Origin of the sequence: Pseudoclavibacter helvolus (assembly GCF_014191305.1) — a bacterium.
Classification (GTDB): Bacteria; Actinomycetota; Actinomycetes; order Actinomycetales; family Microbacteriaceae; genus Pseudoclavibacter; species Pseudoclavibacter helvolus.
In genome coordinates this window covers 1-57,671 of sequence record NZ_JACHWJ010000006.1, presented here as the reverse complement: position 1 = coordinate 57,671, position 57,671 = coordinate 1, and the positions used below count along the sequence as shown (strand labels likewise).

At 68.5% G+C, this 57,671-nt stretch carries 50 protein-coding genes (1 of these 50 running past the window's edge); 34 read left to right on the top strand and 16 right to left on the bottom strand.

Annotation, left to right across the window (positions count from 1 at the left end; translation table 11 throughout):
- Positions 1 to 80 carry the 5' portion of an amidophosphoribosyltransferase gene (gene purF / locus FHX72_RS17050; RefSeq protein WP_183626661.1) on the bottom strand. 1,378 nt of this gene lie to the left of the window's left edge, so only the first 80 of its 1,458 coding nucleotides appear in the window; it begins with the start codon at positions 78 to 80; its stop codon lies beyond the left edge, outside the window.
- 226 nt (positions 81 to 306) lie between these two features.
- Between purF and purM the strand changes: the two genes are divergently transcribed.
- A complete protein-coding gene (gene purM / locus FHX72_RS17045; RefSeq protein WP_068481467.1) occupies positions 307 to 1,413 on the top strand; it encodes a phosphoribosylformylglycinamidine cyclo-ligase in 1,107 nt (368 codons plus the stop codon).
- A gap of 226 nt (positions 1,414 to 1,639) precedes the next feature.
- On the opposite strand, the gene FHX72_RS19850 is transcribed toward purM, so the two are convergent.
- On the bottom strand, positions 1,640 to 2,581 hold the full coding sequence (locus FHX72_RS19850; RefSeq protein WP_068481511.1) for an asparaginase domain-containing protein: 942 nt from the start codon (positions 2,579 to 2,581) through the stop codon (positions 1,640 to 1,642).
- 243 nt (positions 2,582 to 2,824) lie between these two features.
- Between FHX72_RS19850 and FHX72_RS17035 the strand changes: the two genes are divergently transcribed.
- The 5 genes from FHX72_RS17035 to FHX72_RS17015 all read left to right on the top strand — a co-directional run bounded on the left by FHX72_RS17035 (position 2,825) and on the right by FHX72_RS17015 (position 8,210).
- Complete coding sequence (locus FHX72_RS17035) at positions 2,825 to 3,763, top strand: ABC transporter substrate-binding protein (RefSeq protein ID WP_183626659.1); 939 nt, start codon at positions 2,825 to 2,827, stop codon at positions 3,761 to 3,763.
- A gap of 161 nt (positions 3,764 to 3,924) precedes the next feature.
- Positions 3,925 to 5,604: an aromatic amino acid ammonia-lyase gene (locus FHX72_RS17030; RefSeq protein ID WP_068481461.1), complete on the top strand. Its 1,680-nt coding sequence runs from the start codon at positions 3,925 to 3,927 to the stop codon at positions 5,602 to 5,604.
- Between the two features lie 49 nt (positions 5,605 to 5,653).
- Positions 5,654 to 6,718 (top strand): ABC transporter ATP-binding protein, encoded by a 1,065-nt coding sequence (locus FHX72_RS17025; RefSeq protein WP_183626657.1) that lies wholly within the window; start codon positions 5,654 to 5,656, stop codon positions 6,716 to 6,718.
- Complete coding sequence (locus tag FHX72_RS17020; protein ID WP_183626655.1) at positions 6,715 to 7,440, top strand: ABC transporter permease; 726 nt, start codon at positions 6,715 to 6,717, stop codon at positions 7,438 to 7,440. The genes FHX72_RS17025 and FHX72_RS17020 overlap by 4 nt, the downstream gene beginning before the upstream one ends.
- Complete coding sequence (locus FHX72_RS17015) at positions 7,440 to 8,210, top strand: ABC transporter permease (RefSeq protein WP_183626653.1); 771 nt, start codon at positions 7,440 to 7,442, stop codon at positions 8,208 to 8,210. Before FHX72_RS17020 ends, FHX72_RS17015 begins: the two co-directional genes overlap by 1 nt.
- A 19-nt stretch (positions 8,211 to 8,229) precedes the next feature.
- Here the strand turns inward: FHX72_RS17015 and ald are convergent, their stop codons facing one another.
- Complete coding sequence (gene ald, locus FHX72_RS17010) at positions 8,230 to 9,351, bottom strand: alanine dehydrogenase (protein WP_183626690.1); 1,122 nt, start codon at positions 9,349 to 9,351, stop codon at positions 8,230 to 8,232.
- A gap of 139 nt (positions 9,352 to 9,490) precedes the next feature.
- Between ald and FHX72_RS17005 the strand changes: the two genes are divergently transcribed.
- The 10 genes from FHX72_RS17005 (at position 9,491) to FHX72_RS16960 (ending at position 20,885) form a co-directional block, all read left to right on the top strand.
- A complete protein-coding gene (locus FHX72_RS17005; RefSeq protein WP_068481452.1) occupies positions 9,491 to 9,973 on the top strand; it encodes an Lrp/AsnC family transcriptional regulator in 483 nt (160 codons plus the stop codon).
- 88 nt (positions 9,974 to 10,061) lie between these two features.
- Positions 10,062 to 11,450 (top strand): dihydroorotase, encoded by a 1,389-nt coding sequence (locus FHX72_RS17000; protein ID WP_183626651.1) that lies wholly within the window; start codon positions 10,062 to 10,064, stop codon positions 11,448 to 11,450.
- A gap of 2 nt (positions 11,451 to 11,452) precedes the next feature.
- On the top strand, positions 11,453 to 12,286 hold the full coding sequence (locus FHX72_RS16995) for an IclR family transcriptional regulator (RefSeq protein ID WP_068481443.1): 834 nt from the start codon (positions 11,453 to 11,455) through the stop codon (positions 12,284 to 12,286).
- The gene (locus FHX72_RS16990) at positions 12,279 to 14,159 is read left to right on the top strand and encodes a urocanate hydratase (RefSeq protein WP_221187030.1); all 1,881 of its coding nucleotides are present in this window, start codon (positions 12,279 to 12,281) and stop codon (positions 14,157 to 14,159) included. Before FHX72_RS16995 ends, FHX72_RS16990 begins: the two co-directional genes overlap by 8 nt.
- Positions 14,152 to 15,270 (top strand): S-methyl thiohydantoin desulfurase domain-containing protein, encoded by a 1,119-nt coding sequence (locus FHX72_RS16985; protein ID WP_183626649.1) that lies wholly within the window; start codon positions 14,152 to 14,154, stop codon positions 15,268 to 15,270. Before FHX72_RS16990 ends, FHX72_RS16985 begins: the two co-directional genes overlap by 8 nt.
- Positions 15,260 to 16,567 carry a M20 family metallo-hydrolase gene (locus tag FHX72_RS16980; RefSeq protein WP_183626647.1) on the top strand — a complete coding sequence of 436 codons (1,308 nt, stop codon included), beginning with the start codon at positions 15,260 to 15,262 and terminating at the stop codon, positions 16,565 to 16,567. The genes FHX72_RS16985 and FHX72_RS16980 overlap by 11 nt, the downstream gene beginning before the upstream one ends.
- A 503-nt stretch (positions 16,568 to 17,070) precedes the next feature.
- The gene (locus FHX72_RS16975; RefSeq protein ID WP_183626645.1) at positions 17,071 to 17,751 is read left to right on the top strand and encodes an alpha/beta fold hydrolase; all 681 of its coding nucleotides are present in this window, start codon (positions 17,071 to 17,073) and stop codon (positions 17,749 to 17,751) included.
- 25 nt (positions 17,752 to 17,776) lie between these two features.
- Complete coding sequence (locus FHX72_RS16970) at positions 17,777 to 18,268, top strand: FBP domain-containing protein (RefSeq protein WP_068476438.1); 492 nt, start codon at positions 17,777 to 17,779, stop codon at positions 18,266 to 18,268.
- 117 nt (positions 18,269 to 18,385) lie between these two features.
- Positions 18,386 to 20,650 (top strand): carbon starvation CstA family protein, encoded by a 2,265-nt coding sequence (locus FHX72_RS16965; RefSeq protein ID WP_183626643.1) that lies wholly within the window; start codon positions 18,386 to 18,388, stop codon positions 20,648 to 20,650.
- Position 20,651: 1 nt separating this feature from the next.
- Positions 20,652 to 20,885: a YbdD/YjiX family protein gene (locus FHX72_RS16960; RefSeq protein WP_235812568.1), complete on the top strand. Its 234-nt coding sequence runs from the start codon at positions 20,652 to 20,654 to the stop codon at positions 20,883 to 20,885.
- A gap of 96 nt (positions 20,886 to 20,981) precedes the next feature.
- Here FHX72_RS16960 and FHX72_RS16955 read toward each other — a convergent pair whose 3' ends face one another.
- Entirely contained in the window at positions 20,982 to 21,359 is a 378-nt protein-coding gene (locus FHX72_RS16955; protein ID WP_183626641.1) for an SdpI family protein, read from the bottom strand.
- Between the two features lie 73 nt (positions 21,360 to 21,432).
- Complete coding sequence (locus tag FHX72_RS16950) at positions 21,433 to 21,678, bottom strand: DUF3073 domain-containing protein (protein ID WP_068476443.1); 246 nt, start codon at positions 21,676 to 21,678, stop codon at positions 21,433 to 21,435.
- A gap of 223 nt (positions 21,679 to 21,901) precedes the next feature.
- Here FHX72_RS16950 and FHX72_RS16945 point away from each other — a divergent pair, with 223 nt between their 5' ends.
- Positions 21,902 to 23,050: a flavin-containing monooxygenase gene (locus FHX72_RS16945; RefSeq protein WP_068495115.1), complete on the top strand. Its 1,149-nt coding sequence runs from the start codon at positions 21,902 to 21,904 to the stop codon at positions 23,048 to 23,050.
- A 197-nt stretch (positions 23,051 to 23,247) separates the two neighbouring features.
- Here FHX72_RS16945 and FHX72_RS16940 read toward each other — a convergent pair whose 3' ends face one another.
- From FHX72_RS16940 to FHX72_RS16915, 6 genes are all read right to left on the bottom strand, one after another.
- A complete protein-coding gene (locus FHX72_RS16940) occupies positions 23,248 to 24,720 on the bottom strand; it encodes an ABC transporter permease family protein (protein ID WP_183626639.1) in 1,473 nt (490 codons plus the stop codon).
- Entirely contained in the window at positions 24,717 to 25,556 is an 840-nt protein-coding gene (locus tag FHX72_RS16935; protein ID WP_244964361.1) for an ABC transporter ATP-binding protein, read from the bottom strand. Before FHX72_RS16935 ends, FHX72_RS16940 begins: the two co-directional genes overlap by 4 nt.
- 149 nt (positions 25,557 to 25,705) lie before the next feature.
- Positions 25,706 to 26,170, bottom strand: coding sequence for a CrcB family protein (locus FHX72_RS16930; RefSeq protein ID WP_183626637.1), 465 nt, complete (start codon positions 26,168 to 26,170; stop codon positions 25,706 to 25,708).
- The gene (locus FHX72_RS16925) at positions 26,170 to 26,700 is read right to left on the bottom strand and encodes a fluoride efflux transporter FluC (RefSeq protein ID WP_068476450.1); all 531 of its coding nucleotides are present in this window, start codon (positions 26,698 to 26,700) and stop codon (positions 26,170 to 26,172) included. Before FHX72_RS16925 ends, FHX72_RS16930 begins: the two co-directional genes overlap by 1 nt.
- 467 nt (positions 26,701 to 27,167) lie before the next feature.
- The gene (locus FHX72_RS19990; RefSeq protein WP_183626635.1) at positions 27,168 to 28,205 is read right to left on the bottom strand and encodes a PadR family transcriptional regulator; all 1,038 of its coding nucleotides are present in this window, start codon (positions 28,203 to 28,205) and stop codon (positions 27,168 to 27,170) included.
- Positions 28,202 to 29,209, bottom strand: coding sequence for a DUF4097 family beta strand repeat-containing protein (locus FHX72_RS16915; protein WP_183626633.1), 1,008 nt, complete (start codon positions 29,207 to 29,209; stop codon positions 28,202 to 28,204). The genes FHX72_RS19990 and FHX72_RS16915 overlap by 4 nt, the downstream gene beginning before the upstream one ends.
- 136 nt (positions 29,210 to 29,345) lie before the next feature.
- Between FHX72_RS16915 and FHX72_RS19845 the strand changes: the two genes are divergently transcribed.
- The 3 genes from FHX72_RS19845 to FHX72_RS16900 all read left to right on the top strand — a co-directional run bounded on the left by FHX72_RS19845 (position 29,346) and on the right by FHX72_RS16900 (position 35,601).
- Positions 29,346 to 30,494 carry an ElyC/SanA/YdcF family protein gene (locus FHX72_RS19845; RefSeq protein WP_183626631.1) on the top strand — a complete coding sequence of 383 codons (1,149 nt, stop codon included), beginning with the start codon at positions 29,346 to 29,348 and terminating at the stop codon, positions 30,492 to 30,494.
- A gap of 95 nt (positions 30,495 to 30,589) precedes the next feature.
- A complete protein-coding gene (locus FHX72_RS16905; protein WP_183626629.1) occupies positions 30,590 to 32,038 on the top strand; it encodes an RNA polymerase sigma factor in 1,449 nt (482 codons plus the stop codon).
- A gap of 122 nt (positions 32,039 to 32,160) precedes the next feature.
- Positions 32,161 to 35,601, top strand: coding sequence for an efflux RND transporter permease subunit (locus tag FHX72_RS16900; protein WP_221187029.1), 3,441 nt, complete (start codon positions 32,161 to 32,163; stop codon positions 35,599 to 35,601).
- Between the two features lie 35 nt (positions 35,602 to 35,636).
- On the opposite strand, the gene FHX72_RS16895 is transcribed toward FHX72_RS16900, so the two are convergent.
- A complete protein-coding gene (locus FHX72_RS16895; RefSeq protein ID WP_183626625.1) occupies positions 35,637 to 36,899 on the bottom strand; it encodes a glycosyltransferase in 1,263 nt (420 codons plus the stop codon).
- 290 nt (positions 36,900 to 37,189) lie between these two features.
- On the opposite strand from FHX72_RS16895, the gene FHX72_RS16890 reads away from it, so the two are divergent.
- The 6 genes from FHX72_RS16890 to FHX72_RS16865 all read left to right on the top strand — a co-directional run bounded on the left by FHX72_RS16890 (position 37,190) and on the right by FHX72_RS16865 (position 44,718).
- Positions 37,190 to 38,500, top strand: a complete 1,311-nt coding sequence (locus tag FHX72_RS16890; RefSeq protein WP_221187028.1) for a nucleotide sugar dehydrogenase — start codon at positions 37,190 to 37,192, stop codon at positions 38,498 to 38,500.
- A 58-nt stretch (positions 38,501 to 38,558) separates the two neighbouring features.
- Positions 38,559 to 39,536, top strand: coding sequence for an NAD-dependent epimerase/dehydratase family protein (locus tag FHX72_RS16885; protein WP_183626623.1), 978 nt, complete (start codon positions 38,559 to 38,561; stop codon positions 39,534 to 39,536).
- Positions 39,533 to 41,311 carry a polysaccharide deacetylase family protein gene (locus FHX72_RS16880; RefSeq protein WP_183626621.1) on the top strand — a complete coding sequence of 593 codons (1,779 nt, stop codon included), beginning with the start codon at positions 39,533 to 39,535 and terminating at the stop codon, positions 41,309 to 41,311. The genes FHX72_RS16885 and FHX72_RS16880 overlap by 4 nt, the downstream gene beginning before the upstream one ends.
- A gap of 53 nt (positions 41,312 to 41,364) precedes the next feature.
- On the top strand, positions 41,365 to 42,069 hold the full coding sequence (locus FHX72_RS16875) for a hypothetical protein (RefSeq protein ID WP_235812571.1): 705 nt from the start codon (positions 41,365 to 41,367) through the stop codon (positions 42,067 to 42,069).
- A gap of 189 nt (positions 42,070 to 42,258) precedes the next feature.
- Complete coding sequence (locus FHX72_RS16870) at positions 42,259 to 44,262, top strand: DEAD/DEAH box helicase (RefSeq protein ID WP_183626619.1); 2,004 nt, start codon at positions 42,259 to 42,261, stop codon at positions 44,260 to 44,262.
- A 120-nt stretch (positions 44,263 to 44,382) separates the two neighbouring features.
- The gene (locus tag FHX72_RS16865; protein ID WP_183626617.1) at positions 44,383 to 44,718 is read left to right on the top strand and encodes a hypothetical protein; all 336 of its coding nucleotides are present in this window, start codon (positions 44,383 to 44,385) and stop codon (positions 44,716 to 44,718) included.
- Positions 44,719 to 44,964: 246 nt separating this feature from the next.
- Here the strand turns inward: FHX72_RS16865 and FHX72_RS16860 are convergent, their stop codons facing one another.
- From FHX72_RS16860 to FHX72_RS16850, 3 genes are read right to left on the bottom strand one after another with little or no spacing between them, the layout of a single operon-like run.
- On the bottom strand, positions 44,965 to 45,834 hold the full coding sequence (locus FHX72_RS16860) for an energy-coupling factor transporter transmembrane component T (protein ID WP_068495091.1): 870 nt from the start codon (positions 45,832 to 45,834) through the stop codon (positions 44,965 to 44,967).
- Positions 45,831 to 47,717, bottom strand: a complete 1,887-nt coding sequence (locus FHX72_RS16855; RefSeq protein ID WP_338110163.1) for an ABC transporter ATP-binding protein — start codon at positions 47,715 to 47,717, stop codon at positions 45,831 to 45,833. Before FHX72_RS16855 ends, FHX72_RS16860 begins: the two co-directional genes overlap by 4 nt.
- Entirely contained in the window at positions 47,714 to 48,250 is a 537-nt protein-coding gene (locus tag FHX72_RS16850) for an ECF transporter S component (RefSeq protein ID WP_167350005.1), read from the bottom strand. The genes FHX72_RS16855 and FHX72_RS16850 overlap by 4 nt, the downstream gene beginning before the upstream one ends.
- 204 nt (positions 48,251 to 48,454) lie before the next feature.
- Between FHX72_RS16850 and FHX72_RS16845 the strand changes: the two genes are divergently transcribed.
- From FHX72_RS16845 to FHX72_RS16810, 8 genes are all read left to right on the top strand, one after another.
- Positions 48,455 to 48,853, top strand: coding sequence for a BlaI/MecI/CopY family transcriptional regulator (locus FHX72_RS16845; RefSeq protein ID WP_068484033.1), 399 nt, complete (start codon positions 48,455 to 48,457; stop codon positions 48,851 to 48,853).
- 74 nt (positions 48,854 to 48,927) lie between these two features.
- On the top strand, positions 48,928 to 49,824 hold the full coding sequence (locus FHX72_RS16840; RefSeq protein WP_183626613.1) for a M48 family metalloprotease: 897 nt from the start codon (positions 48,928 to 48,930) through the stop codon (positions 49,822 to 49,824).
- A 129-nt stretch (positions 49,825 to 49,953) separates the two neighbouring features.
- Complete coding sequence (locus FHX72_RS16835; RefSeq protein WP_183626611.1) at positions 49,954 to 50,436, top strand: hypothetical protein; 483 nt, start codon at positions 49,954 to 49,956, stop codon at positions 50,434 to 50,436.
- Between the two features lie 100 nt (positions 50,437 to 50,536).
- Positions 50,537 to 51,979: a sensor histidine kinase gene (locus tag FHX72_RS16830; protein ID WP_183626609.1), complete on the top strand. Its 1,443-nt coding sequence runs from the start codon at positions 50,537 to 50,539 to the stop codon at positions 51,977 to 51,979.
- Between the two features lie 103 nt (positions 51,980 to 52,082).
- Positions 52,083 to 52,802: a response regulator gene (locus FHX72_RS16825; protein WP_068476709.1), complete on the top strand. Its 720-nt coding sequence runs from the start codon at positions 52,083 to 52,085 to the stop codon at positions 52,800 to 52,802.
- Positions 52,803 to 52,941: 139 nt separating this feature from the next.
- Positions 52,942 to 53,826 (top strand): ABC transporter ATP-binding protein, encoded by an 885-nt coding sequence (locus FHX72_RS16820; protein ID WP_183626607.1) that lies wholly within the window; start codon positions 52,942 to 52,944, stop codon positions 53,824 to 53,826.
- Positions 53,823 to 55,025 carry an ABC transporter permease gene (locus FHX72_RS16815; RefSeq protein ID WP_183626605.1) on the top strand — a complete coding sequence of 401 codons (1,203 nt, stop codon included), beginning with the start codon at positions 53,823 to 53,825 and terminating at the stop codon, positions 55,023 to 55,025. The genes FHX72_RS16820 and FHX72_RS16815 overlap by 4 nt, the downstream gene beginning before the upstream one ends.
- A 195-nt stretch (positions 55,026 to 55,220) precedes the next feature.
- The gene (locus tag FHX72_RS16810; protein ID WP_377604760.1) at positions 55,221 to 57,314 is read left to right on the top strand and encodes an acyl-CoA dehydrogenase family protein; all 2,094 of its coding nucleotides are present in this window, start codon (positions 55,221 to 55,223) and stop codon (positions 57,312 to 57,314) included.
- 21 nt (positions 57,315 to 57,335) lie between these two features.
- Here FHX72_RS16810 and FHX72_RS16805 read toward each other — a convergent pair whose 3' ends face one another.
- The gene (locus FHX72_RS16805) at positions 57,336 to 57,623 is read right to left on the bottom strand and encodes a hypothetical protein (protein WP_183626603.1); all 288 of its coding nucleotides are present in this window, start codon (positions 57,621 to 57,623) and stop codon (positions 57,336 to 57,338) included.
- Positions 57,624 to 57,671: the final 48 nt, after the last annotated feature.

Here is a 57,671-nt window from a genome sequence, read left to right as displayed (position 1 = left end):
CGATGCTGCAAGAGCAGAAGGGAATCGTAGATCTGTTGGTTGACGGGACTGGTCGAGACGTGACCAACAATGCCGCACACGCTGGGGGAGCTCCAAGCACAGGTAAGCGGGCCCGCTAGGGCCACAAAGTTTGATGAGGCCCGCGAGGGCCACGAGTAGGAGGGGGCGCCGGGGCGCCTGAGACGATTTTCCGATTTTGTCACAGCTGACGGGTCCGCGCGCACCCGCGTGGAAAGGGTTCGCTTCCGGGGTAACGCTCGCGGCGGGCTAGGCTGTTGGGCGCATCCCCCGAGGAAAGGGCATTCTGTGTCAGGCAACGACCTCTACGCCGCCGCTGGCGTCGACACCCGTGCGGGTGACACCGCCGTCGAGCTCATGAAGCGCGCCGTCCAGGCGACCCACGGACCAGAAGTGCTCGGCGGTGTCGGCGGCTTTGCCGGCCTCTTCGACGCGTCGCGTCTGACCTCGTTCACGAAGCCCATCCTCGCCACGTCGACCGACGGCGTCGGCACGAAGGTCGCCATCGCGCAGGCCATCGACAAGCACGACACGATCGGCCAGGACCTCGTCGCCATGGTCGTCGACGACATTATCGTGGTGGGCGCTGAGCCCCTCTTCATGACGGACTACATCGCGTGCGGCCGGGTTGTGCCAGAGCGCATCGCCTCGATCGTCGAGGGCATCGCCAAGGCGTGCGCCGAGACCGGCACCGCGCTGACCGGCGGCGAGACAGCAGAGCACCCTGGCCTCCTCGGCCCGGACGACTACGACGTGGCTGGTGCCGCGGTTGGTGTCGTCGAAGCCGACCGGATGCTCGGACCCGAGCGTGTGCAGCACGGTGACGTCGTCGTCTCGATCGCCTCGAGCGGCCTCCACTCGAACGGCTACTCGCTGGTTCGCCGCATCGTCGCCGACCAGGGCCTCTCCTTCACGGACACCTCGGCGGAGCTGGGCGGGGTCGTGGGCGAAGTGCTCCTCGAGCCGACGCGCCTCTACACTGGCCCGCTGGTCAAGCTGCTCGCCGAGCCCGCCCTCGACGGCGCCGTGCACGCCTTCAGCCACGTCACGGGCGGCGGCATCGCTGCCAACCTCGCGCGGGTTCTCCCGCAGGGCGCGTGGATAGAGCTCGACCGCGGCGCATGGTCGCCCAACGACATCTTCCGCGTGCTCGCGGGCTTCGCGGGCACCGACCTCGAGTCGACGGAAGGCACCTGGAACCTCGGCATCGGGATGTTCGCGGTCGTCGACGCGCAGCGCGCATCCGCTGTCGTCGAGTGGCTCGAGGCCGCCGGTCTGCCCTCGTGGGTCGCCGGCACCATCTCGACCGAGGCTCGCGACTTCGCCGGCTTCGAGCAGGGCGCCAAGGGCGTCGACGGCGGCGCCGTGCGCCTCGTCGGCAGCTACGCCGGCTAAGGCAGGGCGCAGCGCGGAACGCTGCCCGCCGCTTCTTGGCGACGGGCGCCGGAGCGACGGCTCTCGGACTTCGTTCTCCGCGCGGCCTGACCAATGTCAGTGCAATACAGGCGCTTCGAGCGCGTTTCGGTGCTCCCGGGCCTGATTTTGCACTGAAGTTGGACAGGGGCGGCGCCGACCCGGCCTGGCACCTTGTGCGCAGCGTCGCCCGTGACAGCGCCGTCGACTATTCGGCGGCGAAGGCTGCCGCGATCTCCTCGCTTGTCGCTTCGTTCGCGATGAGGGCCGCGAGCAGGATGCGCGCCTGTCCGGCACGCAGGACGGCCGCGTGGATGGCGCCGACAACCGCGAGGTCGTGGCCGCCTCCGCCCCCGCCGTAGCTGGCCTTCAGTACTCCGAAGGGCACGCGGCTCGAGACGACGAGCGGGATGTCGGAGGCCTGGCATTCCCACGCCGCGGAGACGATGCTCTGGCTCGCGTTGCCGGAGCCGAGGCCGACGAGCACGATGCCCTGCACCCCAGCCTCGAGGCTCGCGTGCAGGTGCGTCGCGTCAGCGCCTGGCACGACGGCGACGGTGTCGACGCGCATCCCGGCGACGGGTGCGGGCAGGTGGAGGCGGCGTGCGGGCTTGTCTGTGACGCTGCGGAACGCGTCCGCGCGGTCGGCGGAGGCCTTCGTGAGGCCCCAGGCCTTGAGGAGCCGCCCACCGAACGCGACAAGCACGCCTCGCCCACCGTTCGCGGGGTCGAGCGCGGCGGCAAGGGCCGCGGCCACGTTTGCCGGCCCGTCGGGCGCCTCCGACTCGGCGGTGAACTGCGACCCCGTGAAGATAACCGGCTTCGAGCTCTCGAGCTGCAGATCGGTGAGCAGCGACGACTCCTCCATGGAGTCGGTGCCGTGCAGCACGATCACGGCGCTGACCTCGTCGTCCTCGACCTGGCGGCGCACCTCGTCGCTGATCGACTGCATGTCGGCGAGCGTGAGGCTCGACGAGTCGACCGCCATGAGGTTGACGGGACGCAGGCGAGCGCCGGGAGCCTCCGTGCCCTCGAGCAGCGCATCCGCGCCGAGGCTCGGGGTTGTCGCCCCGGAGGCCGTGGTCGTGCTGGCGATCGTGCCGCCCGTCGCGATGACGGAGATGAGGGGAAGGGTCGCTGTGGTCGTCACGGACACATGTCTACCCGTTTTCGCCGGTGTGCGTGCTGAGGGTTGACTTCGGGGTTTTCGGAGAGGTGTGCGGAGGATGCGCCACGCGCGGCCAGGGAACACCGCGCCCGCGCGGAACGTTGGGCACGTAACACAGAGTTAATTCGCGCCGTCCGGGAAGCGCGTGCCGAATTCATGGGGCACATTCCTAAGATGGCCGAACTCACTGATGTTCTGGCTACCGCCGAAGATAGGGGAACCCCAATGCAGAAGAAGCGTCTGATCACCGGAGGCATCGCTGCGCTTGCAGCGATCGGCCTCCTCTCGGCCTGCTCCAACCCGACCGACACCGCCGCGGGCGGAACCGACGATGGAGCCGCATCCGGTGACACGATCGTCGTCTCCTCGGCGAACTTCCCGGAGTCGGAGATCATCGGCAACCTGTACGCGGAAGCGCTCAAGGATGCCGGGTTCACGGTCGAGACCCAGTTCAACATCGGCTCTCGCGAGGCCTATATCCCCGCGCTGTCCGATGGATCGATCGACCTGATCCCCGACTACACGGGCAACCTCCTCATCTTCCTCGACCCCGAGGCGGAGACGACGGACGCGGAGACCATCAACACGAACCTCACCGCGGCGCTCGAGACGGAGGGCCTCACGGGCCTCACCCCCGCCGAGGCCGAGGACAAGGACGCGGTTGTCGTCACGAAGGAGACCGCTGAGAAGTGGAACCTGACGACCATCGCCGACCTCGCCGCCCACAACGCCGAGATCACCTACGGCGCCCCGGCCGAGTTCCAGGAACGCCCGCAGGGCCTCCCGGGTCTCAAGGCGAACTACGGCGTCGAGCCTGCCGCATTCACCCCCATCGCTGACGGTGGCGGACCAGCAACGGTCGACGCCCTCGTGAGCGGACAGGTGCAGGTCGCGAACATCTTCACCACGTCGCCCGCGATCGTCGAGAACGACCTGGTTGTGCTCGAGGACCCGAAGAACAACTTCCCGGCGCAGCAGGTCATCCCCATCGGCAGCACCGAGAAGCTCACCCCTGAGGTCGCTGAAGTCATCGACGCCATCTCGGCGCAGCTGACGACCGACGAGCTCATCGCGCTCAACACGCGCGTCTCCGGTGAAGAGAAGGTCGAGCCCACCAAGGCCGCGACCGACTGGCTCACGGAGAAGGGTCTCCTCGGCGCCTAGGCACCGAAGAACCCGCAAGACCGCCGAGAGGGTGGATGCGGGTGGGCTCGACCCACCCGCATCCACTCCTCCCGGCAGCAGCACCGAACACGCCCCCGAACCAACTTCCCCCGCTTTCTTCAACCCTCCAGTTTTCAAGATCCACCAGAAGCGAGTTCCGGATGCAGCAGCACGCAGACGCCGAACGTCCGCATGTGCGCCCAACGATGCGCCCAAACAAGCGCGCCGCGCAAGGCAAGCGGCCCGTCACGGATGCGTCGTCCGCCGGAGTCAACGCGCTCGCGGGCACGAGTGCCGAATCGTCGCTGCCGCTGACGAGCTTCGTCATCGGCCGCGACCGAATGACGCCGCGCATCCTGGAACGCCTTGCCGTGACGGTTGGGCACCTCGACATCGACCCGCACGTCAGGGTCCGGCTCGCAGAGGCGCGATCCGTCATCGAGAGCGTCATGGCCCGCGGCGAACCCGCGTACGGCGTGAACCGCGGCCTCGGACCGCTGCGCGACCAGGAGATCCCAGAGGAGCTGCAGCACGCGTTCCAGCTGTTTGTGCTCGCCTCTCATGACGCGGCCGTCGGCAAGAACCTGACGCCCATCGAGGCCCGCTCGGTCATGCTCGCGCGCCTCGCCGTCATGGCGCAGGGCAACTCCGGTGCGACGACGGCGCTGTTCGAGGGGCTTCGGTGCCTCCTCGAGTGCGGCGTCACTCCCGCCATCCCGTCTGAGGGGTCCGTCGGCGCGGCCGACCTGTCCATGCTGGCCGCCGTCGGCAACGTGCTTGTCGGGCGCGGGCGGGTCCTCGACGAGACCGGCACGCAGACCGCCCCCGCCAGGGAGGCCCTCGCGACCGCCGGCCTCGTCCCGCTCGAGCTCGCCGCGAAGGACGGGCTCGCGCTCGTCGGCGCCAACGCCGCCTCCGTCGGCATCGCCGCCCTCACCTCGGTGCGCCTCGACCGCTTCACCGCATCCGCCGACCTCGTCGTCGCGCACACCTTCGACGCCCTCAACGGCAGCGTCAAGGGCTTCCAGGAGAAGGTCGTCGCGGCCCGCCCGCACCCGGGACAGATCCGCGCCGCCGCCCGCTTCCGCTCCCTGCTCGGCTCGAGCCGCGCCTACGGCCCCGCCACGGCCGGTTCCCTGCAGGACCCGCTCTCCATGCGCACCGTTCCGCAGGTGCACGGCACGCTCATCGAGCAGGCGGATGTGCTGCGCGAGTCGGTCACGGTCGAGCTGAACGCGCGCAGCGAGAACCCGTTCATCGACGTCGAGAACGACGTCATCATCTCGAACGGCAACTTCTCGACCATCCAGATGGCCATCACGGCCGACTCGGTCAGGCTCCTGCTTGCCCACTTCGGCATCATGAGCGAGCGACGCTGCTCCCTCATGATCCGGCGCCTGCGCTCCGAGCGCTCGCTCGTCGAGCAGGTCCTGTCGATCGACGACGCCGAGCATCCGTTTGTGCCGGTCATCCTCGCCAACACGGCCTCGTCGCTCATGGCGCGGCTGCAGCAGCTTGCGGCGCCCGTCTCGCACCTCGGCGGCGTCGTCGGCGATGGCGTCGAGGACCACAACGCGCAGGGCTACCTCGCCGTGCGCCTCCTCGAGGACAGCCTCGAGGCGGCCGAGCGCCTCCTCGCGATCGAGGCGCTCCTCGCCGTTGGCGTCGGCGTCGCCGCCCCCGCGCCGAGCATGAAGGACCGCGCCCCGCTAGTGGTGCAGCTCTCCAAGCGCATCCGTGAAACGCTTGCCCTGAACGACCCCGCAATCATGACCTCTCAGCGAATCGACCGCGTGCGTGCCGACATCGCCGAGCTGAGCGAGCACGTGCAGGACGCGTGAGCTGCCAGCTAACACACCAAGATCACCCCGTCCCCAGCCAAGGAGCAGCATGATCACCTTCGAGAGCGTCACCAAGACGTATCCGGACGGCACCACCGCGGTCAACGACCTCAGCCTCAACATCGAGGAAGGGTCGTTCACAGCCTTCGTCGGCCCGAGTGGCTGCGGCAAGACCACGTCGATGCGCATGATCAACAAGATGATCGACGCTTCGAGCGGACGCATCACGGTCGCGGGCAAGGACGTCGCCCACGTTCCTTCCACGCAGCTGCGCCTTGGCATCGGCTACGTCATCCAGAACGCGGGCCTCTTCCCACACCGCACGGTGCTCGACAACGTCGCGACCGTGCTGCGCCTCAAGGGCGTGCCCGCGAAGGAGGCGCGCGCGAAGGCGATGGACGCCATCGAGCGTGTCCGCCTCCGCCCCGAGCTTGTGCACCGCTACCCCGCGGACCTGTCCGGCGGGCAGCAGCAGCGCGTGGGCGTGGCCCGTGCCCTCGCGGCCGACCCGCCCATCCTGCTCATGGACGAGCCGTTCAGCGCCGTCGACCCCGTCGTGCGTGACGAACTGCAGCAGGAGATGATCCGCCTGCAGCGCGAGCTCAAGAAGACCATCGTGTTCGTGACGCACGACATCGACGAGGCGCTCATCCTCGGCGACAAGATCGCCGTCTTCGGCCCAGGTGGCGTGCTGCACCAGTACGCGGCCGCCGAGGAGGTCATGACGAGGCCCGCGAACACGTTCGTGTCGAGCATGATCTCGAAGGACCGCGGCTACCGCGCGCTCACCTTCCGGGACGCGTCCCTCACCGCAGAGCCCCTCGCCGAGCCCGTGGCCGGAATCATCAGCCTCGACCCGCACACCTCCGAGTGGTCGCTCGCCGTCGACGACAACGGCCGCCCGGACGCCTGGCTGCACCGCGCGAGCTCCCTGCGCGTCCCCGTCGGCGCCGTCGTCACCCTCGACGACAACCTGCGCCGGTCGCTGGACGCGGTGCTCGCCTCCCCGGCCAGCCTCGCGGTGGTCGTCGACGAGGCCGGCGTCGCGGCAGGCATCGTGCGCGGCGAGACCGTGTTCGCCCGCGTCGCCGAAGCGAGCGGCGATCGGTCATGAACTGGCTCATCGCCAACTGGGACACGGTCTGGCCCATCATCATCCAGCACACGGTGCTCGCCGTCGTGCCGACGGTCCTCGGGCTCGTCATCGCGCTGCCGGTCGGGATGCTCCTCGTCGGCCGCCCCCGCGGGCGGGCGATCGCGATCGTCGTCGCGAGCATCGTGTTCACGATCCCGTCCCTCGCGCTCTTCGTCGTCATCCCATCGATCGTGGGCACGCCCATCATCAGCCCGCTCAACGTCGTCATCGCGCTGACGCTCTACTCGACGGCGCTGCTCATCCGCACCGTGCTCGAGTCGCTCGACGCGGTGCCCGCCGACGTGAAGGACGCGTCGAGCGCCATCGGCTACTCCTCGATCAAGCGCGTCATCGAAATCGAGCTGCCGCTCGCCATCCCGGTGCTCGTCGCCGGCCTCCGAGTTGTCGCCGTCACGAACGTCTCGCTCGTCTCGGTCGGCGCCGTCATCGGCGTCGGCGGGCTCGGCCAGCTGTTCACGGCCGGGTTCCAGCGCGACTACCCGGACCAGATCTTCGCCGGCATCATCACGATCCTGGTGCTCGCGTTTGTCTTCGACCGCGTCATCGCCCTCATCGGCGTTGCCACCACCCCGTGGCTGCGCAGCGGCCGCGTGAAGGCCAAACGCGCGTCGAAGCGCACCCCAAACGAGCGCACTGAGACTGCCATGCTCGACACCGTGATCGGCAAGGGGAACGTCTGATGTTCAACGAAATGCTGGCCTACTTCCTCGACCCGGCCAACTGGGTCGGTTCCGCGAGCATCCCCGCCCGCGTCGGCGAGCACCTCTGGTACTCGCTCCTCGCCGTTGCGCTCGCGGCGGTCGTCGCGTTCCCGCTCGGCCTCATCATCGGGCACACCGGCAAGGGAACGACCTTCATCGTCGCCACTGCCAACGTGCTGCGCGCCCTCCCCAGCCTCGGCCTCATGACGCTGCTCGTGTTGCTCATGGGCCTCGGCCTGTTCCCGCCCGTCATCGCGCTTGTTGTGCTCGCCGTGCCGCCGCTCCTCGCCGGCGTGTACTCGGGCGTCGCCAACGTCAGCCGTTCGACGGTGGATGCTGCGCGCGCCATGGGCATGACCGAGTGGCAGATCGTGTGGCAGGTCGAACTGCCCAACGCCATGCCGCTCATCGTCGCCGGCCTCCGCAGCGCCGTACTGCAGGTCATCGCCACCGCGACGATCGCCGCCTACGTCAACCTGGGCGGCCTCGGACGCTACATCTTTGACGGCCTCGCCGTCACCGACTACGGACGCGTGCTCGTCGGCGCCATCCTCGTCACGGTCCTCGCGCTGGTCGTCGACGGACTCCTCGCGCTGCTCGGGCGCCTCGTCGTCCCAGGCCGCAAGAAGCGTGGCCCCAAGGCGGCGGGAAGCTCCAGCTCCCGGGCGGGCTTGGGCTCCGGCTCTGGCTCCGGCTCTGGCTCCGGCGCGACGGTCGCCTCCACGAGCGTCGCCACAACAAGCGCCTAGCCCCGCGGCGGCCGGGCGGTTACTCGGCGGCGAGCACCTCTTCTACGGGGCGGTACTCGAGGCCGAGCGCGGTCGCGACGCCGCGGTTGGTGATGTGTCCGCCGTGCACGTTGAGGCCGAGCGCGAGCGCGGGGTTCTCCTGCATGGCAAGCTTCCAGCCCTTGTCGGCGATGGCGGTGACGTAGGGCAGCGTCGCGTTGGTGAGCGCGCGCGTCGACGTCTCCGGCACGGCGCCCGGCATGTTGGCGACGCAGTAGTAGATCGAGTTGTGCACGGGGAACGTCGGGTCGTCGTGCGTCGTCGGGTGGGAGCCCTCGAAGCATCCGCCCTGGTCGATCGCGATGTCGACGAGCACCGAGCCCTTCTTCATGCCGGCCACCATCTCGTCGGTGACAAGCTTCGGGGCGGCGGCACCCGGGATGAGAACAGACCCGACAACGAGGTCAGCCTCGGCGAGCTGCGCCGCGATCTCGTACGCCGACGACGCGCGCGTCTGGATCTTGCCCTGGAACTGCACCTCGAGCTCGCGAAGGCGCGGGATGTTGAGGTCGATGATGGTGACGTCGGCGCCCATGCCGACGGCGTTTGCGGCGGCGTGCTCGCCCGCGACTCCGCCGCCGATGACAACCACTTTCGCCTTCGGGGTGCCGGGCACGCCGCCGAGCAGCATGCCCCGCCCGCCGGCGGCCTTCATGAGGTGATACGCGCCGACCTGCGTCGCGAGGCGACCCGCGACCTCGCTCATGGGGGTCAGCAGCGGCAGCGAGCGGTTGGGCAGCTGCACCGTCTCGTAGGCGATGGCCGTGGTGCCCGCGTTCGCGAGCGCTTCCGTCTGCGCGCGATCGGCGGCGAGGTGCAGGTAGGTGAAGAGAACGAGGTCGGGGCGCATGTGGCGGTACTCGGAGGCGATGGGCTCCTTCACCTTGAGGAGCAGCTCAGCGCGTGCCCACACCTCGTCGGCGGTGGCGAGGATGCTCGCTCCAGCCGTTGCGTAGTCGTCGTCGGTGTTGCCAGAGCCGAGCCCGGCGCCGGCTTCGATGAAGACGTCGTGGCCGTGCCGCACGAGTTCGTGCACTCCGGCTGGCGTGATAGCGACGCGGTTCTCGTTGTTCTTGATCTCTGCAGGGATCCCGATGCGCATGATGACCTCATTGTTCGTGCTCGTTCGGTTCGGTTCTTCCGAAATCATGCGCAGAAAGTGTTTCGAACAGGTTGAACGCCGCAGAAACCTCGGCATCTGGGGCAGAATTGGTAGGAATCTGTGATCAGAGGGGATCAGCATGGCTGGAACGCCGAAGGAACTTCGGGATGCTGAAGCGGGGGCGCTCGACAACATCGACCGTCAGCTCGTCGAGCTGCTGCAGGCCAACTCGCGGCAGTCGAACACGCAGCTCGCGAGCGCCGTCGGCATTGCGCAGTCGACGTGCATCGCGCGCGTGCGCTCGCTGGTCGACCGCGGCGTCATCACGAGGTTCACGGCGGACGTTGGCCTGCCCCAGCTCGGCCTCGCGTTGCAGGCGCTCATCAGCGTCAACATCCGCTCGGGGAAGCGGCAGGAGCTCGCGCATTTCGCGGAGGAGATGCGGGCGCTGCCAGAGGTCGTGCAGATCTTCTTCCTCGGCGGCTCTGAGGACTTCATCGTCCACGTTGCCGTGCGCGACTCGAACGACGTTCGGGAGTTCGTGGTGGCGCACCTCTCGACGCACCCGGCCGTCGCCTCCACGCGCACGAGCATCGTCTTCGACCACCACCGCATCCGCTGATCAGCAAGCCGCCTCGGATCACCGCGATTCGTCCCGTGATCTAAGAACGTAGTAGCCCAAACGTCGGTGACGTTCTTATTCTGTGTGCATGGAGCCAGCCGTGCAGCCGCAGGAAGACCTCGTCGCGACCCTGATCGTTCGCGGGAGAATTCGGGACGCGCGTGGCGTCTGGGGGCCAGGCGAGGTCTGGGCCGCTGGCCCGCGCATCGTCGCGGTGCACACGGGAGCCTCGCGCTCGCCTGCGCCCGCTGGCGTGCGCGTCGTGGACGTCGGGGATTCCTACGTGCTGCCCGGTGTGGTGGATGCGCACGTGCACTCCCTCTCGCACGGGGGTGAGGGCATCGCCGCGTCGACGCGTGCCGCGGCAGCCGGTGGCGTGACGACGATCGTGGAGATGCCATACGACGGCACCGGCCCGATCAACAGCCTCGACAAGCTCCGCGTGAAGCAGGACCTCGCAAACGACGAGGCGCATATCGACGTCGCGCTCCTCGGCACCCTCGCGCCGGGCGGAGGCTGGCGCGCTGCCGGCGAGCTCGCGGAAGTCGGCGCCGTCGGCTTCAAAGTGTCGCTCTTCCACACGCACGAGACGCGCTTCCCCCGCATCAACGACCGTGAGCTGCTGAGCGTCATGGCCGCTGTCCGGGATGCGGGCCGCACGCTGTGCACGCACGCCGAGAACAACGAGATCATCCAGTCGCTGCTCCAGGAAGAGCGCGCTGCCGGCAGTACTGACCCGCAGTCGCACTCTCGCTCACGGCCGCCGGTCTCGGAGACGCTCGGCGTGCTGACCGCGCTCGAGGTCGCCGCGAACACGGGCGCGCGCTTGCACGTGTGCCACCTGTCGCTGCCCCGCAGCGTCGACCTCGTCGAGTGGTACCGCTCGCAGGGCGCCGACGTGACGCTCGAGACGTGCCCGCACTACCTGACCTTCACCCAGGACGACCTCGAGACGCAGCGTGGGCACCTGAAGATCAACCCGCCGTTGCGTGACGCCGCCGCTCGCGAAGGGCTGTGGGACCGCATCGGCCGCGGCGCCGTGAGCGTCGTCAGCTCCGACCACGCGCCGTGGTCGCGGGAGTTGAAGGAGCACGAGGTCATGCTCGACAACAGTTCGGGAGCGCCTGGCGTCCAGACGCTCGTCGCGGCGACGCTCGGCGGGGCACTGCGCCGTGACCCGTCAGAGGGCCTGCTGTCGCAGGCGGTGGATGCGCTCACGATCGCCCCCGCGCGCCGGTACGGCCTCGACGCGCGCAAGGGGGCGCTCGAGGTGGGCAAGGACGCCGACATCGTCGTCTTCACGCCGGGCGACGCATCCATCGAGCTCGACCGGATGCTGTCGAACGCAGGCTGGACGCCATACGAGGGCATGTCGCCCGGTGGCAGTGTGACGCACACGTTCTCGCGCGGCGAGCTCGTGTACTCAGAGACGGCGGGGCTCCTCGCCGGCATGGGCAGGGGAGAGGTGCTGGTCTGACCATGAGTGACATTCGACCAAAGGCTGACCCGAACGGCCAGCACATCTCCGGGGGTGCGCCGGTCTCTGGCGGTGCTGGTGGCGCGGCGTACAAGTCGCTGCACCGAGGCCTCGAGATCCTGCAGCTCATTCAGGGGCGCGGGCGCCTCAAGATCTCCGAGATCAGCAGCGAGCTCGGCATGCCGCTGTCGACTGTGTACCGCTACGTGACGGTGCTCAGGGATGCGGGCTTCGCGATCGAGATCGACGGCTACCTCATGCCCTCGAGCCGCCTCGCGGAGAGCGACGACGCTTCACCGCACCTCGTGCGTTACGCGGCCCCCGTGCTGCGGCGCCTCCGCGAGCTCACCGGGATGACCGCGATTCTCGCCGTGCGGGTGCACATCACCGCCGTGTGCCTCGAGGTGTCGTACGCGCATCCGCAGCACCGCATCCCGTTCGGACGCGGCAAGGTGCGCAGCCTCTACGCCGGTGCGACTGCACTGCCGCTGCTCGCGTACGCGCCGAAGAAGGTCGTGCGCGAGCTGCTCTCCGGCGGCCTGCGCGCGTACACAACCGCGACAATGAGTCCCGAGATGATCGAGCCGTACCTGCGCCAGGTGCGGGCCGAGGGCCACGCTGTCTCGTACGGGCAGATCACGCCAGGCATGGTCGGCATCGGCGTGCCCGTCTTCGCGGGCGGTCGAGTGCTGTGCTCCCTGTCTCTTGTCGGTGACGAGCGGCAGACTGGGGCACTGGATGAGCGCATCGCGCTCCTCAAGCAGGGGGCTGCAGAGCTCGCCGCGAAACTGCCATCGAACGTGGACCTCGAAGTCTGGAGCGACCAGAGTGCCTGAAGCAGCCACGACCCCGGCAGCCCCGACCAGCGGTGCCGCTGGCGCGACCCCGCCCCCGGCATCCGCGCCCCTCGCGAGCCCCATCCTGGCCAGGGGCATGCAGCCGATTGTCGCCGAACGCGGCACGAAGCTGCGCGCGAAGAACTGGCGGGCCGAGGGCCTGCTGCGCATGTTCGAGAACGTGCTCGAGGTCGGTGAGAACGCTTCAGAACTCATCGTCTACGCCTCGCTCGGCAAGGCCGCCCGCAACTGGGACGAGGCCTGCCGCATCGTGAACTCGCTGCTCGAGCTCGACGAGGCCGAGACGCTCATCCTGCAGACGGGCGCGGCGGTCGGCATCATGTCGACGAAGCAGGACTCGCCCATGGTGCTCTCCGCCGTCAACAACACCGTCGGCAACTGGGCGACGAGCGACCGCTTCTACGAGCGATACCGCGCCGGCCAGACCATCTGGGGCGGCCTGACCGCCGCCGCTTGGCAGTACATCGGACGCCAGGGCGTGCTCCAGGGCACGTACGAGCTGCTGCGCGAGGTGCTTGTCCAGCACTACGACGCGCGAGCAGAAGGTCGGTGGATGCTCACGGCTGGCCTCGGCGGCATGGGATCAGCCCAGCCGATCTCGGCTCGCATCCTCGGCCTGTCGTCGCTCACGATCGAGATCGACCAGGTCAAGATCGACCGCGCGCTCGCGGTCGGCGGCATCGACGTGCTGGCTTCAACCCTCGACGACGCACTTGCGCTCATCGAGGCGGCCCGCGCCGAGGGAATCCCCGCGGCCGTCGCGCTGCGCGCCAACGCGGCAGCCGTCTTCGCGGAGCTCGCCGAGCTTGGCATCACGCCAGATATCGTCACCGACCAGACCGCGGCGCACGACGCACGCTACGGCTACGTGCCCCTCGAATACACGCTCGACGAGTGGGTCGCGGCCCGCGAAACCGAGCCGGAGCGCGTCGAGGCCCTGGCACGCGCATCCATGGCCAAGCAGGTCGAGGCCATGCTCACGCTGCAGGAACGCGGATCGATCGCGTTCGAGAACGGCAACAACCTGCGCGTCAAGGCGCTCGAGCACCTCGGGGAGAGCGAGACGGAGCGGGTCAACCGCATCCCGGGCTTCATGGAGGCGTACCTTCGGCCGCTCTTCGCACGGGGCATCGGCCCCTTCCGCTGGGTGTGCCTGTCCGGCGACGTCGAAGACCAGCTCACGATGGACGCGCTCGCGTCGTCGCTCTTCCCCGACCGCCCCGAGATCGCCGAGTGGCTCGCGCTCGCGGGCGTGCACGTGCCGCAGCAGGGCCTGCCAGCACGCTCCTGCTGGATCGGGCACGGCGAGCGGTCTCGACTCGCGCAGGCCGCAAACGAGCTTGTCGCCGATGGCCGCCTCACAGCTCCCGTGCTCTTCAGCCGCGACCACCTCGACTCGGCCGGCATGACGCACCCGCGCATCGGCACGGAGGGCATGCGCGACGGTTCAGACGGCGTCACCGACTGGCCGCTCCTCGACGCCATGCTGCTGTCCACGGCGGGCGCCGACCTCGTCGCCATCCACTCCGGCGGTGGTGGCTACACGGGGTGGATGCAGTCCGCGGGCGTCTCCATCGTCGCCGACGGCAAGGCGGAGACTCGCGAGCGCTTGCGCCTCGCGCTCGACCTCGACACGGGCCTCGGCGTTCTCCGGCACGCGGCCGCCGGGTACGAGGAGGCAAGCGTCGCCATCGAACGGGGAGGCGAGACCGGAGACGCGCCCCTCGCGGCCCTCGGGCTTGCCGCGCGCGGCGCATCCGCTCGGCCAGCCGCTTCTGCCGACCCGGCGGCTTCAGCACCCTCAGCAACCCCAGCCATCTCAGACCCCGAAGAAGGGAACGCACGTGCGTGAACTGACCCAGGAAGACGCCATCCACGGAGTGCTCGGCGGCGGTGTGCTTGCATGCGGCGGCGGCGGGTGGAAGCACCACGGCGAGCTCATGGGGCGCATGGCGACCGAGCTGAACCGGCCCGTGCTCGCGAGCGTCGACGAGCTCCCGGAAGACAGCTGGGTGGCGACGGTCACGGCCATCGGCGCCCCGGCAGCGAAGAACTGGGAGATCCGCCCGATCGACTACGTGCACGCACTGCAGGAGCTCATCAAGGCGACGGATGTGCCCATCTCGGCCGTCATGACCGCCCAGAACGGCTACTCGACGACCCTCAACGGCTGGATCCAGTCGTCGGTCCTCGGGGTCAAGGTGCTCGACGTCGCCGGAGACGTGCGCGCGCACCCGACCGGCAAGCTCGGCTCGCTTGGCCTCGCCGAACGCGAGGGCTACGTCGCGACGCAGGTCGTCTCCGGCGGCAACCGCGCCCTGCACGGTCACTTCCTGTCGGTGAACAAGGGCACGATCAACACGTGTGACGACGTGCTGCGCGACATCTCGGTGCGGACGGGCGGCTTCATCGCCGCGGCGCGGAACCCCGTCGAGCTGAGCTACGTCAAGGAGAACGCCGCGCACGGCTCGATCTCCCTTGCTCTCGACCTTGGTCGCGACATGGCCGCGGCTCTGAGGAAGCGCGGCGCTGGCAAGCAGGAGGCATTTGTGCAGGCGGTTGTCGAGCGTCTCGGCGGCACCGTCGTGTCCAGCGGCCCGCTCGGCTTCGAGGTGCCGACCGACACGCACGGTGGGTGGGACCACGGCACGTTCCGCATCGGCGACTTCACGGTGCCGTACCTCAACGAGTACATGGCCATCGAGTCTGGCGGCGAGCGCATCGCGACCTACCCTGACACGATCATCATCCTCGACCCGAAGCTCGGCGAGGCGGTCGCGGTGAAGGACGCCTACGAGGGCGAGGATGTTGTGCTCGTCTCGGTGCCAGCATCCGCACTGCCCGTCTCCTCGTCGGCGATCGACGAGTCGGGGCTCGCAGAGATCGAGCAGATCATGGACATCGACTTCCTCAAGTACCGCGACTCTGGCCTCGTCGGCGGGACGGTCGGCTATGTCAGCTGATACCGCGGATGCGCTACTCGGCGCCGCCGACCCGTCGCGACTCCGCCCGGACCAGCAGCGGGTGCTCGCCGACCTGACGGAGCTCGCGGGGCTCGTCGAGAGCGCCGAGCCCGGCTTCTCGCGGCGTGTGTTCTCGGACGCGTATCGAGCTGGACGCGAGTGGGTCCGTGACCGGATGCGCGCAGCCGGCCTCGACGCGCACATCGACCCGGCCGGCAACGTCGTGGGGGTGCTGCGCGGCGCGAGCTCGTCGCTCAAGCCGCTCATGACGGGCTCCCACACCGACACCGTGCGCGCGGGTGGTCGCTACGACGGCATCGTCGGCGTGCTCGGGGGCATCGAGGTCGCGCGGCGTCTCCGCGAGGAGGGCATCACGCTCTCCCGCGACCTGTACGTGGTCGACTTCCTCGGCGAGGAGGCGAACTCGTTCGGCGTCTCCTGCATCGGGTCGCGCTCGATCGCGGGGCTCCTGCTGCCGGAGCACCTCGAGCGCACCAACGGCGACTCGGCGCTGCGCCTCGGCGACGCCATGACGGGCTTCGGCCTCGACACGAGCGGCGCGCTCGGCCAGGCGTGGGCGCCAGGTTCGCTGCACGCCTACCTCGAGCTGCACATCGAGCAGGGCCCTCAGCTCGAGCGGAGTGGCAAGCAGATCGGCGTCGTCACGGCGATCGCCGGCATCGAGCGCCTCATGGCTGCGTTCTCCGGCCGCGCCGACCACGCCGGCACCATGCCGATGCAGGGCAGGCAGGATGCGCTCATCGCGGCCGCCGAGGCCATCCTCACGATCGAGCGCGAGGCGTGTGGCGCACCCATCCACGGGGTCTCGACAACGGGCCGCATCGAGTCGTCGTCCGGCTCCTTCAACATCGTCCCTGACGAGGCCAGAATCTGGGCCGAGATGCGCAGCGTGGATGCGTCGTGGCTGCACGGCGCGAAGCGTCGCGTCGCCGAGGACATCGCTGCAGGCGCCGCACTCCGCGGCGTCGAGACCGCGATCGAGTGGCTCAACGACCAGGACCCAGTCGCGGCGGACCCCGACGTGCAGCGCCTCCTCGGCGAGGCCGCCGACGCGCTCGGCTACACCTGGGAGGCCGTGCCGTCCGGCGCCGGCCACGACGCCGCGCACCTCGCCCACCTCGGTCCCATGGGCATGATCTTCGTGCCTTCCATCGGCGGACGCAGCCACGTGCCGGAGGAGTTCACCGAGGCCGTCGACATCGCGGTGGGCATCCACGTCCTCGCCACGGCACTCGTCGCCGCCGACCGCAGCGAGCGCCCGCTCCTCGCGAGCTGAGGCGGGCGCACGCGCCGCATCCGCCCGTCCCGCCCCGCTCCGCTCGCCCCGCCCCCGCTCGCCCCGCTCCGCTCGCCCCGCTCCGCTCGCCCCGCTCCGCTCGCCCAGTTTCCGGATGGGTTTCGCACTTCGGGATGGCTTGCAACCCATCTGCGTGCGCGTAACCCATCCCGAGACCTGGCGGAGGTGGTCGCGTGGGCGGAAGCCATCTCGAGATGGGTTTCTGGCGTTGAGTTGCGGTCGTCGTGGTTTCCGGATGGGTTTCGCACTTCGGGATGGCTTGCAACCCATCTGCGTGCGCGTAACCCATCTCGAGAGTGGCGTTTTCATCCCGAGGCTCGCGTTTTCGTCTCGAGACTGCTGCCTCGCGCCGCAGTGCGCCGCCGTGCCACAGACGTGCCTTCGCCCAAAGCCAGGCGAAAGCCCAGGCGGAGCCCGCAGGGTGGGGGAGCGGATCCACGTGCTTCCGCCCACGAACAACTGACGCGAAGACAGGGAACCTCATGGCTACGTTTGTGCTCATCCACGGTGGCGGCTCGTCGGGCTGGGATTGGAACCTGGTGGCGCCGAAGCTCGAGGAGGCCGGGCACCGCGCGATCGCGGTGGACCTGCCGATCGAGGAGCAAGGCTTGTCCCTGGTCGACTACGCCGAGTCGGTCTCGTCGCAGCTCGACGAAGCGAGGGGCGACAGCTCGGACGGTGACGGTCAGAGTGAGAAGCTCGTGATCGTCGGCCATTCGCTTGGCGGCTTCACGGCGGCTCTCGTCGCAGAGCGCCTCGACGCCGACGGGCTCGTCTACGTTGCCGGCATGATCCCGCAGCCGGGCGAGACGATGCAGGAGTGGTGGGATGCGACGGGCCACAGCGCGCTCGGCGTCGATTCCTCGGACGAGCAGGTGTTCTACAACCTCGTACCTGACGACCTGGTGGTCGACGCGAAGGCGCACGCTCGCGAGGAGACGGGGTCGTGGATGGACGCGCCGTGGCCGGGCGTCGGTCGTGAGACGCGGACCGGTTTCATCGCGGCTCAGGATGACCTGTTCTTCCCGCTCGAGTTCGCGCAGCAGCATGCGCGCGATCGGACAGGGGTCGAGGCCGTGGTCATCCCTGGCGGGCATTACGTGGCCATCGGCGCGCCGGATCCTCTCGCGAAGGCGCTTGCGGAGTTCGCTGACGGACTCTGACCATTCGGCTGGGTACGCTCGAGGGATGCAGCAGCTCACCGAGGCCCAGATCCGGGACGCGTTTGTGAACGCCTCGCGCAAGGAGGTCAGCGACGTGACCTTGCCGCCGGGGTTCCACGAGGTCGACTGGGAGCGGCGCGACTACCTGGGGTGGACTGACCCGAAGCTGGGTCGTCGCGCCTACGCGGTCATCCCGGTCGATGACGAGCTCGTCGCGATCGTGTTCGAGCGGGCGCGCAAGCTCCCCACGCGGCGGGCCATGTGCTCGTGGTGTGAGGACGTCACGCTGCCGAACGACGTCGTCTTCTACAGCGCGAAGCGCACGGGGGATGCTGGGCGCCGCGGCGACACGGTCGGCACGCTGGTGTGCGCAGCGTTCGAGTGCTCGGCCAACGTGCGCCGCCTACCCACGTCCGCGTACATCGGTTACGACCGGGATGCGGCGCGCGAGCAGCGCAAGGAGAACTTGCGGGTCCGTGCGGCGAGCTTCGCGCGCAACCTTCGCGACGGGGCCTAGCCGACCGAATTCCTGCATCTGGGTCTCGATCCGATGAATACCTCCTTCCGGGGGTGGCGAGTGTCGGTGGTGTGCGCCATCGTGGGGTGACGAAAGCCACTCAACGAGGAGCGACCTGTGAGCCACGACGCGAAGAACAGCGGAGCCGCACTCCGCGAACCTGAACTCCCACCCGTAGCGGTCGAGGACCTCGACCCGAATGCTGACAAGCCGAGGTGGACCCCAGCGAAGGTCGCGATGTGGGTCGGCATAGGCCTGCTCGGTGGGCTCGCTTGGACGATGCTCGCGATCGTCCGCGGCGAGACGGTCAACGCCATCTGGTTCGTGTTCGCTGCCGTCTGCACGTACGTTATCGCCTACCGCTTCTACTCGAAGCTCATCGAACGCAAGCTCACGAGGCCGGACGACCGCCGAGCAACACCCGCCGAGTACAAAGCGAATGGCAAGGACTTCGTTCCGACCGACCGCCGCGTGCTCTACGGGCACCACTTCGCCGCCATCGCGGGCGCTGGCCCACTCGTCGGGCCAGTGCTGGCCGCACAGATGGGCTACCTGCCAGGCACCGTCTGGATCATCGTCGGCGTTGTCCTCGCGGGAGCCGTGCAGGACTACCTCGTCCTGTTCTTCTCCACGCGCCGCGGCGGTCGCTCGCTCGGGCAGATGGCCCGCGACGAGCTCGGCGTCATCGGCGGTGTCGCCGCGCAGATCGCCACGCTCGTCATCATGATCATTATCGTCGCGATCCTCGCGCTGGTTGTCGTCAATGCCCTCGGCGAGAGCCCGTGGGGTGTTTTCAGCGTGTCGATGACGATCCCGATCGCGCTCTTCATGGGCCTCTACCTGCGCTACCTGCGTCCGGGCAAGATCACCGAGATCTCCATCATCGGGTTTGTGCTCCTCATGTTCGCGATCGTTGCGGGCGGTTGGATCGCTGACACCGAGTGGGGCACGCAGATCTTCACGCTTGACCGCACGAGCATCGCGTGGGGCATCATCATCTACGGCTTCGTCGCTGCAATCCTCCCCGTCTGGCTGCTGCTCGCACCGCGCGACTACCTGTCCACGTTCATGAAGATCGGCGTCATCGTCATGCTCGCCGGTGCGATCGTCATCGTGCGCCCCGAGATCGAGGTTCCGGCGTTCAGCGAGTTCTCGAGCCGCGTCGACGGGCCCGTGTTCTCCGGCTCCCTCTTCCCGTTCCTCTTCGTGACGATCGCCTGCGGCGCCCTGTCCGGGTTCCACGCGCTCATCGCATCCGGAACCACTCCGAAGCTCGTGGAGAAGGAGAAGCAGACCCGCTTCATCGGGTACGGCGGCATGCTCATGGAGTCGTTTGTCGCGATCATGGCGCTTGTCGCGGCCCTCTCGATCGACCGCGGCATCTACTTCGCCATGAACTCCTCGGCCGCCGCGACGGGAGGCACCATCGAGGGCGCGGTCGCCTTCGTCAACTCCCTGGGCCTGACCGGGGTGAACCTGACCCCGGATGCGCTGTCGACGATGGCCACGAACGTCGGCGAGGAGACCATCGTGTCCCGCACCGGCGGCGCACCGACCCTTGCGGTCGGGCTCGCGCAGATTATGCAGCAGTTCATCGGCGGCGTCGGCATGATGAGCTTCTGGTACCACTTCGCGATCATGTTCGAGGCGCTCTTCATCCTCACGGCAGTGGATGCCGGAACCCGCGTCGCGCGCTTCATGCTGCAGGATGCGATCGGCAATTTCGTGCCGAAGTTCCGGGATCCAGACTGGCGGCTCGGCGCCTGGATCGCCACGGCCGTCATGGTCGCAGGCTGGGGCGCGATCCTCATCATGGGCGTCACCGACCCCTTGGGTGGCATCAATACGCTGTTCCCGCTGTTCGGCATCGCCAATCAGTTGCTCGCCGCCATCGCCCTCGCCGTCTGCCTCACGATCGTCACGAAGAAGGGACTCTTCAAGTGGATGTGGATCGTGGCCTTGCCGCTCGCCTTCGTCGCGGTGGTCACGATCACGGCATCAGCGTTCAAGATCTTCTCGCCGGTGCCGGCCGTCGGCTACTGGGCGCAGAACGCGGCCTTCCGGGAGGCGCTCGCGGCGGGCGAGACGAGCTTCGGCAACGCGAAGACGGTCGAGGCCATGGAAGCGGTCGTGCGCAACACGACCGTGCAGGGGTCTCTGTCGATCCTGTTCGTGACGCTGTCGATCATCGTGATTCTCGCCGCCCTCATTCGCACGTTCAAGGCAGTGCGTGGCGACCTCGGGCAGAGCACGGAGGACCCGGCCACGCCGTCGCGCCTCTACGCGCCGGCCGGCTTCCTCCCCACCAAGCCCGAACGGGAGCTGCAGCGCGAGTGGGACGCAGTCCCCTCCGACAAGCTCCCGAAGATCGTGAGGCACTGACATGACGGCGAGTTCGGAGATCGGGTCCGGGATGCGCTCGGCGGCGGGCGCAGTCGGGCGCGCCGCGCGGGCCGTCCGGTGGTACGTGAGGTCGATGATGGGTGACAACGCGTACGAGGTGTACGTCGCGCATCAGCGCCGCGCGCATCCGGGGGTCGAGCCGATGGGCGAGCGAGCCTTCTGGCGCGAGCGCACCGACGAGCAGGACAGGAACCCGCAGGGGCGCTGCTGCTGAACGGCGGCGATCGACGGCGTGCAGCCCGGAAGCCCGTTACGCCGCGCGCGGCCTAGCTCCGTGCGCAGTGCGCCGGGTGGCTCGAGCAGCGAGGTCTTAGCCGCCCGCGACGCCCTTCGCGGCGCGGTGTGCGATCACGAGACTCGAGATCACGCCCGTGAGCGTCGCGATGACGGCGAGTGCGAGCGACACCAGGTACGGCGCGACGGTCCCCGCAGAGAGCACGGACACGACAGCGAAGACGATTCCGGCTCCGGCCCCCGTGTTCGCGGCGCGGAGCGCCGCCTCGTGGCCAGTACGCCAGGCTTCGTCGGACGCGCGAGTCGCGGCAGTTCGCAGGCCCGCGTAGCCCCAACGGTCGAGGCGACCATCCGCTCCCCAACGCACCGTGAGCATGCTCACGAGGTTGCCGACGAAGAGGATCACCGCCACAGCAATGGCAGCGGGGAAACTCGGCGGCTGGAGTTCGATCACAGGAGTGATGGGTTCGGCTCAGAGAGGAGCGGCGATGGTGTCGGCAACGCTCGGGGGAGCGGTGCGCGAACGCCTACGCACGCTTCTGCGCGTAGCCGCTCGTGTCGTCGTCTTCGTCGGCGTCATCATCGTCGAGGTACTCGGACCACTTCGAGAGGATGTCGTCGGCTGGTTCTTCAGCGGCTGGAGGAGTCGCCGGATAGCTCGAAGAGCCACCGGAGAGTTCACGTGCCAGCGCGTCATAGTTCGTCTCATGTACGGAGTACTTGAGCTCACGGGCGACCTTGGTGTGCTTCGCCTTTTGACGGCCACGCCCCATGCGTAACCCCCTTATAAATCGGGCCGGGCAGGAATGGCCACCCGGTCGCAAGTCGTTAACGAAAATCTGACGCTCACATTACCACGGCGGCCGAGCTAATCTTCGGTGCGCCGACCCGGCCACGTCACCGCGCGTCTCTAGACTGACCCCTACCGGACGGAAGCTCGTCGACCGCCCGAGTGACCGCACAGGTGCGCCCCAGCGCCTCGACAGGAAGCCGGACGTGCTCGCCGTGAAAACCGATATCGACCTCGTGGTCATCGGCGCGGGTGTGCCCGGCGTGACGGTCGCGGCGACGCTCGCCGAGATGGGCCTGCGCCCGCTGAGAGACTTCGTCGTCTTCGACGCCGAACCACAGCCCGGCGGGTCCTGGGGGCGCGGCTGGGACTTCCAGACGGTAGGACACACGCCGCTCCTAGCGGGGCCTCCGGGGCTTTCCGAGCTCGGCATCCGGCTCAGCGATCAGGACCCGGAAGCGATCGTCCGCGACATCATGCCGCCGCTCATGCGTCGCTACGAGGATGCCTACGACCTCTACGTCGCACGCCCTGTGCGGGTGCTGCGCGTCGAGGCGATGCGCAGGTCCCCGCTGCTGACGGTGCACATCCAGGTAGGCGACCGTCCTCCCCGCACGATCACGACGCGCTACGTCATCAACGCGACGGGGGACTGGTCGTCCCCGTTTGTGCCCTGGTATCCGGGCGCGCTGGACTTCGCGGGCGAGCAGCTGCCGTCTGCACACCTCGAGTCGCTGGCGGAGTTCGCGGGCAAGCGTGTGCTTGTCGTCGGTGGTGGGCGTTCGGCTGTGACGATCCTGCGTGAGCTCGAGCCGATCGCGGCCACCACCGCGTGGTCGACGCGCCGCGAGCCTGACTTCCATGAGCTTCCGCGCCTGACGCTCCCGTCGCGCACCGATTCGCGACAGCGTGAGATGGATGCGCGCCACGAGGCCGAGTTCGTGCGTTTCGTCGAGCGCGGCGAGCGCCTCCCGAGTGAGGTCAGCGTCCGCGGGATCCCACTCTCGCGCGGCACGCTCGCCGCGATCCGGCGGGGGCTGCTCGTGTCTCGTGGACCGCTCGTGAGCATCCAACCTGATGGCGTCACGCTGGCGAACGGCGACCGTTTCGTGGCAGACGCCATCATCTGGGCAACGGGAAGCCGCCCGACGATGCGTCACCTCGCGCCGCTGCAGTTGCGCGAGCAGGGCGGCATGGCTCGCCTGCGTGACGGGTGGAGCCGCCGCGACAATCGCGTCGCGCTGCTCGGGTACGGCACGAACCGACGCAACCCGATAGCGGCACGCCTCGATGCCGAGCGCCTCGCCGAGGGCGTCTTCGACCGCCTCGGCGAGACTCCCGCCGACGTCAAGTAGGCATCCCGGCCCTCATCCCCGCTCTCTGCCTCTGCCTCTGCCTCTGCCTCTGCTCTCTGCCGGGCTAGCGCCCCTGCGTATGAGTGAGCCAGATGCACCCTCTGGGCGGCGGGAGCCCGCATCCCACTGACTTTTCCGCGCGGGCGGCGGTGTCGTTCAAGGGGTCGCAGAACCCGCGCGCGGAGGCGGATGCGCCCCTAGCCGCGGTGCGGGGATGCGAGCACCGACCTGACAACGGGGCGTGTGCTGAGAAGTGCGAGCCAGACGGCGCCGAATCCGAGCGCAAAGCAGAGCGCCATCGTCAGCATCGCCAGCGGCGCGACGATCAGCGAGGCGCCCACGATGGGCAGTACGAGCGCCACCGCGGCTCCAGCACCGCCGAGCGCGGCGAGCAAGAGCGGCGCCCAGACCTGAGAGCGCTGTGCCTTCTCGAAGACCCTGCGAGGCATGCCCGCGCGGTCGAGGGAGATGAGCAGCTTGCGCTCGTCGAGGATCGCCGATGCCTGCGAGACCCCGACAGTGCACGCCAGCATGAGGAACGCGATGAACAGCGTTAGGAAGACGCCGGTGCGGAGGTCCGTCATCACGGTGAGGTCCTCCGCCGAGACTCCCTCTGTGCCGCCGACCATGTCGAGCAGCGCGAGCCCGCTGCCGCCGATGACGGCGACAAACGCGATCATCGCGATGCCGGACACGCTGCGCCATGCAACGCCGGGGGCCTCGGCGAGACGGCGTCCTGCGATGAGGCGTGCTGGCGTCTTCGCGCGCTTCGCCATCTGCCTGCCGATGAGTCCGACGAGCGGCCCACCCGTGAGGTTGATCGCGAGCATCCCAACCGCGAACGGCACGAACAGGGCCAGGACGATGCCAACGATCCCGAGGGCTGTCACGAGCCCCTGGGCGATGCTGATGAGGCCAAGAGCGACGAGCAGTGCCACGGCCCCGCCGGCGAGCGCGAACCACTTCACGCGCGGCGCCTTGTCGCGTTTCCGCACACCGAGCGGCGTGACACGAACAGCGGCGAGCCCTGCGAACGAGCTCGCTGCGGCGAGTGCGGCGATGCTCGCGGCCGTTGCCGCCAGGATCGGGAAACCTACCCACATGGATGCGGCCCCGACCGGTCCGCCGTAGAACGGCAGCAGCCCGACTAGGGGGAGCAGCCCCGCGTACAGGACCGCCCCCGCGACGATGCCGACGATGGCGATGAGGGTCGCCTCGGCCACGGCGAGCACCGTCACGATGGTCGTGGATGCGCCGAGGAGTCTTAGCGTCGCAAGCCGTTCGTCGCGGCGCCTGGCGGAGAGGCGCGCGGCCGCGACGCCGAGGGTGAGCAGTGGGACCGCGAGAAGCGCGAGCGCGAAGACGGCGAAGAATCCGTGCGACTGCATGCCCGGAGGCGGGTTGAAGAGCATGATTGTGCCACCGACGACAACCAGGGTGAGGGCGGTCACGACGGCGAATGCAACCGCCGGGAGCGCGACGGCTGCGATGCCGACGGTGTCGGGGCGGGTGAGCATGCGCAGGATCGTGAGGAACGGAATGCGACCGGTTCCGCGAGGTGCTGGGCTCGGGGCTGCAGTCGAGGTTTCGGCCGTCGCACGCGTCGCGGCGTCGGACGGGATGGAGTCGGTACCTGGGGCGAGGAAGCCGGCCTCGTGCCTGGCGGTCATGCGCGGGCCGCCGTGTCGTCGAGGATGCGGCCGTCGCGCATCCGGACCGTGCGGTCGCAGCGGGCCGCGACGTCTGGGTCGTGAGTGACGACAACGAGGCTGCGTCCGGCGCGCGCTGTCGCGGCGAGCAACGCCGTCATGACATCGGCGCTCGTGGCCGAGTCCAAGGCGCCCGTCGGCTCATCGGCGAACACGATTCGAGCACCAGTGACCTGGGCGCGGGCGATCGCAACACGCTGGGCCTGACCACCAGACAGCTCGCCGATGCGACGAGCCTCCATGCCGCCAAGCCCCATTGCGGCGAGCCATTGCGCTGCCGCCTGCTCGGCGCGCTTCCGGTCGACGCCGCACAGCATGGCCGCGATGGCGACGTTCTCGAGCGCGGTGAGCTCCGGCAGGAGCATCCCCTCCTGGAAAACGAAGCCGAACTCGGTGCGGCGCAGATCTGTGCGCTTGGCCTCCGACATGCCAGTCACCTCGCGGCCGCCGCCGTCTCCGTAGAGTTCGATGCGCCCCGAATCTGGTGCGATGATCCCGGCCAGGCTGTGCAGGAGCGTCGTCTTGCCCGAACCGGAGGCACCCATGATCGCAAGTGCCTCGCCAGCCCGGACCGCGATACCGACGCCGGCGAGCGCCGTCGTCGCACCGTAGGTCTTGGTGAGCGAGTGCGCCGCGAGCACCGTGCCGGCCTCCGGCAACCCGGCGGGGGTCAGCCCGGTCACGAATTGCGGCTGAGGAGTGAGCATGCCCGCACCCAGCTGCGCCGTCCGGGGCAGCTGCGGGTGCTGGACCTGTGGGTGCACTGCTGATGTCTGGAAGCCTGGTTGCGGAGTCATGCTTCCAAGGTGCCGCCAAGGGGGTGCGCGCCTCGACCGCCTGAGGGCGCATCCGCCCCTCCTCTGGGAGGGCATTGCGCGCCGCGCGTCATCCGCGAGGATGACGAGCAAGCGCGACGAGCAAGCGCGGAGGCCCAAGCTCCGAGCCGCTACCAGGCGAGTAGGCCGAGACCCAGGCTCTCGCCAAGCAGCTGGCCGACCGTCACGCCGATCAGTGCCGCGAGCACACCCCAGAGCATCTGGACGGCCACAATGATCGCGGTCTTGCCGACTTTGCGCGCGCTCAGGGCGTTCGCGGCGTCGAGCATCACGGAGCTCCACGAGCTCATTCCCCCGCAGAAGCCCGAGATGACGATCATCGAGGCGACCGTCGGCAGGGGCAGCAACCCCGCAGCGAACCCGGCTACGAGCGACGCGAGCACGTTGACGATCATGAGGCGCCACTCAGGGGCGAGGCGACGCGATGGGGCTGCCACGAGAGTCGCGGCTGGGTCATTCTCGGCGACGGCAGGCTCCGGTTCACGCATCCGCGGCCAGCCCTCGACGGCGACGTAGCGGATGCATGCGCCGACGCCACCCGCGACCGCGACGGCCAGGATCATGAGGATGTTCATCAGCGCATCCCCTCGTTCGGCGCGTACGGGTCCCGGCCGGGGGCGGTCCCCGGTCCGGGAGTAACTGGGCCTTCCGCGGGAGCGGCAGTCGTCGGAGGAGGTGAGATGCGCCGGCCGATGGTGCGCCCGAGGAAGACAGCCGCGATGCCGCCGATCGTGCCGACGGCAAACGCGATGATCGCCCAGGCGGACGTCGAGAAGACCAACGCGAGCGCCAGGGCGATGAGCGAGAACGTCGTGAAGCCCCCGCAGAACCCCGGGCCGAGCGCGGCGCGCCACGCGGCCAGCTGAGGAGGCCAATGCGCGCCGGCGATGATGCCAAGCGCGAGGGATCCCGCGAGGTTCGCGATGAGGGCCGTCACGATGTCGGAGTCGAGCACGTGCACGCTCCCCGCCGAGAGCTCAGCCAAGCTGGCCGAGCCCTGAGCCATCGTGGCGGTCGCCATGAAGGAGCCGAGCCAGAGGCGGGCGAGAGTGCCCGCGGCTCCGCCGAGGAACACGACAAGGAGGAGACGGGCTGGCGTTGGCACGCCGCAACGGTACTCCCGTGCCGAGTGCTGCGCTAGCGCAGCGGCCTCCGGTGGGCGGCGCCCGTGGGTGGTGCTGACAGGCGCCGCGCGCGCCGCGCGCTGACCAAATTCAGTGCGATTCAGCGTCTTTTTGCCCCAAGAAGGCGCTCATCGACCCGAGTTTGCACTGAAGTTGGACAGGGAGCGGTGAGTGGACTGGGGGGTCTAGCGGCGTCCTGGCTCCGCGTGCTGGCCAACTTCAGTGACGAACAGCGATTGTCTGCCGGGAGGCCGACGCAAACAGCCGAGTTATCACGGAAGTTGGCTGCGGTGGGCTGGGCTTGGGCAGCGTGGACTTGGCTGCGGTGGGCTGGTATGCGAGCGCGCCGGGCGCGACGAAGGGCCGCTCCCCGAGGTGGGAAACGGCCCTTCGTGCCCTACAGATCGCTCGCCCGGCCGCAACCGGCCTCGCTCGGCCCGGCTGCTGGCTAGGCCCCTGGCGTGTTGTTCGTATCGCGGGAGCCGAGGGCGTGTGTGATGCGCTCGCGGACTCGCTCGAGCTCTTGGTCGAGGAAGGTCACGATGCCGGGTGAGAGGCGCTGCTCACTCTGGGCGGCGCGGAGCTCCTGGCGGAGCTCGTGTCTGAACTTGTTGAGCACGAGGTCGGCCTGCGACATCGCTTCCAGTTGCGCGCGGCCGGCCTCACGCTGCGGATTGCTGGCGCCGCCGGAGGGACCGCCGCCAGCGCTGGCCGCGCCGCCTTCCGATGCCCCTTGTTCGTTCTTGCTGCTTTCCCAGACGTGTGAGCTGCTGGCCGATGCCCAGGAGTCGTACCTGCCGTGGGTGCGGTGCTCGGGGCCCGAACCGGCTGGAGCTTCGGGGGGTTGAGGCGTCCCTGGGGTCTGCGGCGGGGTTGGCGCCTGAGGTGGGTCCTGGGGTCGCGGCTCACCCGAGGCCGTCGCTCCGCCGCCGAAGCCTGGCGGGGTGAACCCTGGCGGCGTCTCGCCTGGCGTGGAGATGGGGGCCTCGCGAGGTTCGTTCCAGCCCTTCGCGGCTCCGGCGAAGAAGCCACGCGCGGATGCGGCTCCCGCGGCCCCTGCGCTCGCGGCCTTCTCGAACCCGGCTCGTGCATCCGGGCCGAGCTCCTGGGCGAGCCTCGCGAACTCGGCTCGCAACTCTTCGCGCGCGCTGGTGAGGCCGTGCCGAACGTCGGCGGCGAGGCGGCGGACCGACGAGTCGACGTCCTGCTCGATGGATGCGAGCTCTTCTCGTCGTGAGTCGAGCTCGCGCCTGCCGGCTTCGGTGATGCGGTAGACGCTCTTGCGGCCGTCGTTGTGCTTGGTGACGAGGCCTTCTTCCTCGAGCTTCGCGAGGCGCGGGTAGATGGTGCCCGCGCTTGGCGAGTAGGTGCCGTCGAAACGCTCTGAAAGTGCCTGGATGAGCTCGTAGCCGTGGCGCGGCTGGTCCTCGAGGAGGCTCAGCAGGTACAGGCGCAGGTGTCCGTGGGCGAAGACTGGCGGGGTCACTCGGTGCCTCCCGGCTTTGTGGTGTCGGATTCGGTCTCGCTGCTGGCGTCGACCTCGATGCTGCCGCCGGGCTCCGAGTCCGCACCTGAAGTGCTGTGGTTGGGCCCGCTCTCGGCGGTGGCTGTGTCCACGTCGGGGACTGGGCAGGTCACGAGTCGCGAGTCGATGCGGTCGTCGAAGTCGGCCGGGGCCTCTCCGGCGCGTGGCGTTCGCGCGGACAACATGACGGACACCCGACCGGTGACGGTGCTGATGCGCACGTCGGTGACTTCGCCTTCCCTGGGTTCCGAGCGGTAGGTGGTGCCGCGAAGCGGTTCGAGGTGGAGCCCGTCGAGCTGCACGGACGAGCCGACGGTGGAGACCTGGTAGCTCGGGTTCGTGTCGCCGGGGAGCCGCACCGTGGTGGCCCCGCTGACGGACTTGTTGGCGATGAGGCTCGGTGAGCCGGAGGTGACGTCGACGATCGTGACTCCCGACACCGTGCTGCCGTCGAAGCTCACAAGCGGGCCGGTTGCCGTGACGTCGCCCGATGCGGTCTTGACGACGGCCTTGCCGGCGTGCCCGCGCACGCTGATCTCACCGCCGATCGAGTTGAGGTGCAGCTCGCCGCGGGTGGCGTCGAGGAACTGCTCGCCGCCGACCGTGTTGATGTCGATGCGCCCGTTGATGCCCGCGACGAGCACCTCTGAGCTGACGCCGAGCACGTCGACGTCCACGCCTGCTGGGACCAGCACGCTGATGACCGCGGTTGGCTGGTTCCAGATGGTCTTCGCGGACGTCTGGACGTCGGTCCAGGAGAGCTGGGGGTGGTCGATGAGGAGCTGGTCGCCGTCGATGGCGATCTTCAGGTCACGCCCTGTGAGCCCTGACACCTCGATGCGGGTGCTCGGTTCGTTGTGGGCGAGCACGCTGATGGCGCCGCCTGCGAGTCTCGCGCGAACGCTGCGGACGGTCTGCACGTCGATGACGCGGGGCCCGTCCACGATCCACTGTTCAATAGCCACTGCTGCTCCTCGGAAGGGGTGTTCATGATTCGCGCCCGGCGCGGAGCCGAGCAACTGCGAGTCAAGTTATATCGCGAGTCTGAGTATTCGCGCTATATCGCGACTGGCGGGATCTGTCGGAGACTCGAACGCGCGGGTGCGACATACTGGGGCCGTCCGGCAGCCGCTGGCGGATGCACCACCGCGGGAGTGCGACATCATCACGCAGGACTTCACATGGGTGTCGACGCTCGTCGCTCTCATCTTCGGGGCTGGACTCTCCTGGGTCGCCGTGCACCGCACGCGGACGGAGCCGCGCCGGCTGAGCAACGGCGTGTGGATCGTGGCGGCCTTCGTCGTCGCGGTCGGGGCGATCTCGAGCTTCGACGGTCGAGTCGCGGGGCTGGTCGGCGCGCTCACCTGGCTGCCGCTCCTGCTGTCGCCGCTCCTGCTGCTCGTGCTCATCGTTATGCTCTACGTCAATGGCGCCCGGATGCTGCGGCGCGAGGGCCGTTCGCTTGGCAACCTGCTTTCGCTGGTCGTGGGACTTCTCCTGACTGCCCTCGCCGCGCTCCCATTTGTCGCGATGCTCGTCCAGAGCGACGCCTTCCTCGCCGTGGCTCTCTTCTTGGCGCTTGGTGCCGCCTACCTCGGGGCCGCCTTCGTCGTGTTCCTCGGCTACTCGTGGCTCTACGCGCGGCTCGTCCGGGGCACTGTCGGGACGTGGGTGATCGTGCTCGGCTCAGGCCTCTCTGGCGGCAGGCGCGTCCCGCCCCTGCTGGCGTCGCGCATCCGCGCGGGGTTGGCCGCGGCGCAACGGGCCGGGGCCTCGGTCGTTGTCATGTCGGGAGGGCAGGGAAGCGACGAAGCGCTGGCCGAAGGGCGCGCGATGCGTGAGTGGGCTCTCGACCCCGCCAACGCTCTCGACGGTGGGGAATCCGCCCGACTGTCGGTTGCGGCGGCAGAACCGCGCATCCTGAGCGAAGAGGAGTCCGTGAACACGGAGGAGAACCTGCGGTTCACGCAGGCGATCCTCGAGCGGGAAGGCATCACCGGGCCCGGCATCATCGCCACAAGCAACTACCACGCGATGCGAGCGGCCATGTTGGCGCGCGAGCTGGGTATCGACGCGCAGGCCGTGCAGGCGCCTGTCGCCCGCTACTACTGGCCGAGCGCGATCCTGCGGGAGTTCGCCGCGATCCTGCGCCGGTACTGGCTGCTCAACCTCGTCGCGGGGTTGCTGTTCGCGTTTCCGCTGCCAGCCCTCGGGCTCTGGGTCTCCTTGAGTTGGGTTTCACTGGGCTGACGTCATGGTCGGACCGCGTGCGCGGTGGTGGATCAGCGTGAATGTCGGAGAACATATTCCGTGAACTCTTTTCGCCAGATCCTGCAATACCTGTTGTGAGCACTGACAACCAGATCATCGAACGGTCGCGGGCCGAACCCGCTGCCTTCGCCGAGTTGTACGACCGGCACTACCGGCTCGTGCACCGTTACGCGGCTCGAAGAACCAACGCGGAGGTCGCCGACGACGTCATGTCGGAGACCTTCCTCGTCGCCTTCGAGCAGCGCAGCCGCTTCGACACGGCAAGGGGTGAGGTGAAGTCGTGGCTGCTTGGCATCGCTACGACGCTCCTGAAGAAACACTGGCGCCTCGAGGCGCGGGAGTGGCGCAGCTTCACGGCGTCCGACGCCGCTGCGCTGACCGAGAACCGTGACTTCACTGCAGACGCGGAGGCCAGGGTCGACGCGGGTGCCCGCATGCGGCGCTTGGGTTGGGCGGTGGCTTCCCTCTCGAAAGGCGGTCGGGATGCGCTGCTCGAGCGGGCGGCGCGGGCGCGGGGTGCGAAGTCTGGTTCTGCCCGCCCCACGGCTGACCGAGCGAAATTGCGCCGCGGACTCGGTTGGGGTCTCGTTGGTCTCAGCGGAGTCGCGGTAGTGTCTGGCGCGCTGGTGCTGAGTAACCTCACGACGGTGAACGGGGGCGACCAGATCGGCCAGGCACCCGTTGTCGCGTCAGAGTCGCCGGCAAGCGGTTCGGCCACTGGCGAGGCCAGGACGGCGGAATCGGTGCTGAGGGATGCCGCAAACAAGGCGAGGCAGGTGGAAGACCCCGTACTCGCTGAAGGCCAGTACCTGCTGCTGGAGACGGAGATCGGGACCTCCGCGTGGGAGGGGACCACCGACGTGAACCCCGAGGTGAGTCCAGTGGCTTGGATGATTGGGCGGACGGTGCAGCTTTACGTTGCCTGGGATGACAACCAGGAATCGATTGCGGTGAACGGGCTGGAGTCGGTTTCGGAGACCCTCGGCCCTGAGTCAGAAGCCGCCGCCGCCCGTTGGCTGCAGGAGCAGCCGACGGAAGTTGACCCCGCGACTATGGTCTGGCGGTTCAAGAATTCCGAAGTGATGATCGGCAAGGTGGCCGGAACCCAAGCGGCGTATGCGGCGTTGCCCCGTGACCCGCAGGCGCTCTTCGACTACTACGTCGCCGATCTCGACGCGTCCTCGCCTCAGTACGACGCGGAGTGCCTCAGAGCGCTGCAGACGCAGCTCAGAGATGGGGCCACGCCAGCCGACGTTCGGGCCTCGCTCTACGAAGCGATGCTGCTGATTCCGAGTCTCACCCTCGTGGATGCACCGGTGGAGGTGAACGGAGTCGCGGCCACTGCGCTTAGCGTCGATGACACCGTCTTTCCCATCCGTGAGCAGGTTCTGATCGATCAGACGACGGGTGCCCTGGTCGGCATGCAGACTGTCTACACGATGGCGTCGAACGGGCTCCCCGCTGGGCACGTCAAGGATTCTGCCTTCTACACGGCGGAAGTTGTCGACGGGGTTCCGTTTTAGCTCGTCGCTCGCAGGCCTCCCACTGAGCGCTGCCCAGATCACGGATTCGGGGAGCGCTCAGCGGGGTTCCGGCCGCTGTCGGAGGTGCGTGCAAGACTGACGGCGTGCACAAACTCGCTGAGATGAGCTTGAGAAACCGCGCGCTGATCGCCCTTGTGACGCTCTGCGTGCTCCTCTTCGGTGGCCTGTCGATGACTTCGCTCAAGCAGGAGCTGATCCCGTCGGTCTCTCTGCCCATCGTGTCGGTTGTCACCACCTACCCGGGGGCATCGCCCGAGATCGTGGACGAGGACGTGTCCCGCCTCGTCGAGACCTCGCTGCAGGGGTTGCAAGGCCTGTCCTCGACGCAGGTCACTTCGAGCGCGAACCTCTCCTCAGTGACGGTCGAGTTCGAGTACGGGACCGACACGGTCTACGCGGAGCAGCGCATCCAGCAGGCCCTCAACCGCATCGAGAGCCAGCTGCCCGAAGGTACCGAGACGACCGTGTTTAGCGGTTCGATCGACGACTTCCCGGTCATCCAGATCGCGGCAACAGGCGGCACGAACGCCGAGGAACTCGCTGCGAGCCTTGAGAGCTCCACAGTGCCTGGCCTCACGGAACTCGATGGCGTGCGCGAAGCGGCAGTCAGCGGAGCTCCCGTCTCCCGCATCGAGATCACGCCAGACCAGGCAGCGCTCGCGGGCGCTGGTGCCAGCATCCAGAGCATCAGAGACACGCTCGACGCGGCTGGCACGCTCATCCCGATCGGCCAGATCACGGAGGGCGACGACGCCCTCACCGTGCAGGCCGGCACGCTCCTCGACAACGTCGACGCCATCGCCGCGCTCCCGCTGAGCGGCGCGACTCCGCCCACGACGACCCTCGGTGACGTCGCCACGGTGCAGCTCGGGCCGGAGCCCGCGACCTCTATTTCCCGGGTCAACGGCGAGGACGCGCTCACCGTGTCCGTCACCAAGCTCGCGAACGCAAACACCGTTGAGGTCTCGCAGGCCGTTCGGGATGCACTCCCAGCACTCCAAGCGTCCATCGGCGGGGGAGCGACCCTTCAGATCGTCTTCGACCAGGCCCCGTTCATCCAGCAGTCCATCGACACGCTGGTTGTTGAGGGCCTGCTCGGGCTGGTCTTCGCCGTCATCGTGATCTTCGTCTTCCTGCTGTCCTTCAGGGCGACGCTCGTCACGGCGATCTCCATCCCGACATCGCTGCTGGTGACGTTCATCGGCCTGCAGGCCGCCGAGTACTCGCTCAACATCCTCACGCTCGGTGCCCTCACAATCGCGATCGGACGAGTTGTCGACGACTCCATCGTTGTCATCGAGAACATCAAGCGGCACATGTCGATGCACCCTGGGGCGAGCCTGCGCGGCGCCGAGCGCGTTCGCGTCATCACTGAAGCCGTCCGAGAGGTGGCGACAGCTGTCACGAGCGCAACCATCGCGACCGTCGCCGTCTACCTGCCCATCGCGTTTGTCGGCGACATCTCTGGCGAGCTCTTCAGGCCGTTTGCCCTGACGAGCGTCATCGCGCTCCTCGCATCGTTGCTCGTCTCGCTCACGATCGTGCCGGTGCTCGCCTACTGGATGCTCGGCGGTAGGCACTTGAAGCGCAAGGCCCGCGTCGGCACCGCCGAGACGTGGTCAGGCAACAGTGAGCCGACCGAATCCGCCGAACCCGCCGAACCAGCACAGGACCGCGAGCAGGTGCTCGCACAGGAAACAGCCCCCGCAACGGGCGGCGTTGTCGTGCAAGAATCCGCGACAGCGACAGGAAGCAGTGACGTCCCCGTCGAGCCCGTCAGGGTGCGCCCGCGCCGCGAACGCGCCCAGCGCGACGCCGGTCGCTTCGCCCCCCTCGGGCTGCGCAGCGACGATGAGGAGCTCCATCCGCGCCGCGCGCTCCGCCGCCAGGCGGAGCAGGAGGCCGCTGTCGCCGGTCGCGCCGAGAACGGGCCAGACTCCGAGCTGGCAGGGGCTGACGAAGAATCGAGCTGGCTGCAGCGCGGCTACGAGCCTGTGCTCGGATGGACCCTGCGCCGCCCCTTCATCACCCTCGGGGCTGCGTTGCTCATCCTCATCCTGACGGGTGCCCTTGCGCCACTCATGAAGACCAACTTCCTCGGCAACACGGGCAGCAACAGCTTCACGGTCACGCAGGCGCTCGAGCCGAACCTGACGCTCGCGGCTTCCGGCGAGGCGGCCTCGCAGGTCGAGGACATCATCCGCGCCAAGGAAGGTGTCGAGACCGTGCAGCTCACGATCGGCGGAGGCGGCGCAGCGTCCCTGTTCACGGGCGGCGGCGCATCCCGCGCGAGCTTCTCCGTGACCACGTCGACCGACGCTGACTCCGACGCCATCCAGGCGGAGCTCCGCGACGATCTCGACGCCCTCCCAGAGGAGACCGGCGAGATCTCCGTCGGAGGCGGGGGAAGTGCGGGCTTCTCGAGCGCCATCAGCGTCGACCTCACCGCGCCAGACTCCGAGACCCTCCGCGAGGCCAGTGACCAGGTCGTTGCAGTGCTGGCCGGCGTCGAACAGCTCGGCGAAGTCACAAGCGACCTCGACGAGACGCGCCCGTTCGTGGAGATGGACATCGATCAGGCCACGGCCGCACAGTACGGGCTCAGCCAGACCGCTATCGGAGCCATCGTCGCGCAGCAGCTGCAGCCGACCCCGGTCGGCTCCCTCACGGTCGACGGCTCGAGCGTGCAGGTTGTCCTGCTCGGTTCAGAACCACCCGCGAACATCGACGCGCTCCGCGCCACGAACATCCCGACTGCCCTCGGCCCGGTTCCCCTCACCACGCTCGCCACGGTTGAGATCGTCGACGGACCAGTCTCGATCTCGTCAGAGCGAGGCGTACCGCTCGCGTCCGTCACGGTCGTTCCCACCGACGACAACCTCAGCTCGGCCAACGCCCTCATCACCGAGCAGCTCGAGACGCTGACCCTGCCGGAGGGCGCTACCGCGGTGCTCGGTGGTGTCAGCTCAGACCAGGCGGCTGCCTTCCAACAGCTCGGGCTCGCGCTCCTGGCGGCGATCCTCATCGTCTACATCGTCATGGTGGCCACCTTCAAGAGCCTCCTCCAGCCGCTGCTCCTGCTTGTGTCCGTGCCCTTCGCGGCCACGGGGGCGATCCTGCTGCAGCTCGTGAGCGGCGTGCCGCTGGGAGTCGCCTCCCTCATCGGCGTGCTCATGCTCATCGGCGTCGTCGTCACGAACGCCATCGTGCTCATCGACCTCGTCAACCAGTTCAGGGCGCGGGGGCTCGCCGTGCGCGAAGCGCTGGTTGCCGGCGGTGCACGACGAGTCCGCCCCATCGTCATGACGGCGCTCGCCACGATGCTTGCCCTCACCCCGATGGCACTCGGCATCACCGGCCACGGCGGATTCATCTCGCAACCGCTTGCGCTTGTTGTCATCGGGGGGCTGCTGTCCTCCACGGTCCTGACGCTGCTCGTCCTACCTGCGCTCTACTCGGTGGTCGAAGGGCCCCTTGAGCGTCGGCGTGCGAAGCGCGAGGCTCGCATCGACGAGGAGCTGGCCGCCGCGCACGTCGAGTGACGCTCGTCCGCTAGGTGATTGCCGACTGCCGCCGTCTACCGTCGAACAGGGCTGCGCCAGCGGCCGTCGCTGCCACGCTTGAAGCTCAGCAGCGCAGCCTGCAGGCAGAGCACGGCGTCAAGCCAACGCAACAGAGGTAGGAGGGCTGACCACTTCACGAAAGCACGGCGCCGTGAGATGCAGAGGGCCACGACCGTCAGCGCGAGATCGGCGACGAAGAACGCGATCAGCAGCAGAAACGCCGGGAAGCGGGCTGCCAGGTCTTCGAAGGAATCTGCAGCCACCACTTCGGGAAGCCCGACGACGAAGGACACCAGCACGAGCACTGGCGTGAGCGCGATGAACAGTGAGCTCAGCGTGATCTCGATGACGGAGAACGCCGCCAGCGTGCCGAAGCGAGCCTGCATCCCCGAATGCCTCCGCAGCGTCTGCCAGAAGCCGAGGTTCCAGCGCCGCACTTGCGCGACGTAGCTGCGTAGCGTGTCGGGGTCCTGCGTGTAGGCCGTTGCGATTCGGGGGTCAAAGGCAATGCGTCCGAGCCGTTTCGCATGTACCTCGAACGTCATGTTGTAGTCCTCGATCACGAGTCCCGGAGCTGAGATGTCGACGTGCTTGAGGATGCGGGTGCGGTAGAGCGACGCGAACCCTGGCACGATCATGACCGCGTTCGCGAAGCTGGCCGCCTGGCCGAACTTCAGCAGGTACTGCATGACGACGTACATGCGGTCGCGGTGGGTGATGAGGAGCTCGCCGAGACGCGACGTCGGGCCGGGGAACAGTGCGGTGCGTGCTGTGCCAGCCACGGCGACGACGCCGTCGTCCGCGAAGAGCGGGAGCGCGAAGTCCAGATAATCCGGCGCGAGCACCGTGTCGGCGTCGAGCAGCATGAGGACTTCGAAGCGGTCCGCGAGCCTGAACCAGTCGATGGCGAACTCCAGCGCTCCCGCCTTCCCTCGGTTCGGCGAGATGTCCACGACGTTGGCGCCCTCGGCCCGTGCGATTGCGGACGTCGCATCCTTCGACCCGTCCGAGGCGACAAACACATTCGCGAGGGGCACGTGACTTCCCGCGGAGCGCACAGTGCGCTGGATGCCGCTCGCTTCGTTGTGTGCCGCAATGAGGATGGCGACATCGCGGGGGAAGAGGAGCGCGCCCGTGCCCGTGTGGTCGAGGTCGCTCAGGCGGAACCGGCGCTCCCGCACGGCCCGGATCGCTGACGTCACTGTCCAGAAGGTGGCGTTGGCTCCGACAAACAGGAAGAGGATCAGCGCCGTCAGGAGGAGCACTTCGTTCGGCACGACTTGAGCTTAGCAAGGTGCCATCGGGTCGCGATGCTTCACTCACTTTGCTGAAGGCGGGTAGTCCACCACGTGGTGCTTGCGTTGTCATGGAGATCTTCCCGTTTTGGCCGATCTTCTTGGCCTATCGGGCCGGAATTAGTTGAATTGGCAGGCTGAGAGCAGGACGTGTCAATATTGGAGCCCTGTGGTGCTCGGGTCGCGAGGTAGCCTCAACCTCAGATCTTGACGCGCTCCGAGGAGCGTTCGCGTGGTCATTCTCTGTTTACTTCGTCGCTGGGGGGCGTCAATTGTCGCGGGTACAATCACTACTGAGGAAACCAAGGTCTGAAACACCGGTTCGAGACTTCGATATTGCGATCGTCGGGCTCGGCTACGTCGGTCTGCCGACCGCTCTTGCGTTCTGCGCCGCAGGGTCGAAGGTCCTGGGGATCGACATCAGCGAGGGAAGGCTTGCTGCCATCCGTTCGGGTCAGGTGGACCTTGTGGAGGGCGACCGCCTGCGGCTCGGGGCGGCGAACGCCACAGACGACGGCTGGACGCTCTCTCATGACGTTTCCCTCCTCGCCCGCGCGCGGGCTGTCATCGTCTGCGTGCCGACGCCGATTGATGCACACGCGGTTCCCGACCTCCGGGCGCTCAAGGGCGCGTGTGCGGCGGTGATCGACGCCGTGACGCTTGGACAGCTGCTCATGCTCACATCGACTTCCTACGTGGGATGCACCAAGGACCTCCTCGTCGAGCCGCTCATCGCTCGCGGGCTCCAGCCGGGCATCGACGTCCACGTCGCCTTCAGCCCCGAGCGCATCAATCCGGCGGATGAGGCGTTCGGCCATGAGGACGTCCCCCGTGTGGTTGGTGGTTCGACGCCTGAGTGTGCGGCGGAAGCTGCGGCCATGCTCGGGCGCTACGTCAACGCGACTCACGTTGTTGACACCCTGGAGATCGCGGAAGCGTCGAAGCTCCTCGAGAACACGTTCCGTGCGGTGAACATCGCCTTCATCAACGAGTTCGCGAGTGTCTGCAGAGAGCTGGGCGTTCCCGTCACCGACGTCATCGACGCGGCGGCGACGAAGCCGTACGGCTTCATGCCGTTCCGTCCGGGACCGGGCGTTGGCGGCCACTGCATTCCGTGCGACCCGCACTACCTTCTCTGGCAGCTGCGGGCCGACCGAGTCTCCTCGCCCATCCTCGAGCAGGCAATGACCGGACTCGCGCACAGGCCCGCACGCGTCGCGGCGAGAGTCAACTCGATGCTCGCGGCCGACGGTATCGCGCCGTTCGGCGCCAGCGTGGTCGTCTTCGGCGTCGCCTACAAGCCGAACGTGGCCGACGTGCGCGAATCGACGGCCATCGAGGTCATCGAGATCCTCCGCAAGCAGGGAATGCGGGTTTCGTTCGTCGACTCGAAGGTGCCGTCCATTCGCCTCTCCGATGGCGAACTCCTGGTAGCAAGCGAGGCGAGCCAGCAGGTCGACGCCGACCTTGTGGTCCTGCACACGAAGCACGACGACACGGAACTTGAGTGGCTCCAGGGCCGCCCGCGAGTCCTCGACGCCACCTACACCCTCGAACCCCGCGCCGGTCTGAGCCTCATCTAGTCGCTCAACCGACCCACAACTTCATCCAGTCAGCAGAAGAGAAGGACACCGCACCACTATGAGAACTCTGATCACCGGAGGCGCCGGATTCATCGGCAGCCACCTCACCGACGAGCTTGTCGCTCGCGGCGACGAGGTCGTTGTGCTCGACGATCTTTCCACAGGCCGCCTCGACAACCTCGACGGTGCCATCGCCTCAGTCCGTTTCGTCGAGGGGAGCGTGCTCGACGCGCCACTCGTCGACGATTTGGTCTCGAAGGTGGACAGGGTCTTCCACCTCGCGGCCGCGGTCGGCGTGCATACGATCCTCAACGAGCCGCTCAAGAGCCTCCGCACCAACCTCCACGGCACCGAGAACGTGCTTGAAGCGGCGCTGCGCCACGACGCTGCCGTGATGCTCGCCTCGACGAGCGAGGTGTACGGCAAGAACACGGCGGATGCCCTCGATGAGGGTGCAGACCGCATCCTCGGCTCCCCGCTGACCGCGCGCTGGACCTACGCCGCAGCGAAGGGGCTCGACGAGTCGTTTGCGCACGCCTACGCGAGGGAGCACGGCCTGCGCGTCGCGATCGCGCGGCCCTTCAACACTGTCGGCCCACGTCAGACGGGCAGATACGGGATGGTCGTGCCCAACCTCGTCCGCCAAGCCCTGACCGGCGAGCCGCTCACCGTGTACGGCGACGGATCGCAGAGCCGATGCTTCGGGTACGTCGGGGAAGTCGCACCCGCGATGATCTCGCTCGTCGAGGAGGAGCGTGCGTTCGCGCGGGCCGTGAACCTCGGTGGCGCGCGTGAGGTCTCCATCTTGGAGCTCGCGACGATCGTGCGCGACCGTACCGGTAGCTCGAGCGACATCGTGCTTGTGCCGTACGCGGAGGCATACGGTGAGGGGTACGAGGACATGCAGCGCCGCGTCCCGAACAACGCGCTGGCAGCGGAGCTCATCGGCTACGAGCCACGTCTTCCTCTCGAGGGGATTATCGACGCCGTCGTCCAGGGGGAGCGGGGCCGGCTCGAAACCGCCAAGAGCGCATGAGTGGGCAGCAGCCAAGCGAGACGAGCTCGGCGTCCGCAGCCCTGAAGCGATTTGACGCCCCTCTGGCCATGGTCGTCTCGCTAGCGCTTGCCACAGGGGCAGGGGCAGCTGTCATCCGGCCGGCGGCACCCGCCGAGGCCGTCGAGTCGGGGGTTCCCGTCGTCACGCTCACGTTTGACGACGGCAACATCGACCAGCTCCTCGGCGCCGAGATTCTCGACCGGCACGGCCTCGATGGCACCTTCTACGTGCAGAGCGGCGCCCTCAACATGGAGGGCTACCTCGCCACAAGTGACCTCACGCGTCTGCAGAACGCCGGCCACGAGATCGGCTCCCACACAACCGGCCACGTCGACCTCTCGAGTGTCAGCACGGATGAGGCGATCAGGCAGGCCTGCACCGACCGTGCAAACCTCGCCGACCTTGGCTTCGTCACCACGAGCCTCGCCTACCCGTACGCGGGGTTCAGCGAGTCGGCGAGGGAAGCGGTCGAGGAGTGTGGTTTCAATAGCGCACGACTCCTCGGCGACCTGCAGTCGCCCGACGGCTGCACCGACTGCCCACCGACCGAGAGCATCCCGCCGCTCGACCCGTTTGCGCTCCGCGCGCCGGCGCAGGTCAGCGAGGGATGGACGCTCGAGGATCTGAAGGGTCTGGTCACCCAGGCGCAGGACGCCGGCAGCGGATGGATGCCCATCACGTTCCACCGAGTCTGCGAGACCGCAGGGTGTTCGACCATCGGCGTCACCACTGAGACGCTGGAGGCCTTTGCCGACTACCTCGAGTCCGAGGTCCAGGCGGGAGCCATCGACGTGCGAACCGTCGACTCGGTCATCGGCGGCGCAGCGAAACCCATCAGGGACGGCGACTGGGCACCTGGCCAGACCGCGACCGACGGAAACCGTGTCGTGAACCCGGGACTCGAAGAATGGCCGACGGGTGCATCCGCGCCAACCTGCTGGGACACGAACTCGTGGGGCACCCACACCGCCAAGTTCACGCGAGTCGACAGCGGGATGAAGATGGTCGTCGACGTCAGCAACTACGAGAGCGGCTCGTCGTCGCTCATGCAGAAGCTCGACCTCGGCGAGTGCGCGCCCGCGGCCGAACCGGGGGCGCAGTACGTGCTCAGTGCGACGCATACCTCGACGGTCGACACGCAGTTCGCGGTGTACGTGCGCGACGCCCGCGGGGCCTGGCGCTACTGGGAATCGAGCCCCTGGTTCGACCCAAGCGCAGCTTCGAGCGAAGCCACGTGGACCACACCTGCGCTCCCCGCTGACGCGACGGCCCTCTCGTTCGGACTCACCGTCTTCTCGAACGGGTCGCTCACGCTCAACTCGTCCTCGATGGTTGTCGTGAAGCCGGGAGAGCCGACGCCGACGCCGACGCCGACGCCGACTGCGACTGCGACTGCGACGCCGACGCCGACTGCGACTGCGACGCCGACGCCGACTGCGACTGCGACTGCGACGCCGACGCCGACGCCGACTGCGACTGGGACGCCGACGCCGACGCCGACTGCGGCGCCGACCAAGACACCGAAGCCCACCAAGACGCCGAAGCCGACTTCGACGCCGAAGCCAACCCCGCCACCCGCGAACCTCAAGTGCAACGCGAAGTGGACCTTCCACGACGCGTATGACCGGTACGGCAACTGGGGCTACTACCTCGACCCGACGGGCACTTACTCGTACGACCCGTGGGAGAAGTACTACTTCTGGGACAACGGCTTCATCAAGAACGGCAACGCTCCCAAATGCAAGGTTCCGTAACCGCGAGATCATCCCGGAAGTCAGCTGTGGCGGGTCTGGCGGCGGTGCTCCTCGTGAGCATCGCCGCCTGCGCCGGGCCGGTGTCTGAGGGGGGCCGCGGCAGCGCCGCGGAGAAGACGTACCCGTGGCACACGGAGATCGTCGCAACAACCTTCTGGGTTGGCGAAGTCTTCGATCCCAACGCCGCTGACGGCAGCCAGATGTTCTCGACGTTCGACGACAACTGGTACGCCAATTACGGGGGATGCGATGGCGTCATCGTCGACGGGGTCTGTCAGACGGAGGCCAGGTCAGCTGGCAACAACTACTTCCCGACGCAGACGACCGCCAAGGAGAACCCCTTCTACCTCGATCTCCCGTTTGACGACGTCAACAACCAGAGGGCGGCCGAGATGCGCCAGCCGATCATCCCCTGGTCAGGGGAGCCTGCCTACGCGCAGGGGAAGACCGATCCTTCCTTCAGCCTCATGAAGAACCGGTGGGTGCAGCTCGAACACGACGGGCGCACGTGCTACGGCCAGATCCAGGATGCGGGTCCCGGCGAGTACGACGACGACACGTACGTCTTCGGAGCTGACGATGCGAGGCCCAAGAACGAGCGCTACGGGGGAGCAGGCATGGATGTCTCGCCAGCCCTCAACTCGTGCTTGGGGTTCGCGGACATCAACGGGGTCGAAGAGGGCGTCTCTTGGCGCTTCATCGACGACGCCGATGTTCCAGACGGACCATGGACGGTCCTCGTCACTACCTCGCAGTAGCGACCGTCAAACCCGTGAGGAGGGCGCGCATCCCGAACCCGAAAGGGGCCGGTATGCACGCCTTCGGTCTGCCGGGGAACAGGTGGCGCGCATCCGCCCTGGTCACGGCGGCCAACCTGAGCTAACCTGGCAAGTTGGGCATGCGCCGATTCTTGTGTGAGCAGCGTGCCGGACTGAGAGAAGGCACACATGCCGAAACGCAAAGCAAAGGGCGGGTTCAAACCCGCAAGCAACTACATCCCCAAGGATTCTTCCGGCCGAGGCGAGCGCCCCGCTCGTGCTGGCGGAGGCGCAGGTGCCAATGGCAACCCGCGCTGGGCGAGTGAGAACCGCCGAGACGGTGCGGCAGGCGACGATCGCCGTGGCAGCTACGGCGGGCGCGACGACCGTCGCGGCTCCGGGACTTCAGGCGGCGGCGAGCGCGGCTCGTACCGCGGCGACGACCGTCGCCCGAACGGTGCTCGCGGCGACGACCGCCGCGGTGGCTACGGGGGACGCAACGACGAACGTGGCGGCTACTCGGGTGGCGATGACCGCCGTGGTGGCTACCGCGACCGCAACGATGACCGCCGCGGTGGGTACGACGCCGGCGGTCGCGCAGACTCCTTCGACAGGGCCCGCGACAACTCGCGCAGCTCCGACCAGAGCCGTCCGCGCGGGGACGACCGCTACAGCACTCGGCGCGGCGCCCCGTCGCGCGGCGGTGCCCCTGCCCGCGGCGGCGCTCGTGGTCGTGACGCCCAGTTCGGCGACCGCAACGAGCGCATCGACCGTCACCACCACGACGCACTGCGCCAGTCGCACGGCCGCCAGCCAGCTGCCGGCTCCCGCGGCGACCGCAGCGCCAAGCACTTCGACCCGACGGCGCGCGGCGCGAACCAGCCGCAGCGCGGGGCCATCCAGGACTACCGCAGCCACAGCCAGTCGGCTGCCGGCCGCGCGCCCTCGCACGACGAGGACCGCGTGCTCGAGCGCCTCGCCCCGACCGCGGTTGGTGCCAAGAACGCCGACGGCCTGAGCTTCGGCGACCTCGGCCTCGGCGCCAACATCGTCGACGCGTTGGCTGAGCTCGGGGCGCCGAGCCCGTTCCCCATCCAGGCATCAACGATCCCGGATGCGATCCAGGGTCGCGACGTCCTCGGCCGTGGCCGCACGGGCAGCGGCAAGACGATCGCCTTCGGCGCTGCCCTCGTGCAGCGACTCAGCGTCGCCCGCGGCCGTGACGCCGACGCCAGCAAGCGCAAGATCGGGCGTGCACCGCGCGCGCTCATCGTCGCGCCGACCCGCGAGCTCGCTCTGCAGATCGACCGCACGATCCAGCCGATCGCCCGCAGCGTCGGACTCTTCACGACCCAGGTCTACGGTGGCGTGCCCCAGCAGCGGCAGGTGACTGCCCTCGGGCGCGGCGTCGACATCGTCATCGGCACGCCTGGCCGCATCGAGGATCTCGAGCGTCAGGGCTTCCTGCGCCTGGACCAGGTCGAGATCACGGTGCTTGACGAAGCCGACCAGATGTGCGACCTCGGTTTCCTCGAGCCCGTGCAGCGCATCCTGCGGATGACGATGCCGGGCGGGCAGCGCCTGCTGTTCTCGGCCACGCTCGACGCTGCCGTGCAGCGCCTCGTGACCGAGTTCCTCAAGAAGCCCTCGGTGCACGAGGTTGCGGGCGAGGAAGAGCAGCACACGGACATCGACCACAGCGTGCTGGTCGTCGAGCGCGACGACAAGCGCGCCGTCATCGAGCAGCTCGCGGGCTCCGGCGGGCGCGTGCTCATCTTCACGAAGACGCGCGTTGCCGCGGAAGGCCTCGCCACTGAGCTGTCGATGGCCGGAGTACCGGCGGCAGCCCTCCACGGCGACCTCACGCAGGGGCGGCGCACGCACAACCTGCGCCTGCTCACGAGCGGCAAGGTGAACGTACTCGTCGCGACTGACGTCGCGGCGCGTGGCATCCACGTCGACGACATCCGGCTTGTCATCCAGTCGGACATGCCGGAGGAGTACAAGTCGTACCTGCACCGCTCGGGTCGTACGGGTCGCGCGGGTCAGCGCGGCACGGTCGTCACCGTCATCCCGAAGCAGCGTCGTCGGCGCATGTCCGAGCTGCTTGAGCGCGCGGAGATCGAAGCGCCCATGATCCCGGCCCGCCCGGGCGGGGCCGAGCTCGACGCCTTCATGGCCTACGTCGACTAAGCACCCCAGCACCAGGTGGGCTGTCGATGCCCCTCGGAACGGAGGAAACTCCGTCCCGAGGGGCATCTCTCATCTCGCGCGCACTCGGAACGTTGATGATCACGGCGTACCGTTGCGCGCATGAGCGAACAGCAGGCGAACGACCCGCAGGCGCGGGCAGACCAGGCGAGCGCGGGCGAAGACGTGGCAGCGAACGGCGAGGGGTCAGGTGCCGAGACCGCCAGTGAGGCGAGCGCTTCACGCATCAGCTCCGAGCAGCTGGCCAATGAGCGTGCGAACGGCGACGGCAACCTCTTCCCGGACGCGGGCTCCCTCTTCGAGCCGGAGCACGTCGACACCCCGGACGAGCTCGAGGCCGAGGTCGAGGAAGCGGAGAAGCACGACAAGCGCTTCGCCAGCGGCCCGGACGAGTGGGGTGTCGCCGAGAGCAACTTCGGGCAGAACACCACCGAGTAGCTTCCCGCCTGGCTTCGCCGCCCGGCGTGGCGCGGCACTGCACGGCACGGCACGGCACGGCCCGGCGTGGCGCGGCACTGCTTAGCGCGGCAAGGCCCTCTGTCTCGGGATGGGTTCCTCACTTCCAGATGGGTTGCAACCCATCCCGAGATGAGGAACCCATCCCGAGACTTGGGGTGGATGCGCGGACGCTGGGCGCGAATGCTCGGCGACGGAGGCTTGGGGCGGATGCTCGGCGGCGGGTGCTCAGCCCAGGATGCTCGGCGCGAGCAGGGCGGCGGCCGTCGCAGCCCACGCGATGGGCATGAGGGCCCAATCGGCGGCGTCCGTGCGCAGAACGTGGCGTTCGGTGCGGGTCGGGGCGAAGCCGAACGCGCGCGCATCCATGGACAGGGCGACCCTGTCGGCGTGCCGGAGCGCCCCGGCGAGCAGGGGGATCGCGACGTCGAGCTGCGAACGCACCCATGCGAGGAGCCCTCGCCCACGATCGATGCCGCGCACGCGGCGGGCGGCGCGGATCACCTCGAGCTCCGATTGGAACCTCGGCACGAAGCGGAACGCCGCCATCGCCGCGTAGCCGAAGCGGTATGGCACACGCAGGTGCTGCACAAGCGAGCGCACGAAGTCGTCGCCGGCCGTCGCGATGCCGCCGACCAGCGAGAGCAGCACGATCGCGACGAGGCGCAGCGCGGTGCCGAGGCCAGTCGCCCACGCGGCCACCGTGAACGGGCGGCCGGCGAGCTCGAAGATGGTTGCCGTCCCGTCGAGGCCGAGTGCGGCGAGGAGCGGTGTCGCGCTCGCCGTCTCGCCCGCGACGTTGGGGTCGACCCAGACCCCGAGCGTGACCGAAAGCACCGCCACGACGGCGGGAACCCCGAGAATCAGCAGCAGCGTGCCGCGCGCCGTCATGCGGGCTCCGCTCGCGATGGCGGCGCCGCAGAGCAGGATCAGTACCGCGGGGCTGAGCGCGTCTCGGACGACGAACATCGCGATGATCGCGGGCAGCGTCGCCGCGATCTTCACGAGCGGCGTGCGCCGGTGCAGCCAGGGGAGGCGTTCGGCTCGCGAACGCTCCACGCTGGGACGCGAGACGAGTGCGTTGCCTGCGGCGCTCACGACGCGTCACTCCCGTGCAGGGATGCCTGCCGTTCGAGCGCCGCTTGCAGCTGGGCCAGCGAGGTCACGCCGCGCAGCCAATCCTGTCTGGCGTCTGCGAGCGCGCGGGCGAGTGGTGGAAGCCCCAGTCCCGCGGACTCGAGGGCACCGGATGCTATGACCTCGCTCACCTCGCCGTGAGCTGCGATCGTCCCTCCCTCAAGGACAGTCAGGTGCGTCGCGAGCTCCGTGACGAGCTGCAGGTCGTGGGTCGCGAGCACCAGGGTCGCCCCATCGCGGTGCAGCTCGCGGAGCAGCACAACGAGCTCGTCGGCGCGCGCCTTGTCCTGGCCGAAGGTCGGCTCGTCGAGCACCAGCACGTCGGCACCATCGAGCAACGCGGCGGCGACCGTGAGGCGCCGCTTCTGGCCGCCTGACAGGAGGAAAGGATGGCGGTCGGCGTGCTCGGCAAGCCCGAAGCGCTCGAGCATGTCGTCGACTCGGGCCCGTGCATCTGTCACCCCCCGTCCGATCTCGAACGCGAGCTCGTCGCGCACCGTGTGCGTGAGGAACTGGTGCTCCGGGTTCTGGAAGACGTAGCCGACGCGGGCGCGCAGGGCGCCGGCACGCAGCCGAGCGGTGTCCTGCCCGTCGAGGAGGACGGCGCCACGCGGCGCGCGGCGCACTCCGGCGAGCGCCTGGAGGAGGGTCGACTTGCCGGCCCCGTTGTGCCCGACGACGGCTGTGATGGTGCCGGGGCTGATGCTCAGCGAGACCGGACCAAGCACCCGAGTTCGGTCCCGGGTGACGGTCAGGTCTCGGGCTTCGAGGCGGGGTGTGAGCCGCTGCTGCTCCAGGGGCGCCTCTGTGGGTCGAGCGGTCAACTTCGGTGACAGCTCGGGGTTCACGGGGGCGCCCGGGGCCAGTTCCGTTGGAGTTGTCACCGAAGTTGGCGCTGGCTCGCGGACTCGAGCGGCCTGCGGCTGCGCAGGCGGATGCACGTGCTGAAGGCGCTGCGTGAGCTCGCGCCCGAGCAGCGGCAGGGGGGCAGCGCCGAGATCCCAGCCTGCACGGGACACGAGCGCCGCGGCCTCGTGCGCCACGGGGAACCACACGCCGAGCTCGCGGAGCCGCTGCTCGTTCTGCCCGAAGACCTCGCGGGGCGAGCCGTCGAGGACGAGCCGCCCGTCGGAGTCGAGGACGATGACGCGCGTCGCGATCGTGAGGGCCTCGTCGAGGTCGTGCTCGATGAGCAGGAGGCCGTGAGTTCCCGCCCGCACAAGCTCGCCGAGCGCCAGGTAGATGGCGTGCTTCGCCGCCTGGTCCAAGTTCGCGGTCGGCTCGTCGAGCACAAGAAGGCGCGAGCCCATCGCGAGGGCGCTCGCGATCGCGAGGCGCTGCCTGCCCCCGCCGGAGAGCACGTCGGGGGAGTCGTCGCGTCGCGCCCACAGGCCGAGCTGAGCGAGCGAGGCCTCGGCGCGAGCCTCGATCTCCTCGACGGGGAGACGCAGGTTCTCCGGGCCGAAGGCGACCTCGTCGAAGACCTGCCCCGTCACTATTTGCGCGTCCGCATCCTGAAAGACCATGGCGACGTGCTGGCCGGCCGCGGCGACGTCGAGTTCTGCGACGTCACGCCAAGCGTCGCTCGGTTCCGGTTCCCAATTGGCTGCGGCCTCGGCTCCGCCGCTCGCGAGCAGCACCCTCCCGGTCACCTCGGCCCCGAGCGACTGCGGGATGAGTCCGTTCAGCGCCCTTGCGAGCGTCGACTTGCCGCACCCGGAGGGGCCGAGGAGCAGCACCGCTTCGCCGCGCGAGATCGTGAAGGAGACGTCGTCCGGGCGCGGAGCGGTGGCGTCGAAGTGGGTGACGGAAAGGTGCTCGACCCGAAGGAGCGGGGCCGTCACCTGCGCGCTCTGCGGTCTTCCGCGAGGCGCAGGTCTCGGCCGATCCCGGCGCGTTCGAGCTGCTTCGCGAGCCATACGGCGAGCATCGTGCACAGCGGCGGGGAGATGAAGAAGCTTCCGATGAGCAGCACTGTGCCGAGGAGGTCGTAGTCGCCGCCGCCGAGGATACGGAACGCCGCGGCTGTCATGACCAGCCCAGCGAAGCCCGAGCCGACGAGGAACAGCCACGCGGGCCAGCGTCGGTAGCGCACGACGAGGAACGGGAGTTCCTGCAGGACGCCGATGCCGACGCCGATGAGGAACGCGCCGAACGCGATCGGCTGGAACGGGCTCGCCACGAGACCTGCGAGCGCCGAGGTGAAGAGGCCAACCCACGGTCGGCGGAACAGGGCCTGCGCGAGGGCACCAGGAATGAAGTAGAGGCCGATTGTGAGTCCGTACACGAGCGGCAGCAGGTTGGAGACGGCGCCGCCGATATAGGCGTTGACGGTGAACACCACGCCGCCTGCGACGCCGATCGCTGCACAGCTCATGAGCAGACGAGTGCTGACGTTTCTCATTGGGCTCCACGCCTTCCCTCAGCGGGACACGGTCCCGCTGGGGTCACGGGCTCGTGCAAGTCTACAAAATGTAGAGCGAGCCGCGCGACACGGCCCAGGGATTGATAGCCTGGATGTTCGCGGTTGCCAGGGTGACGTTCCCCTCGGTACTTCCGCGACAAGAATTGGAGCAGCACAATGCCAGGAACTCGCACTCGAGCACGGGGTGAGCTTGAACTCGTCGTGCTGCGGCTCCTGTGGGCCGCAGACGAGCCGCTCACCGCACGCGAGATCCAGGACCGCTTCCCGGGCCGGGTCCCCGCATCCACGACCATCCTCACTGCTCTCGACCGGCTGCGGACGAAGGGAGACGTGACTCGCGTCGGCCACGAGCAGCGCGGCATCCGCTTCGCTGCGACGCAGACCGAGGCCGAGCACGCCTCACGGGCCATGCTCAACGCGCTCAAGACGATCGACGGCCGCGAGGCCGCCCTGTTGAAGTTCGCCGGCAACCTCGACGCGCGAGACGCTGACCTCCTGCGTGCGGCCCTCCAGCGCACGCCTGTCGCGGCGCCCGAGGCCGCAGCGGCCAGCTAGTCGGAGCCGGACTGGGCTCTACCATGGCTCTAAGAGGGCGTTCGGGTTTCCTGCCCGGACGCGAGTGATCCGACATGTGGATCATCCCTGCGCTCGCCTGCCTCGCGTTCGCCGTCTTCACCATGCTCGCGGCGCCCTCGCTGCTGACGCGCGGCACGTGGCAGGTGCGACACCCGCAACTCGCGCTCGGGCTCTGGCACGGGGCTGTCCTTGGCGGCTCGCTTGCGCTGCTCGCGGCCGTCGCGCTCTCGGTCGTCGCGGTGCTCAACTGGGAGCATGACGAGGGCAGCTGGCTGAGCGGATTCGAGATCGCCCTTGCCTCCGTCTTCGCGAGCGCTGGGCTCATCGCCATGTTCGGCTGGGGGTTCATCATCACGCGCCGCTCCGGCCGCGCGTTTGCCGACGGCAGGCGCGCGAATGACGAGCTTCGGGATGCGGCGCGCGTGCTTTCGTACCGAGACGAGCGCATCGGCGGCGCGCTCGTGCGCTTCGTCGAGTCCCCGTCGCCGCACGCGCTCGCGGCGGCCGGCCCCTCGCCGGTTGTCATCGTCTCGAGCGGGCTCGAAGAACTGCTCACGCGCCAGCAGCTGGAGGCGGTTGTCGCCCACGAGCGCTGTCACCTGGTGCGGTTCCACGCGCTTGCGCAGCGGCTCGCGGAGGTCAACGAAGCCTGCCTGCCGAGGTACGCGGGCGCGAAGAACCTGTCGCGCGCGACGGCTCTGCTCATCGAGCTCATCGCCGACGACGCGGCCGCGGAACAGGCTGGCGCGGACGCGCTGGCCGGCGCGCTCGACGCTCTTGCTGGGGCTGGGGCTGGGGCTGGGGCTGGGGCAGGGGCAGGCGCTGACGGCGACGGCGACGGCGTCCTCGTGCAGCGCGCGCGGAGGCTCCGCACTCGCGCTATCGGCGATACGCAGCCGCTGCGTGGCGGCGCGGGAGCTGAGACGGACGCTCCGGCGCTCGGCGACTGAGCGACGAGCGGGATGCGTGTTTCGTGCACCGTGCGCTCGCCGCGAAACTGGACGCGCATCCAGCTGTTCGAATCCGTTCTGTGACGGGATGCCCCTGGCTGGGGAGCCGTGACGTGGGAGGCTTAAGCCATGCCTGACTCCACTCCGTCCGAAGAACCGCGCCCCGGCTACGACGTGCCGCGCGATGCCGAGCCGGAGCGATCGCTCACCCCAACGCGGGTCTCGCGCCTGCGCAGGCTCACGCTACTCCTTGCGCTGATGATCGCGGCGGGTGCGCTCGCCAATTGGCAGCAGGAGTCGGAGTTCCGTTCGGCCAGCGTGCTGAGCTTCGTGATCTCCCTCGTCGTCATCGTGGTCGGCTACGGGGCTATCTGGAAGGTGCTCGGGTCGCCGAACCGGAAGCGAGCCGAGGGCGCGCGCACTGCGGGCAGCATCCTTTCCGTGTTTGCCGTCACCGGCCTCCTGCTCACGGGCGTGCTCGCGGTGACCGGGGCGAGCGGGACGGGCGCTGTCCAGTTGGTCGTCGGCCTCGGGACCGCCGTCGTCGGCGCGATCTGGCTCCATGCGGCCTGGCGTCGTCTTCCCGCCGCGCCGACGGGGCTCCTCGACTGATGCGTTCTCGGCAACCGCGGCCTCTGCGCGCGGCCCGGCCTCTGCGCACGAACCGGAGTCTCTGCACGCAACGTCGGAGGCTCCCTCTAGCCTTGGGGGCATGATCTCGTCAGCGCGTGGCAGCGAACTCTGGCAGCGGCTCCAGGGCATCGACGCCGAGCACCCGATCGACTGGCAGCGACCGGGCCCATCTCGTCGAGCCCTCCGCACCGATATTGTCGTGGCGCTTGTCGCGGTTGCCCTCATGGCCTTCTCGAACTGGGCTGTGCTCGAGTTGCGCAAGGGCGCAGATCCGGCCGAGGTTGGCGCCATCCTCCACGACAACGACCCGGCCATGGCCCTCGTGGGCATGTTCCTGGTGCCGGCAATGTACGGCGTCGCCATCGCGCTGCGTCGCCGCTTCCCGCTGTGGATGCTCGTGCTCAGCACAGTCGCGTTCGTCTCGGCATACGCGTTCACGTACCTCGACACGATCGTCACGCAGATCGGCTACTTCCTGCTGATCTTCACGGCGGGGGCCTGGAGCAATCAGCGGGTCATGGTGACGCTGCTCCGCGTCGCCATCACGGTTGGCATGATCGTTTGGGCAGTCGTCGACTCGTTCACGCGGGCGACGCTCGTCTTCACGTTCTCGGACGGCAGCGACAGTGAGAACTGGATCTCGAGCGTCTTCGGCGCCTACACGCTGCTCATCAACGTCCTCTACTTCATCGGCGCGTTTTGGTTCGGCAACTCCGACTACCGGCGTGCGGAGCAGCGGGCAGCGCTCGAGGAGCGCACCCGAGAGCTCGAGGAGTACACGGCGGCTCTTGCAGACGAGCGGCGTCTCGTGGAGGAGCAGGCGATCCGTCTCGACCGCGTCCGCATCGCGCGCGAGCTCCACGACGTCGTCGCGCACCACGTGTCCCTCATGGGGTTGCAGGCGGCCGCGGCGCGGCGCACGGCAGAGACCTCGCCGGAGAAGTCCCAGCAGGCGCTCCTCGGCGTCGAGCAGAGCGCCCGCGTCGCCATCGAGGAGCTCCACTCGCTCTTGACGACGCTGCGCAGCGCGGATGCGGACGCGTCCGACGGCGAGCAGCTCGCTGACGACGGTGCCCCCGGGGCTTCTTCGGGCGCCTCCGCCCCTTCGACGCACACGATCGAGCAGGTGCCAGCGCTCATCGAGGAGCTCCGTGGGGCTGGCATGCGGGTCGAATTCAACACGTTCGGGGAGCCCCGGCAGGTTTCCCCGCTCACCGGCGTCGCCGTCTACCGCGTGCTCCAGGAAGCGCTCACCAACACGCGCAAGCACGCCGGGGCAGAGGCACCAGCCGACGTGCGGCTGCGCTACCTCGACAGTGGGCTCGAGCTCGACGTGACCGACGACGGGCCGGCCTCGCTTGTGCACGCTGCCGCGGCGCGGCGCGAGAACGGCTCTGGCGGCCTCGGCCTCGTCGGCATGCGCGAGCGAGCGCGAGCCGCTGGCGGAGATGTCACAACGAGCAAGCGCAGCGGCGGCGGGTTCCGCGTGCTGCTCCGAGTGCCTTACGAGCGGCAGGCCTGAGGCGTGACGTCAAGACCCAGCACCGAACGGCCAACTCCCGGTAACCTCGCCCCGATACGGTCACGAGAACGACACCGCACCGGCGGGTGCCAAAGGAGGCCAAGTGTCTGAACAGATCCGCGTCGTGCTGGTCGACGACCACCAGCTCGTGCGCATGGGCTTCAAGCTGATCCTAGAGTCCGAGCCGGACATCGTCGTCGTCGGCGAGGCCACCGACGGCCGTGAGGCAGTCTCGGTTGTCGACGAGCTGCGCCCAGACCTCGTCTGCATGGATGTGCAGATGCCCGTGCTCGACGGTATCGCCGCGACACGAGAGATCATGCAGCTCGAAGGTGTCGCTCCGCGCGTGCTCATGCTGACGACGTTCCGCGACGAGGCAGCCGTGCGCGATTCGCTCCGCGCTGGGGCAAGCGGTTTTGTGCTCAAGAACTCGCCGCCGGAGACGCTCGTCGAGGCCGTGCGGGTTGTCCACTCGGGCGACGCGCTCCTCGACCCGCAGGTGACACGCGGCGTCATCGCTGGCATGCTCCACGACGCACCAGAGGCGAGCTCGCCCGAGCTGGCCGATGCCGCGCAAGCCGAAGCCGACGCGCCGACGGCAGCCGAGCATCCGGCGCTCGCGAACCTGACCGACCGCGAGGGCGAGGTGCTTGCCCTCATCGCCGAAGGGCTCAGCAACGCCGACATCGCGTCCCGCCTCTTCGTGTCTGAGGCGACCGTCAAGACGCACGTCTCCAACCTGCTCGCGAAGATCGGAGTGCGCGACCGCATCCACGCCGTGATCTTCGCCTACAACGTCGGGGTCGTCGCCCCCGTCGAGTAGCCCACTCACCCGAGCGGATGAACGGGCCAGCCGACGAGTTCCGTCGCACGGCCGATCCATCCACGCCCCGACCTCCGTAGCGTCTTCTTCATACCCAGAGACGGTGCGGCGGGGGGCGTCGCGCGAGACAGGAGGGGTGATGCTCGAGATCCAGAACATCTCCAAGACCTACGGCGACCGCAAGGTGCTCGACAACGTGAGCTTCTCCGTCGAGCCGGGCAAGCTCACGGGCTTCGTCGGCGGCAACGGAGCAGGCAAGACCACCACGATGCGCACGATCCTCGGCGTCGTCAAGCCGGACTCCGGCGTCGTGACGATCGACGGCTGGCCGGTTGTTGTCACCGACAGGGCCCGCTTCGGGTACATGCCGGAGGAGCGCGGCCTGTACCCGAAGATGAAGGTCAAGGAGCAGGTCACCTACTTCGCGGAGCTGCACGGGCTCAGCGCGAGGGAGGCGGCCAAGAACGCCGACCGCTTCCTCGACGACCTCGGCCTCACCGAACGCATCAACGACAACGTCGAGGACCTCTCGCTCGGCAACCAGCAGCGCGCGCAGATCGCCGCGTCGCTGGCGCACGAGCCCGAGATGCTCATCCTCGACGAGCCGTTCTCCGGCCTCGACCCGCTCGCGGTTGAGGTGGTGCTCGAGACACTGCAGGGCTTCGCCGCTCGCGGAGTCCCTGTGCTGTTCTCCAGCCACCAGCTCGACGTCGTCGAACGCCTCAGCGACAACCTCGTCATCATCTCGGGCGGCGCGATCAGGGCGAGCGGCGACCGGCACGAACTGCAGGAGCGGCACTCGGAGGGCATGCACCGCATCTCCCTCGCGGGCGACGCTGGCTGGCTGCGCGACGAGCCGGGTATCAAGGTGCTCGAGTTCGACCGGGGCGACGCGATCTTCGTCGCCGACTCGGGGGAGACCGCCCAGCGCATCCTCCGCACGGCCCTCGACCGGGGCCCCGTCTTCGGCTTCGGCCGCCACATCGTGAAGCTCTCCGACATCTACCGGGAGGTCGTCGCATGACGAACACACAGGAAGCCAAGGCCCCGCAGCGCTCGTCAGCAGGTGCGGCGCCCCGCCAGAGGCAGTTCGGCCTCAGCTCCGCGAAGGGCATCCAGCTCATCGCGAAGCGCGAGATCCTCGTGCAGGCCCGCTCGCGCGCCCAGCAGATCTCGTTCCTCATCACCCTGCTGCTCGTCGCGGGTGGAATCGGCGCGGTTGCCCTGTTCGGCGACGCGATCGGGGGCGGCGCGACGAAGGTCGCGACGGTCTCCGGCACCCAATCGGTCGCCTCCGCGGCCGGCCTCGAGACGACCGAAGCCGCATCCGCCGAGGAAGCAGCCCAGCTCGTGCGCGACGGGGCCGTCGAATACGCGGTGCTGACGCCGGCGGATGCGCGGGGGCTTGAACTCTTCACGGGCGACGGACAGCCAGCGAGCGACCTTGGCGACAGCCAGTTTGTGCTTGTCGGCCTCGAGGGCGTGCCCACCGAGGATTCGATGGCGCTCGCCCAGGTGCCGCCGTCGTTTTCGCTCGAGGCCCCAGAGGTGAACCCCGCGCTCGGCTACATTATGGCGGTCGCGTTCGGCGTGCTCTACTTCATGGCTGCCATGGGCTACGCCTACACAATCGCGCAGAGCGTCGTCGAGGAGAAGCAGTCGCGCATCGTCGAGATCCTGCTCTCGACGGTCACGCCCCGCGTCATCATGGCTGGCAAGGTCATCGGCAACAGCATCCTCGCGCTCATCCAGGTCGCGGCGATCCTCGCGGCGGCGGCCATAGCGCTCGCGGCGACAGGTCAGGGGGCGCTGTTCTCGCTGATCGGGCCCGGATTCATCTGGTTCCTCGTGCTGTTCGTCTTCGGGTTCGTGCTCATCGCGACGCTCTACGCGGGAGCATCCGCCATGGTCTCGCGGCAGGAGGAGGTGGGCAGCGTCACGACGCCGCTCATGATGCTCATGCTGATCCCGTACATGCTCGTGATCCTCTTCAACAGCAACGCGCTGCTCATGACGATCCTCAGCTACATCCCGTTCTCCGCGACGATCGCGATGCCGCTGCGCGTGGTGCTGGGCCAGGCGGAATGGTGGGAGCCGATCCTCGCCCTCGTGATCCTCATCGCGACGAGCGCGGTCTCGATCATGATCGGCGCGCGAATCTACGAGAACTCAATCCTCCGGATCGGCGGCCGAGTGAAGCTCAGCGACGCCCTGAAGGGCTAGGCGAGCGCACCGCACCGACCGTTTCCGGCGCATCTCTAGCGGGTCAAGCTAACGCTTGGCCCGCTGAGTTGTATGAAGTGTGCAATTCGGAAGCGTGAGGCGTGCGGGATTCTCGTGCCCTCCTACCGGGAAATGGCGAGTGTCGGTGGCCAGTCCTAGCGTGGATGCATCCCCAAACGTTGCAAAGGAGCATCCGTGTCTGACATCAGCATCAACGATCCGGAACTCGACGAGCCGGTTGCTCTCGAGCAGAGCCGCATCGATGTCGGCTGGCTGTCGCAGCAGCTGCTCGGCACCTGGCCGGAGGAGCGCCTGCGGGCCAGGGCCAACTCGGCCAGGCCGGAACTGTGGCGCGACCCGGCCCTCGCGATGCCCGAGCACCGCGACCGCGTCATGGGCCAGCTGCGCATCCTCGTGGAGGAGGGCGCCGTCAACCTGGCCTTCCCGAAACGCCTCGGCGGTGGCGAGAACCACGGCGGCAACATCGCCGCGTTCGAGGAGCTCGTGGTCGCCGACCCAAGCCTCCAGATCAAGGCTGGCGTGCAGTGGGGGCTCTTCGGCTCGGCCGTCATGCACCTCGGCACGGAGTACCACCACGACACGTTCCTGCCTGGCATCATGAGCCTCGAAGTGCCGGGCGTCTACGCCATGACTGAGACGGGCCATGGCTCCGACGTCGCCTCGATTGGTACGACGGCGACGTACGACCAGGGCGCGCAGGAGTGGGTCATCAACACCCCGTTCCGCGGCGCCTGGAAGGACTATCTCGGCAACGCGGCTCTGCACGGCAAGGCGGCAGTTGTCTTCGCACAGCTCATCACGAAGAACGTCAAGCACGGAGTGCACGCTTTCTACGTCCCGATCCGTGACGACGAAGGCCGGTTCCTGCCGGGCATCGGCGGCGAGGACGACGGCGTCAAGGGGGGCCTCAACGGCATCGACAACGGGCGCCTGCACTTCACCGAGGTGCGCGTGCCCCGCCGCAACCTGCTCAACCGCTACGGCGACGTGGCCGAAGACGGCACCTACACTTCGCCCATCAAGAGCCCTGGCCGCCGCTTCTTCACGATGCTCGGCACGCTGGTCCAGGGCCGGGTGTCGCTTGACGGCGCCTCGGTGGCCGCCTCGAAGATCGCGCTCAAGATCGCCGTCACGTACGCCAACGAACGCCGGCAGTTCGCGGGCGGCGACGGCGAGGAGACGGTGCTGCTCGACTACGGGATGCACCAGAAACGACTCATCCCGCGCCTCGCGACGACCTACGCGCTGAGCTTCGCCCACGAGAACCTGCTGAAGCAGTTCCACGGCGTCTTCTCGGGCGAGCTCGACACCCCCGAGAACCGCGAAGACCTGGAGACGCTCGCCGCGGCGCTCAAGCCGCTCTCCACCTGGCACGGCATCAACACGCTCCAGGAGGCGCGCGAGGCCTGCGGCGGCGCCGGCTTCCTCGCAGAGAACCGCATCACGCAGCTGCGACACGACCTCGACATCTACACGACCTTCGAGGGCGACAACCACGTGCTGCTGCAACTCGTCGGCAAGCGCCTCCTGAGCGACTACGCCGAGCAGTTCAAGGGCGCCGACCGCGGCGAGGTCACGCGCATCATCGCCGAGCAGACCGCCGAACGCGTGTTCTCGGGTTCCGGCCTCCGCGGCATCGGCCAGATCGTCATCGACCGGGGCAGCCGGGCCCGCTCGGTCGGCTGGCTGCGCCAGCCCGCGACTCAGCACGAACTGCTCACGGCGCGAGTCGAGACACTCGTATCCGAAGTAGCGGCGAAGCTGCGCAACGCGAAGAAGTTGTCCAAGCCAGAGGCGGCGGCGCTCTTCAACCGCAACCAACCGACGCTCATCGAAGCGGCGAGGGCACACGGCCAGCTGCTGCAGTGGGAAGCCTTCACGGACGCCATCTCGGGCATGCCGGAGGGCAAGACCAGGCAGGTGCTCACCTGGCTGCGTGACCTCTTCGGCCTCGGCCTCATCGAGGAGAACCTGGCCTGGTACCTCATGTCCGGTCGTCTCTCCGTCCCGCGCGCGCAGGCCGTCTCCGCCTACAGGGAACGGCTCATCGCGCGGCTCCGCCCGCACGCCGCCGACCTTGTCGACGCGTTCGGCTACGGACCGGAGCACATCCGCGCATCCATTGCCTCCGGTGCCGAGCGTGAACGCCAGGACGAGGCGCGCGCGTACATGCGCGCGCAACGGGAGTCTGGCAACGCCCCCATCGAGGAGAAGGCGATGCAGGCGGAGGAGAAGCTCAAGCAGCAGAAGGCGGGTGCAAACGCCTGACTCGAAGGCGTCGTGGCCCGCTCAGCTGCGGACGAGAGTCGAGGTGATGAAGTAGTTGCCGGACTGCGCGCTGTAAGCGAGTGTGTCGGGGCCCAAAGCCTCGAGGGTGATCGAGACGTTGTCGAAGCAGTCGTTCTCGCTCCCCATGCGCTCGACCACGACGATGCGGTCCGAGGTACGGCTGGTCTGCGACCAGGTTCCCGTACATGGCAGTTCTGGGTAGGTTGCGGTGGCTGTCATGACGCCGTCTACGTCGGAGATCGTGACGGTGAGCGAATACGCGTGTCGGTCGCCTGAGATCTGCCCCACTCAGGTTCCGGAGTAGCTGGGGGCCTGAGCTGGCGGCGGAACGGCAGA

Coding starts and splice junctions, on each gene's coding strand:
- FHX72_RS17035 (WP_183626659.1), top strand. CDS start 2,825: ATGCAGAAGAAGCGTCTGATCACCGGAGGCATCGCTGCGCTTGCAGCG.
- FHX72_RS17030 (WP_068481461.1), top strand. CDS start 3,925: ATGCAGCAGCACGCAGACGCCGAACGTCCGCATGTGCGCCCAACGATG.
- FHX72_RS17025 (WP_183626657.1), top strand. CDS start 5,654: ATGATCACCTTCGAGAGCGTCACCAAGACGTATCCGGACGGCACCACC.
- FHX72_RS17020 (WP_183626655.1), top strand. CDS start 6,715: ATGAACTGGCTCATCGCCAACTGGGACACGGTCTGGCCCATCATCATC.
- FHX72_RS17015 (WP_183626653.1), top strand. CDS start 7,440: ATGTTCAACGAAATGCTGGCCTACTTCCTCGACCCGGCCAACTGGGTC.
- ald (WP_183626690.1), bottom strand. CDS start 9,351: ATGCGCATCGGGATCCCTGCAGAGATCAAGAACAACGAGAACCGCGTC.
- FHX72_RS17005 (WP_068481452.1), top strand. CDS start 9,491: ATGGCTGGAACGCCGAAGGAACTTCGGGATGCTGAAGCGGGGGCGCTC.
- FHX72_RS17000 (WP_183626651.1), top strand. CDS start 10,062: ATGGAGCCAGCCGTGCAGCCGCAGGAAGACCTCGTCGCGACCCTGATC.
- FHX72_RS16995 (WP_068481443.1), top strand. CDS start 11,453: ATGAGTGACATTCGACCAAAGGCTGACCCGAACGGCCAGCACATCTCC.
- FHX72_RS16980 (WP_183626647.1), top strand. CDS start 15,260: ATGTCAGCTGATACCGCGGATGCGCTACTCGGCGCCGCCGACCCGTCG.
- FHX72_RS16975 (WP_183626645.1), top strand. CDS start 17,071: ATGGCTACGTTTGTGCTCATCCACGGTGGCGGCTCGTCGGGCTGGGAT.
- FHX72_RS16970 (WP_068476438.1), top strand. CDS start 17,777: ATGCAGCAGCTCACCGAGGCCCAGATCCGGGACGCGTTTGTGAACGCC.
- FHX72_RS16960 (WP_235812568.1), top strand. CDS start 20,652: ATGACGGCGAGTTCGGAGATCGGGTCCGGGATGCGCTCGGCGGCGGGC.
- FHX72_RS16950 (WP_068476443.1), bottom strand. CDS start 21,678: ATGGGGCGTGGCCGTCAAAAGGCGAAGCACACCAAGGTCGCCCGTGAG.
- FHX72_RS16940 (WP_183626639.1), bottom strand. CDS start 24,720: ATGACCGCCAGGCACGAGGCCGGCTTCCTCGCCCCAGGTACCGACTCC.
- FHX72_RS16935 (WP_244964361.1), bottom strand. CDS start 25,556: ATGACTCCGCAACCAGGCTTCCAGACATCAGCAGTGCACCCACAGGTC.
- FHX72_RS16930 (WP_183626637.1), bottom strand. CDS start 26,170: ATGAACATCCTCATGATCCTGGCCGTCGCGGTCGCGGGTGGCGTCGGC.
- FHX72_RS16900 (WP_221187029.1), top strand. CDS start 32,161: ATGAGCTTGAGAAACCGCGCGCTGATCGCCCTTGTGACGCTCTGCGTG.
- FHX72_RS16885 (WP_183626623.1), top strand. CDS start 38,559: ATGAGAACTCTGATCACCGGAGGCGCCGGATTCATCGGCAGCCACCTC.
- FHX72_RS16880 (WP_183626621.1), top strand. CDS start 39,533: ATGAGTGGGCAGCAGCCAAGCGAGACGAGCTCGGCGTCCGCAGCCCTG.
- FHX72_RS16870 (WP_183626619.1), top strand. CDS start 42,259: ATGCCGAAACGCAAAGCAAAGGGCGGGTTCAAACCCGCAAGCAACTAC.
- FHX72_RS16865 (WP_183626617.1), top strand. CDS start 44,383: ATGAGCGAACAGCAGGCGAACGACCCGCAGGCGCGGGCAGACCAGGCG.
- FHX72_RS16850 (WP_167350005.1), bottom strand. CDS start 48,250: ATGAGCTGTGCAGCGATCGGCGTCGCAGGCGGCGTGGTGTTCACCGTC.
- FHX72_RS16845 (WP_068484033.1), top strand. CDS start 48,455: ATGCCAGGAACTCGCACTCGAGCACGGGGTGAGCTTGAACTCGTCGTG.
- FHX72_RS16840 (WP_183626613.1), top strand. CDS start 48,928: ATGTGGATCATCCCTGCGCTCGCCTGCCTCGCGTTCGCCGTCTTCACC.
- FHX72_RS16835 (WP_183626611.1), top strand. CDS start 49,954: ATGCCTGACTCCACTCCGTCCGAAGAACCGCGCCCCGGCTACGACGTG.
- FHX72_RS16830 (WP_183626609.1), top strand. CDS start 50,537: ATGATCTCGTCAGCGCGTGGCAGCGAACTCTGGCAGCGGCTCCAGGGC.
- FHX72_RS16820 (WP_183626607.1), top strand. CDS start 52,942: ATGCTCGAGATCCAGAACATCTCCAAGACCTACGGCGACCGCAAGGTG.
- FHX72_RS16815 (WP_183626605.1), top strand. CDS start 53,823: ATGACGAACACACAGGAAGCCAAGGCCCCGCAGCGCTCGTCAGCAGGT.